59 protein-coding genes, 2 pseudogenes and 1 other annotated feature (1 of these 62 running past the window's edge) are annotated in these 57671 nt (G+C 39.2%); of the genes and pseudogenes, 14 read left to right on the forward strand and 47 right to left on the reverse strand.

From position 1 onward, the window contains the following. Positions 1-398: 398 nt before the first annotated feature. The 9 genes from CVD28_RS05035 to CVD28_RS05080 form a co-directional block, all read right to left on the reverse strand. The gene (locus tag CVD28_RS05035) at positions 399-1274 is read right to left on the reverse strand and encodes an SMP-30/gluconolactonase/LRE family protein (protein WP_101591291.1); all 876 of its coding nucleotides are present in this window, start codon (positions 1272-1274) and stop codon (positions 399-401) included. A gap of 27 nt (positions 1275-1301) precedes the next feature. Beyond that, positions 1302-2246 (reverse strand): aldose 1-epimerase, encoded by a 945-nt coding sequence (locus CVD28_RS05040; RefSeq protein WP_101591292.1) that lies wholly within the window; start codon positions 2244-2246, stop codon positions 1302-1304. Between the two features lie 240 nt (positions 2247-2486). Continuing rightward, complete coding sequence (locus CVD28_RS05045) at positions 2487-3734, reverse strand: glutamate-5-semialdehyde dehydrogenase (protein WP_101591293.1); 1248 nt, start codon at positions 3732-3734, stop codon at positions 2487-2489. Between the two features lie 12 nt (positions 3735-3746). Next, positions 3747-4841, reverse strand: coding sequence for a glutamate 5-kinase (gene proB / locus CVD28_RS05050; RefSeq protein WP_101591294.1), 1095 nt, complete (start codon positions 4839-4841; stop codon positions 3747-3749). Between the two features lie 67 nt (positions 4842-4908). Further along, positions 4909-5125 (reverse strand) — a binding site (T-box leader). Positions 5126-5196: 71 nt separating this feature from the next. Continuing rightward, positions 5197-5829 (reverse strand): L-fuculose-phosphate aldolase, encoded by a 633-nt coding sequence (locus tag CVD28_RS05055; protein WP_101591295.1) that lies wholly within the window; start codon positions 5827-5829, stop codon positions 5197-5199. A gap of 23 nt (positions 5830-5852) precedes the next feature. Continuing rightward, positions 5853-7091 (reverse strand): S-methyl-5-thioribose kinase, encoded by a 1239-nt coding sequence (gene mtnK, locus CVD28_RS05060; RefSeq protein ID WP_101591296.1) that lies wholly within the window; start codon positions 7089-7091, stop codon positions 5853-5855. 290 nt (positions 7092-7381) lie between these two features. After that, positions 7382-7672 (reverse strand): DUF3219 family protein, encoded by a 291-nt coding sequence (locus CVD28_RS05070; protein WP_101591298.1) that lies wholly within the window; start codon positions 7670-7672, stop codon positions 7382-7384. 93 nt (positions 7673-7765) lie between these two features. Further along, entirely contained in the window at positions 7766-8815 is a 1050-nt protein-coding gene (locus CVD28_RS05075; RefSeq protein WP_180953955.1) for a DUF2515 family protein, read from the reverse strand. A 306-nt stretch (positions 8816-9121) separates the two neighbouring features. Continuing rightward, complete coding sequence (locus tag CVD28_RS05080) at positions 9122-9220, reverse strand: YjcZ family sporulation protein (protein WP_101591300.1); 99 nt, start codon at positions 9218-9220, stop codon at positions 9122-9124. 202 nt (positions 9221-9422) lie between these two features. On the opposite strand from CVD28_RS05080, the gene CVD28_RS05085 reads away from it, so the two are divergent. Further along, a complete protein-coding gene (locus CVD28_RS05085) occupies positions 9423-9614 on the forward strand; it encodes a YozQ family protein (protein ID WP_101591301.1) in 192 nt (63 codons plus the stop codon). An 81-nt stretch (positions 9615-9695) separates the two neighbouring features. On the opposite strand, the gene CVD28_RS05090 is transcribed toward CVD28_RS05085, so the two are convergent. Beyond that, positions 9696-9887 (reverse strand): hypothetical protein, encoded by a 192-nt coding sequence (locus CVD28_RS05090; protein ID WP_101591302.1) that lies wholly within the window; start codon positions 9885-9887, stop codon positions 9696-9698. 258 nt (positions 9888-10145) lie between these two features. Here CVD28_RS05090 and CVD28_RS05095 point away from each other — a divergent pair, with 258 nt between their 5' ends. Then, positions 10146-11192: a potassium channel protein gene (locus tag CVD28_RS05095; protein ID WP_101591303.1), complete on the forward strand. Its 1047-nt coding sequence runs from the start codon at positions 10146-10148 to the stop codon at positions 11190-11192. Between the two features lie 254 nt (positions 11193-11446). Here the strand turns inward: CVD28_RS05095 and CVD28_RS05100 are convergent, their stop codons facing one another. From CVD28_RS05100 to CVD28_RS05110, 3 genes are read right to left on the reverse strand one after another with little or no spacing between them, the layout of a single operon-like run. Then, positions 11447-11836: a hypothetical protein gene (locus CVD28_RS05100; RefSeq protein ID WP_101591304.1), complete on the reverse strand. Its 390-nt coding sequence runs from the start codon at positions 11834-11836 to the stop codon at positions 11447-11449. A 14-nt stretch (positions 11837-11850) separates the two neighbouring features. Further along, positions 11851-12738, reverse strand: a complete 888-nt coding sequence (locus CVD28_RS05105; RefSeq protein ID WP_101591305.1) for a serine hydrolase domain-containing protein — start codon at positions 12736-12738, stop codon at positions 11851-11853. Between the two features lie 47 nt (positions 12739-12785). Next, complete coding sequence (locus CVD28_RS05110; protein ID WP_101591306.1) at positions 12786-13703, reverse strand: DMT family transporter; 918 nt, start codon at positions 13701-13703, stop codon at positions 12786-12788. Between the two features lie 230 nt (positions 13704-13933). Here CVD28_RS05110 and CVD28_RS27895 point away from each other — a divergent pair, with 230 nt between their 5' ends. From CVD28_RS27895 to CVD28_RS05125, 4 genes are all read left to right on the forward strand, one after another. After that, positions 13934-14092 (forward strand): hypothetical protein, encoded by a 159-nt coding sequence (locus CVD28_RS27895; RefSeq protein ID WP_180953957.1) that lies wholly within the window; start codon positions 13934-13936, stop codon positions 14090-14092. Between the two features lie 129 nt (positions 14093-14221). Further along, on the forward strand, positions 14222-14680 hold the full coding sequence (locus CVD28_RS05115) for a YndM family protein (protein WP_101591307.1): 459 nt from the start codon (positions 14222-14224) through the stop codon (positions 14678-14680). A gap of 180 nt (positions 14681-14860) precedes the next feature. Then, positions 14861-15505: a TVP38/TMEM64 family protein gene (locus CVD28_RS05120; protein WP_101591308.1), complete on the forward strand. Its 645-nt coding sequence runs from the start codon at positions 14861-14863 to the stop codon at positions 15503-15505. Between the two features lie 143 nt (positions 15506-15648). After that, positions 15649-16170 carry a MerR family transcriptional regulator gene (locus CVD28_RS05125; protein WP_101591309.1) on the forward strand — a complete coding sequence of 174 codons (522 nt, stop codon included), beginning with the start codon at positions 15649-15651 and terminating at the stop codon, positions 16168-16170. A 406-nt stretch (positions 16171-16576) separates the two neighbouring features. Here CVD28_RS05125 and CVD28_RS05130 read toward each other — a convergent pair whose 3' ends face one another. After that, a complete protein-coding gene (locus CVD28_RS05130; RefSeq protein WP_101591310.1) occupies positions 16577-17335 on the reverse strand; it encodes a PAS domain-containing protein in 759 nt (252 codons plus the stop codon). A gap of 334 nt (positions 17336-17669) precedes the next feature. Here CVD28_RS05130 and CVD28_RS05135 point away from each other — a divergent pair, with 334 nt between their 5' ends. Beyond that, positions 17670-18806 carry a sensor histidine kinase gene (locus tag CVD28_RS05135; protein WP_101591311.1) on the forward strand — a complete coding sequence of 379 codons (1137 nt, stop codon included), beginning with the start codon at positions 17670-17672 and terminating at the stop codon, positions 18804-18806. Positions 18807-19121: 315 nt separating this feature from the next. Here CVD28_RS05135 and fabF read toward each other — a convergent pair whose 3' ends face one another. Further along, complete coding sequence (fabF, locus tag CVD28_RS05140) at positions 19122-20360, reverse strand: beta-ketoacyl-ACP synthase II (protein WP_101591312.1); 1239 nt, start codon at positions 20358-20360, stop codon at positions 19122-19124. 234 nt (positions 20361-20594) lie between these two features. Between fabF and CVD28_RS05145 the strand changes: the two genes are divergently transcribed. Further along, entirely contained in the window at positions 20595-21071 is a 477-nt protein-coding gene (locus tag CVD28_RS05145; RefSeq protein WP_180953959.1) for a YndM family protein, read from the forward strand. A gap of 120 nt (positions 21072-21191) precedes the next feature. Next, the gene (locus tag CVD28_RS05150; protein WP_101591314.1) at positions 21192-22523 is read left to right on the forward strand and encodes a polysaccharide biosynthesis protein; all 1332 of its coding nucleotides are present in this window, start codon (positions 21192-21194) and stop codon (positions 22521-22523) included. Positions 22524-22564: 41 nt separating this feature from the next. Here CVD28_RS05150 and CVD28_RS27900 read toward each other — a convergent pair whose 3' ends face one another. The 22 genes and pseudogenes from CVD28_RS27900 to CVD28_RS05260 form a co-directional block, all read right to left on the reverse strand. After that, positions 22565-22711, reverse strand: a complete 147-nt coding sequence (locus CVD28_RS27900) for a hypothetical protein (protein WP_180953960.1) — start codon at positions 22709-22711, stop codon at positions 22565-22567. 74 nt (positions 22712-22785) lie between these two features. Continuing rightward, positions 22786-23208: a hypothetical protein gene (locus CVD28_RS05155; protein ID WP_101591315.1), complete on the reverse strand. Its 423-nt coding sequence runs from the start codon at positions 23206-23208 to the stop codon at positions 22786-22788. Between the two features lie 131 nt (positions 23209-23339). Further along, complete coding sequence (locus tag CVD28_RS28565; protein ID WP_257985759.1) at positions 23340-24116, reverse strand: hypothetical protein; 777 nt, start codon at positions 24114-24116, stop codon at positions 23340-23342. 70 nt (positions 24117-24186) lie between these two features. Beyond that, entirely contained in the window at positions 24187-25020 is an 834-nt protein-coding gene (locus CVD28_RS05165) for a hypothetical protein (protein WP_101591316.1), read from the reverse strand. A gap of 172 nt (positions 25021-25192) precedes the next feature. Beyond that, a pseudogene (locus CVD28_RS29190) lies at positions 25193-26061 on the reverse strand (hypothetical protein). 363 nt (positions 26062-26424) lie between these two features. Beyond that, entirely contained in the window at positions 26425-27222 is a 798-nt protein-coding gene (locus tag CVD28_RS05175) for an SDR family NAD(P)-dependent oxidoreductase (protein WP_101591317.1), read from the reverse strand. Between the two features lie 135 nt (positions 27223-27357). Next, positions 27358-28749 carry an SLC13 family permease gene (locus tag CVD28_RS05180; protein WP_180953962.1) on the reverse strand — a complete coding sequence of 464 codons (1392 nt, stop codon included), beginning with the start codon at positions 28747-28749 and terminating at the stop codon, positions 27358-27360. Positions 28750-28853: 104 nt separating this feature from the next. Continuing rightward, positions 28854-30125 carry a TRAP transporter large permease gene (locus CVD28_RS05185; RefSeq protein WP_101591319.1) on the reverse strand — a complete coding sequence of 424 codons (1272 nt, stop codon included), beginning with the start codon at positions 30123-30125 and terminating at the stop codon, positions 28854-28856. A gap of 36 nt (positions 30126-30161) precedes the next feature. Next, positions 30162-30668, reverse strand: a complete 507-nt coding sequence (locus CVD28_RS05190; RefSeq protein WP_101591320.1) for a TRAP transporter small permease — start codon at positions 30666-30668, stop codon at positions 30162-30164. Positions 30669-30698: 30 nt separating this feature from the next. Next, on the reverse strand, positions 30699-31718 hold the full coding sequence (locus CVD28_RS05195) for a TRAP transporter substrate-binding protein (RefSeq protein ID WP_180953964.1): 1020 nt from the start codon (positions 31716-31718) through the stop codon (positions 30699-30701). 158 nt (positions 31719-31876) lie between these two features. Further along, positions 31877-32977, reverse strand: a complete 1101-nt coding sequence (locus CVD28_RS05200) for an LLM class flavin-dependent oxidoreductase (protein ID WP_180953966.1) — start codon at positions 32975-32977, stop codon at positions 31877-31879. Between the two features lie 124 nt (positions 32978-33101). Beyond that, complete coding sequence (locus tag CVD28_RS05205) at positions 33102-34211, reverse strand: cupin domain-containing protein (protein WP_101591323.1); 1110 nt, start codon at positions 34209-34211, stop codon at positions 33102-33104. Between the two features lie 399 nt (positions 34212-34610). Beyond that, positions 34611-35903, reverse strand: coding sequence for an MFS transporter (locus CVD28_RS05210; RefSeq protein ID WP_101591324.1), 1293 nt, complete (start codon positions 35901-35903; stop codon positions 34611-34613). Between the two features lie 181 nt (positions 35904-36084). Beyond that, on the reverse strand, positions 36085-37212 hold the full coding sequence (locus CVD28_RS05215) for a cupin domain-containing protein (RefSeq protein ID WP_101591325.1): 1128 nt from the start codon (positions 37210-37212) through the stop codon (positions 36085-36087). Positions 37213-37475: 263 nt separating this feature from the next. Next, on the reverse strand, positions 37476-37979 hold the full coding sequence (locus tag CVD28_RS05220) for a DinB family protein (RefSeq protein WP_101591326.1): 504 nt from the start codon (positions 37977-37979) through the stop codon (positions 37476-37478). After that, on the reverse strand, positions 37976-38926 hold the full coding sequence (locus CVD28_RS05225) for a fumarylacetoacetate hydrolase family protein (RefSeq protein ID WP_101591327.1): 951 nt from the start codon (positions 38924-38926) through the stop codon (positions 37976-37978). The genes CVD28_RS05220 and CVD28_RS05225 overlap by 4 nt, the downstream gene beginning before the upstream one ends. 398 nt (positions 38927-39324) lie before the next feature. Then, on the reverse strand, positions 39325-40407 hold the full coding sequence (locus tag CVD28_RS05235) for an LLM class flavin-dependent oxidoreductase (RefSeq protein WP_101591329.1): 1083 nt from the start codon (positions 40405-40407) through the stop codon (positions 39325-39327). 111 nt (positions 40408-40518) lie between these two features. Continuing rightward, the gene (locus tag CVD28_RS05240; RefSeq protein ID WP_101591330.1) at positions 40519-41475 is read right to left on the reverse strand and encodes a DMT family transporter; all 957 of its coding nucleotides are present in this window, start codon (positions 41473-41475) and stop codon (positions 40519-40521) included. A 216-nt stretch (positions 41476-41691) separates the two neighbouring features. Then, entirely contained in the window at positions 41692-43248 is a 1557-nt protein-coding gene (locus CVD28_RS05245; RefSeq protein ID WP_101591331.1) for a sodium:solute symporter family protein, read from the reverse strand. 26 nt (positions 43249-43274) lie between these two features. Continuing rightward, positions 43275-43484 (reverse strand): hypothetical protein, encoded by a 210-nt coding sequence (locus tag CVD28_RS05250; RefSeq protein WP_101591332.1) that lies wholly within the window; start codon positions 43482-43484, stop codon positions 43275-43277. A 526-nt stretch (positions 43485-44010) separates the two neighbouring features. Then, positions 44011-45111 carry a cupin domain-containing protein gene (locus CVD28_RS05255; RefSeq protein WP_101591333.1) on the reverse strand — a complete coding sequence of 367 codons (1101 nt, stop codon included), beginning with the start codon at positions 45109-45111 and terminating at the stop codon, positions 44011-44013. 17 nt (positions 45112-45128) lie between these two features. Further along, positions 45129-45965, reverse strand: coding sequence for a fumarylacetoacetate hydrolase family protein (locus tag CVD28_RS05260; protein ID WP_101591334.1), 837 nt, complete (start codon positions 45963-45965; stop codon positions 45129-45131). Between the two features lie 126 nt (positions 45966-46091). Here CVD28_RS05260 and CVD28_RS05265 point away from each other — a divergent pair, with 126 nt between their 5' ends. The 5 genes from CVD28_RS05265 to CVD28_RS05285 all read left to right on the forward strand — a co-directional run bounded on the left by CVD28_RS05265 (position 46092) and on the right by CVD28_RS05285 (position 50257). After that, entirely contained in the window at positions 46092-46859 is a 768-nt protein-coding gene (locus CVD28_RS05265) for an IclR family transcriptional regulator (RefSeq protein WP_101591335.1), read from the forward strand. Between the two features lie 67 nt (positions 46860-46926). Next, positions 46927-47283 carry a Na-translocating system protein MpsC family protein gene (locus CVD28_RS05270; protein ID WP_101591336.1) on the forward strand — a complete coding sequence of 119 codons (357 nt, stop codon included), beginning with the start codon at positions 46927-46929 and terminating at the stop codon, positions 47281-47283. Positions 47284-47559: 276 nt separating this feature from the next. Beyond that, positions 47560-48696 carry an LLM class flavin-dependent oxidoreductase gene (locus CVD28_RS05275; protein WP_101591337.1) on the forward strand — a complete coding sequence of 379 codons (1137 nt, stop codon included), beginning with the start codon at positions 47560-47562 and terminating at the stop codon, positions 48694-48696. A gap of 30 nt (positions 48697-48726) precedes the next feature. Next, positions 48727-49503: an alpha/beta fold hydrolase gene (locus CVD28_RS05280; protein ID WP_101591338.1), complete on the forward strand. Its 777-nt coding sequence runs from the start codon at positions 48727-48729 to the stop codon at positions 49501-49503. A 97-nt stretch (positions 49504-49600) separates the two neighbouring features. Beyond that, positions 49601-50257, forward strand: coding sequence for a cysteine hydrolase family protein (locus tag CVD28_RS05285; protein WP_101591339.1), 657 nt, complete (start codon positions 49601-49603; stop codon positions 50255-50257). A gap of 143 nt (positions 50258-50400) precedes the next feature. Here the strand turns inward: CVD28_RS05285 and CVD28_RS05290 are convergent. The 10 genes and pseudogenes from CVD28_RS05290 to CVD28_RS05335 all read right to left on the reverse strand — a co-directional run. Beyond that, positions 50401-50589 (reverse strand): annotated as a pseudogene (locus CVD28_RS05290) (transposase); the annotation flags it as partial. Positions 50590-50621: 32 nt separating this feature from the next. Next, positions 50622-51323, reverse strand: coding sequence for an ABC transporter ATP-binding protein (locus tag CVD28_RS05295; RefSeq protein WP_308315063.1), 702 nt, complete (start codon positions 51321-51323; stop codon positions 50622-50624). Beyond that, the gene (locus tag CVD28_RS05300; RefSeq protein ID WP_101591558.1) at positions 51310-52098 is read right to left on the reverse strand and encodes an ABC transporter ATP-binding protein; all 789 of its coding nucleotides are present in this window, start codon (positions 52096-52098) and stop codon (positions 51310-51312) included. The genes CVD28_RS05295 and CVD28_RS05300 overlap by 14 nt, the downstream gene beginning before the upstream one ends. A 16-nt stretch (positions 52099-52114) precedes the next feature. After that, positions 52115-53116, reverse strand: coding sequence for a branched-chain amino acid ABC transporter permease (locus CVD28_RS05305; protein WP_101591341.1), 1002 nt, complete (start codon positions 53114-53116; stop codon positions 52115-52117). A 24-nt stretch (positions 53117-53140) separates the two neighbouring features. Then, positions 53141-54007 carry a branched-chain amino acid ABC transporter permease gene (locus tag CVD28_RS05310; protein ID WP_219621181.1) on the reverse strand — a complete coding sequence of 289 codons (867 nt, stop codon included), beginning with the start codon at positions 54005-54007 and terminating at the stop codon, positions 53141-53143. Between the two features lie 68 nt (positions 54008-54075). After that, complete coding sequence (locus CVD28_RS05315; protein WP_180953968.1) at positions 54076-55269, reverse strand: ABC transporter substrate-binding protein; 1194 nt, start codon at positions 55267-55269, stop codon at positions 54076-54078. 52 nt (positions 55270-55321) lie between these two features. Beyond that, on the reverse strand, positions 55322-55711 hold the full coding sequence (locus tag CVD28_RS05320; protein ID WP_180953970.1) for an acyl-CoA thioesterase: 390 nt from the start codon (positions 55709-55711) through the stop codon (positions 55322-55324). Between the two features lie 72 nt (positions 55712-55783). Continuing rightward, entirely contained in the window at positions 55784-57307 is a 1524-nt protein-coding gene (locus CVD28_RS05325; protein ID WP_101591345.1) for an AMP-binding protein, read from the reverse strand. 99 nt (positions 57308-57406) lie between these two features. Beyond that, a complete protein-coding gene (locus tag CVD28_RS05330) occupies positions 57407-57607 on the reverse strand; it encodes a hypothetical protein (RefSeq protein ID WP_101591346.1) in 201 nt (66 codons plus the stop codon). 16 nt (positions 57608-57623) lie between these two features. Beyond that, on the reverse strand, positions 57624-57671 hold the 3' end of the coding sequence (locus CVD28_RS05335) for a phenylacetate--CoA ligase family protein (protein WP_101591347.1). Its footprint extends 1344 nt past the window's final position; only the last 48 of its 1392 coding nucleotides appear in the window; its start codon lies off the right edge, out of view — the gene reads right to left on this strand; it ends in the stop codon at positions 57624-57626.

Below are 57671 nucleotides of genomic sequence, written 5' to 3' on the forward strand. Positions count from 1 at the left end.
GTTCAGTTTTCAAAGAGCAATATCATCGCATTTTATCATCGACATTTACTATCTTACCACACTAGTCATCAGTTGTCAACTTCTGCGAAACGAACGTTTTATTCATTTCTTCTTTATCACTGATTTGTAAGAAGTTTTCATCCTAGCAGCGAGATTAATGATAACACTTCGTAAAACGGTTGTCAACTTCCGCGAAGTCAAACGAGGGTGTAAATGAAATCTTTCCAATGACCAAATCATTGTTCCTTTTTAAGCATCTTTAATATAATATCTTTATTTCAATATGAAGTCAATACATTTTATAAAAATGAAAACAGGGTAAAAGGTGAGGATATTTTTATGATAGAAGAATAACGGTATAATTCGCTATTCTTCTATATATAAAATCCGTTTATTTATTAGCCTTTAAAAAAGTAAGTTTCACTTCCACGGATATTTGTTTTTACCCGAAATAATCCTCCAGCCTGTGGCTGTTCTTCTAATGCATGATGATCTAAGCCTTCGCGGGCAGTTGTGATAAATAATTCATCCAGGTCTGTTCCGCCAAAAACACAGGATGTTACATTTGCGACGGGCAAGGTTACGGATTCGAGTTTTTCACCATTTTGGGGATTCCATCTGGAAACCTGGTAGCCAGCAAAGTGCGCAATCCACAGCATGCCTTCTTCATCAATTGTCATTCCATCAGGAAATCCATCTTCTTCGCTAAAATCGGCAACCACTCTTTTATTAGTGATAGTTCCTTTTTCTAAAGAAAAATCAAAGGCAGCAATTTGATTCGTGGGGGTATCAATGAAATACATGGTCTGATTTTGTTTATCCCATGCGATTCCATTGGATATCCCCAACTCATTTAACACCTGTTTCACATTCATGTCTGTATCCAGACAATAGAGTGCTCCGCTTGCCCCGTTTCCATCAGCAGCCATTGTTCCAGCCCAAAAACGGCCTGCTGCATCACATTTTCCATCATTAAATCTGTTTTCGGGCAAGTTATCTTCCGGGTCAACAATAGGAGTCAGCGTTCCTGAAGGCAAATCCAGAATATGAAAGCCATTTTCTAAGGCGACTGCTAATCCTCCTGAACTGCGAGGAACTGCCGCCCCAACCGTTTGGTCAAGCTGAATTGTATCATTGGTACCCGTTCGAGGATTATATACGAAGACTTTTTTCTCTTTTATATCAATCCAATAGAGCAGCTGATTCCTGGCATCCCAGGCTGGCCCTTCGCCAAGGGTCGCTTTAGCATCGACAATTAGTTCTGCCTTGTTCATTTTTTTCCTCCTCCTTGTAGAAATCCACTAAGTATGTTCAACCAAGAGCGATGTTGTAAAAACCTTTTCTTCTTTAGGTTTCAAAGAACAGAGGCCTATAACCTTATCAGGCAGGCTGAGATTAGGTGCATTTGTGACCCATGAGTAAGGTTCAAGGGCGAGCAGGTTGTTTTTTCCTTCCATAGTAAAGACTACCCAATGCTGGTATCCTTTTTCTGCTTTATATTTAATTTTTATTCCAGGATCACGATGTTCAATAATGGCAGGATAATTGTTTTTGATTGGATAAATTTCATCTAAGGAAAGGCCGCCAAGGTTCATGCCGTCTTTTAGCTGTTTTTTATAAGGAACCTTCAGCATTCGGCCTGTTGGCATGTTCCGGTCATTTAGTTCCCAATACTCATCAACATCCATAAACAGCAATGAGTCCTTCGCCGGAAAGTGGAAGGTTGTGTGAAAGCCAGTCCCTACTGGCATTGTTGTGCTGCTATTATTAATAATTGTAAGTGTCTGAATGATTTTGTTTCCTGTCAGTTGGATCGTCATTTCAATTGTAAAATCATGCGGGAACTGCCGGATGACTTCGGAATGGTTCTTTGCTATAAATTCGGTGACGATCACATTATTTTTATTATCCAGCTTAGTGACATTCCATTTTTTATCATGAACCAAGCCGTGGATATGTGTATGATCTTCGGGGCGATTCATTTCGAATTGATATGTACGATTATGAAATTCGAATGATGCACCATCGATCCGGTTTGGCGGGAATAAAACCGGTGTCCCGTATAATACATTCGCGCTATTAAACTCTTCCATATTTTTTGGGATTCTTAACAGTTCGAAATCTTTAATTTTGTCATATACGGAAATCAGGTTGCTTCCCTGATCAGGAAGAAGGATGATTTTGAGATAATCGTTTTCCATTTCTATCGCAGGTTTATTGAGAAATCGTATGTTTTGGATAGCCATTTGCTTTCCTCCTTTACTGACTGTTGGTCGTACGTTACTTAATACCACGGGGAAGAGGAATTATTCCATGATGGCTATCAAATGTTAAATAAAAAGCGATTCCGCTAATATAGGAATCGCTTGTTGTTCTCGATAAGAAATTATTGCTTTTTTTACAAGAACAGATGTCAGCTTCAGCGCCCAGCCCCGACGCCAGATTTTAGTCGACGTTCCTTTTGCCGCGTCGCTTCCGCTTTTTCTTTATTCACGAATTTGTCCGTTGCCATAAATAAAATATTTGCTGGATGTTAATGCCGGCAAGCCCATCGGTCCCCTGGCGTGCAGCTTTTGGGTGCTGATGCCGATTTCAGCACCATAGCCGAATTCAAAGCCATCCGTAAATCTGGTAGAAGCATTGTGGTACACTGCTGCTGCATCAACTTTTGTCTGAAACAGGCTTGCATGCTGTGCGTTTTCTGTAATAATAGCTTCAGAATGCTTTGTGCCGTAAATATTAATATGCTGGATTGCTTCTTCAGTATCCTTAACAACCTTAACACTGATTGCTAGAGCTAAATATTCGGTGCCCCAGTCATCCTCAGATGCTTCTTTCGCTTTTGGGAAAGCTTCGCACACCGTTTCATCGCCAAAGATTTCCACTCTATTTCTGTTTAATATATTTAGCAGGTTTTCCCCATGCGCAGCGAACCAATTTTCGTGAATCAAAATCGTTTCAATCGCATTGCAGACTGATGGCCGCTGAGTTTTTGCATTCAGCACAATCCGTTCAGCCATAGAAGGTTCAGCGGTTTCGTCAATAAAGATGTGACAATTGCCTGCCCCAGTTTCCAGAACGGGGACAGTAGATTCTTTTACCACTGTTTCAATGAGGTTTTTTCCACCCCTTGGAATCAATACATCCAAAAACTCAGTCAGGGTAAAAAGCTCTTTAGCTGTTTCTCTGTTTGTATCTTCAATCAGCTGGACAGCCGCCTGTGGAATTACGGTTCTTTCCAGAGCTTTATGAATCGTTCTGACCAAAGCCAGATTTGAATGCTTTGCCGAGGAGCTTCCTCTTAAGATGACTGCGTTCCCTGTTTTTAAAGATAAAGTCGCGGCATCTATTGTTACATTTGGACGCGCTTCATAAATCATTCCAATAACGCCGATTGGCACGCGCTTTTTAAGGATTTTTAAGCCATTATCCTTTTCAATCGTTTCAAGAGTTTCACCTATAGGGTCTTTTAATTTGACCAGTAGTCTGATTGCACTTGCCATATCTTCAATTCGCTTTTTATCAAGCAGCATGCGGTCCAATAAGGAGTCAGTAAATCCGTTTTGTTTTCCCTGCTCCAGGTCTTTGTTGTTCTCGGCAATCAGAAAATCGGCATCTTTTAATAGCTGATCAGCAATAAAACCCAGGGCTTGGTTCTTATCCTCAGTCGAAATGCCAATCAGCGAATAGCTTGCTTTTTTTGCAGCTTCTCCTTTATTTCTGACCTCGCTCATTTAATCTCCCCCTTATGCTTTTACCCATTTATCACGGTGGATGACTTCAATTGAAGAAACAAGAAGCTCTATCTCTTCACTGCGTTTCCCCATTACTAGCTGTAATTCTTCTGATGAAAAAAGAACTTCTCCCTTGCCTAAAAGTCCTTTTGAACCGAATACCTCCACCACGTCGCCTTTCTTGAAGACCCCCTTAATTTCTGAGATGCCTGCAGGAAGGAGACTTTTCCCTTTGTAAATCAATGCCTGCTCAGCGCCTTTATCGACCGAAATTTTCCCTGACACAGGTGAATGCAGGGCAATCCACTGCTTGCTGCTGTTGATTGAAGCTATCGCGTCGGCTCCTATATAGGTTCCGTCCCCATTTCCTTCAATAATCTCTATTAACTTCTGACTGCCTGTACCTTTGCCTATAAAAATGCGGACACCCAGGGAAAGCGCCGTTTTAGCAGCGATCAGTTTGGACTTCATTCCTCCTGTACCAAGATTGGAACCGGCACCTTCAGCACCTGCCAGTATTTCTTCGGATATGTGTGAAAGAAAGTCGTACCTTTTGGCAGACGGATTTTCCCGAGGATTGGAATCATATAAACCATTAATATCAGTTAATATGATCAGCTGTTCAGCCTTGACCAGCCCGCTGACCAGCGCTGAAAGCATATCGTTATCACCAAAAGTCAATTCGGCGACAGAAACGGTATCATTTTCGTTTATGATCGGCAAAATGCCGCGTTCCAGCAGCTCTGAAATTGTGGCAAAGGCGTTTTTGTATCGTTCTTTCTTGGAAAAATCATTTCGTGTAAGCAAAATTTGGGCCGGCACAATTCCAAACCGGCTTAACTGCTCGCGATATGCTTGGATTAACAGACTTTGGCCCACTGCGGCAGCCGCTTGCTTGCCTTTTAATGTAACGGGGCGTGAGGGGTATCCCAATTGTTTAAAGCCAGCCGCAACCGCTCCCGAAGATACTAAAAGAACCTCGTGGCCTTGTGCCCGGAGATAGGAAATGGCCTGTATATGGTCAGTAAATTTCTCTTGGTCAATCTCCCCTCTTTTATTGGTAATGGAGCTGCTGCCTATTTTGACAACAATTCTTTTTTTAGCCATTAAGAATTCCCCCTGCTGAAAAGTGTTGTTAAGTTTTGCTCAATAAAAAAGCCCTTTTCATCCTCTGAAAAAGGACGAAAAGGGCAAAGTTTCCGTGGTACCACCTTAATTGGATGCAAGAAGCATCCCGCTTTACCTTGATAACGCTAAGGGAAGCGCCTGTGTTTCGCACAGGACTCTGAAGGCAGGTTCGGCGGCTTTTCTGCGGCGGGGTCTTCCAGCTGATAAACCCTGCTCTCTGTCACATAAAGTTCCGCGTACTATTCCTTCATTCACGTTCAATTATTTTCTTTATTATGATCAGTTTCCTTCCGCGTGTCAAGACTGTTCTAATATTTCAAAAATTAAAATTCCACTAATACTGCTCAAATTTTTTCGAAAGAAGTTCCATCTCCTCATCAGGTAAAATGGCCGGTTCACCGATGCATTTTGCCTGGTAATAGATTCTTGAACAGAATTCAATTTCTTCGGCGATAGTAAAGGCTGTCTCAATAGTATGGGCTCCAGCGATCAGTCCGTGGTTTGCCAGCAGCACAGCCCGCCGGTCCTTCATGCCATTAAATGCACTTTCGGCTAATTCTTCTGTACCGAAGGTTTGATATGGTGCACACCTAATATTTGTTCCGCCAAATGCCGCCAAATAGGATACGGCAGGCAGATCCCATCTCAAGGAGGCGATTGTAGCCGCATAGGCTGAATGTGTGTGCACAAGAGCATTTATATCCGGTCGTTTATTATAAAAAATTAAATGCATCGCCTTTTCGCTTGATGGTTTTCTTATGCCGCTAACAATCTTCCCATTTAAATCAAGAATTACCACATCTAAAGGTGTTGTCTGAAAGTAATCTATCCCGCTTGGACTGATGGCCACTAGCTTTTTTTTAGAGTTGAAGATGCTAATATTTCCGCCAGTTCCCTTTGTTAGACCGCTAGAAATTAATTTTTTTCCATACTCGACTACTTTTTCCCGTTCCTCCCGCAAAAGCACATGCTACCCCCCTTTTTTGCTTCTTAGCTCGTTTCTGGTCCCAGGTTTTTAAATTGGTACTTCATCGTTTGTACAAAGTCTCTCCCGCATTTGTAATTTTGCCGATTAATAATAAAAAGCTTGGCCGTTTGCAGGCAAAAACGTTCTGCTTTAATACGGTGCTCTTTATGATCAATTGAAGTAATATCCCTCACCTTCGCGATACCGACAATGCGGCGGATCAGTTCAAGTCCGGCAATGCCTGCTGTATCCTTTAGAACTGCAGCTAAAAACCAGCGGTCAAGCCCTTCCTCCTTGGCCATGACCTCGGTCGCATTATTCCCCCAGGCAGCCAAAAATTTTGCTGAAAACAAATCGAGTACCTGAATGATTGTTTCTTCCATCCAGTCAGTGAATGAATTTTTGAGGTCACCTGCCGGCATGGTAACTTTTGCATTTGTCCAGGCAAAAATTAAATTGGCTATTATGTTGCCGATGTCATAGCCCATTGGACCATAAAACGCAAATTCCGGATCAATCACCTTTGTTGAGTTTTCACGCACAAAAACTGACCCTGTATGCAAATCACCGTGAAGCAGAGCCTGTGCATTTGTCATGTAATCTATTTTTAATTTTGCAGCCTCCAGACGAAGCCCTTTATCGTTATAGATATTCTCCTCAATCCATGCTTTATTTTCAGGCAGCAATTCGTTTCGGCTGTAATAGTCATTGAATGGTTCTGAATAAACAAGATCCTCTGTTATTTCACAAAGCTCGGGATTGATGTAAGCTTTAACTTGTTCCTTTTTATCTTTATGATTCATAACAATATCAGAAGTCATCAGCAGTGTTTGGACCAGGAATGTGGATAAATGGTCTGCTAGCCCGGGGAAAATCTTTCGGGTCAAAAGTGCGGACCTTAAGATAACATGATCAGAAAGATCCTCCATAATGCAGGTGTTCATTTTATCATCATACAAGTAAACCTTGGGAACCAGCCCCGGTGCCAGTCTGCCCTGAAGCCTCAAAACATTTGATTCTATACAGATTCGGTTGGTGGAAAGCCTAAATTCATCAGAAATTCTGGCCGTTTCCCCAGCCTGTTTAACGATGATAGAGGTACCGGCATTCAAATTCACTAAACGAAACACATAGTTTAAATTCCCGTCGCCGATTTCCGTGCAGGTCACGTTATGCTCTTTCTCAAAAGCTGGCATTTTTTCACGGATATACTCTATGGCATCTTTAGGTTCCATTAAAAAGTAACGGTCAAATCTGGCCATACCTGGCAGCCTCCTTATCCTGAGATAGCCAATGTGTTAATTGATTCCTTTTATCATCTTATGGCCTTTTTTGCAGGCTATTACCTTTAGAGAAAGAAACAATCAATAGTGCACCTTCCCTCCCGTGCATTTGCTGACACAATAATGGTGCTGTGGCGAATTTACACTGAAAAATTTTCCGTTTAATTAAAATATTTTTTTTCTTATGAAAAAAAAACAGCGCAGCTCCGCCCGTTTCCATAATAAAAACGCATGGACGTTTGATAGTCCATGCGTTGAAATAGTAAACTTTATCGTTCAATCAGCTCTAAATGGAAAATTCCTACTGCGTCTGCTTCGTACAGATTTGTTACGGATGTGGAGTAATTATGAATAGTTCCTTTAAATTTCAGTTTGTGGGACGGTACTTCCACATCAAAATCATTTTCATACAACAAGGTAGTGATATCATGGTACTCGCTGTGATTCACCTGAAAATCTACAATGATTTTCTCGACTTCTTTGCCGTTCTTTATTACTTTTTCTGCTCTGAGTTCATTGATCTTTATTATTTTGGAGTTAAGCAGGATATGATCAGCCATTGAAAAACATCTCCCATCTATTAATTAGGGAATAGTAGCATTAATCAAAGGCTCTTTTCAAGTAAAGAGGTTCATCGATCCTGCTGCAGGTGATCAAAAGATTCCCTTAACCTCATTTATCAATTGAATTGTTCTTATATTTTCAAGAACCCTTTCAGTTATATCCTGCTTAGGAATGAAAGGGTATGTTTTCAGTTCATCGATTTGGCTGACATCATCGAACCAATCTTTTTTTGATAGCCTAATCGGCGGAACATCATTCCACGCCACAGATAATTCTGGGCTGTAGATCTTACCGGGTGACTTATGCACTGAGAAAAGGGGTGCCCAGTAGTCTGCACGGGAGCCTGTGTGGGGAATGCTTTGTGCAAACTCCCATATTCCTTTATAAATTTTAGGATGCTGGAATAATAGCTGGTAAAGCTTTTTACCTGTCATAATTCTTTTTTGGGGATCGTTAAAACCATTTACTATCAGCCCTGTAAGTGAATAAAGACCATTTTTCCTTTTTTTATATGGAAAAATAACGGCCGTTAGACCCAGCAATTCCTGTAGCTGAAAATCTATTTTCTTCAGTATGTCAGCATTTTTCGGCTGGCTGAGGACTCTGTTTTCCAGCATTTGCTGTTCATTGATGATAAGAGCAGCTGTCAGGAATAAGGAATTTTGTTCAGCCAAAAAAAGTTCCCAAATAGGGTACATAAAACGGGATATATGAAAAAGCGGCAGAGTTCTTCTTAAACATAATCCTGTTTCTTTGGCTTGCTCGTATAAAAGCAGCTGAGGATAAGCATCAGAAAAAATGGCTGCGTTGGCCTGTTCAAGCAAAGTAAAATAGCTATCGCGGTCACTTTCACTTATCAAATGCTTCATTGCCGAACCCTTTAGATCGGTCATATGGTATCCGCCATTCCGTGATACCATATGCGCTAAAAGTGACCAATGGATTTCAGGATTTTTCGTATAAAAAGCCAAATACGCCTGCGTTCTCGTTACATTATTTCTGTTCCATTTTTCTGTCTCTGCCCGTACGGATTTTACGAGCTCTGTTTCATGAGGAAGCAGCCATTGTGGCTGATGTTTGCTGCTGGCAAGCTCTTTTTGTAAAGAGCATTTTAAAGCGGCAAATGCCGTGCCGTTCAAAATATTCCTGTCATCTTCCTCGCTCCCGCTTAACCAAGCTTTTAGGGGGGATAATGCAGATAGAAATGTAAAAATAGTTCTACCTCCTCTTTTGCGAAATTCCCTTTCCTTTTATTAAGTACTGTTTTTACGGAATAAAGCCGGTTTTGAGAAGTGAGAGGACTGTTCATGGATTCATTTTTCCTGAATTAAGCGGTTTTTCTCAGAAAGCTTCTTCTTCAGGCCATTTATTAGAATACTTTTCTTATTAGCGGGTATAGGCTGCAAAAAGAGGACCTGCCAAACGTCGGCAAGCCCTCCTAAATATTAATATCCTCCGTAACAAGCGCCGATGATAATCAACAAAATGAATAAAACGACTAGAAGCGCGAAGCCGCAGCCGTATCCGTATCCGCCACCTGACATGAAGTTCACCTGCCTTTTTTATATGGAAACCCTTGAGTGATTCGGTTTCTCTTTATCCTATGTACAAGCGAAATAAATGTCAGTCTTAATTAACAAAATCCACATTCCCCCATTGGCGAATCGATTTAGGATCATAGAAGGGTAGTGAATGAATTTGAGTTTTTTGAAGAAAAATATGTATGATGAAAGGAGGTTTTACTAAATGAAAAAAGAAGAATTGGAGAAAAGCCTGGAGATAGCAGGCAGAACATTTGATACTGAAGATTATAAAAAAGATGACGAGGTTTCAATCGGACTGGCTACTACTCACGAACAGGTCAGCGACCATTATATGGGCAACGAAGCTGTTCCTCCAGATCCAAACAACACACCATCTATTCCCCGAAAGGGTTAGAAAAAATAAGCCGGGTTCAGTCCCCGCCGTAAAACGGAGGAGGACTGAACCCGGCTATTTTTTAAAGATTATTTGTAATTCTTATTGGTTTGTAAGCTGTTTGTCTATGGAGGAAGAGTATTCCTTAACGCTTCTGATAAGCGATATTGTATATGATAATAAATCCTTATAGTCTTCTATTGGCATTTCGCTGTTTGTCTTTTCATATTCATTTAGCTCTAAGCCTAGCTCCTGTAAGTAAAATAGTGCATGCTCGAGTTTTTTTGTATCCATCTCGTTTCTCCCCTTTTTTACCTGTTGCCTCCATTTTAGGATGATTATTGGGGAAATGGTATGGTAATTAATGGTGGAAACACCTTCTATGTGTCCAAATTTTGAACTGCTAAAAATCTCACTGCTTGCTTTCAGCCCAATCGCATTGGTTTAAGTGAAGGTTTTGATGGGAAAAGGGCTCCCAAAGGAAGTTTCAGCAATTCTAATAGAAATATGGAAATACTATAGATCAATGACATAGACGGATAGGTGAACGAAATGGTAAGAAAATTAATCTTCTACCTTATTAAGATAAAGGGCAGAATTTTTTTCCCCTTTTTTATTTTATACATATTAATGGCTGCATTTATAGCCCTTTATTTAGAACCGAAGACATTTGAATCCTACTTAACAGCGTTGTATTGGGTTTTTATAACGCTTGCTACTATAGGTTTTGGGGATTATGCACCTGTGACTGATGCCGGCAAAGTATTTACCATTATACTTTACATTACAGGCATCGGACTTGTGACCGTTTTTATTGGGAAAATCATTCAAACAGTAACAGCAATTGAAAAACTTAGAGTTGGTGGAAAAATGAAATATACAGGAAAAGACCATATAATTCTTGTTGGCTGGAGCGATAAATCCAAAATTGCCGTAGAAGAAATACTGAGTTCTGATGAAAAGACCGAAGTGGTTATCATTTGCAGCCTTGAGAAAGCCCCCCTGCTGGAGGAGCGCGTGCATTATATCCGCGGGGATGCAGCCAACAGAGATACTCTGTTTCAGGCTAACTTGCCCAAAGCAAAGGGAGTTATCATTTTTGCGGACAAAGTCACGGAGGATCATTACTCAACAAAGGATCCTTTGCTTGTTGACGGAAAAACCCTGATTATTGCTACTGCGATAACTTCAATTGAGGAAGAAACGAATACGGAGATTCATGTCACCGCCGAAGTGGTAAATGAAAAGCATATAAGTTTATTCAAGCATGTAAAGGTGGATGAATTTATTCCAACGCAAGAAATGATATCACATGCAGCCGTCAGTTCTTTATTCCATCATGGAGTAATCCGAATGTATTCAGAATTAATGAGCAGGCAATTTGAAGAAGGAATGTACGAAATCGCCCGTCAGCCGCATTGGAAAACCTATCGGGATGCTTTCATAGAGCTTCTGGATAAAGGCGCTACTCTAGTCGCAGACCACAGCGACCTCCAAATCAATAAAAAACTGGACCATCCTATCCCTACCAACGCTCAGTTGTTTGTGATATGTGATAAAGAAACCCTCCGGCAATTAAATAACGAATCGGCGAATTAATAATTAAAGCCTGCTTGGAGACCTTTTTTTCTCAATAAACTAAAAAAAGCTTAGTAAGCCCGGATAAAAAGTCCGGGCTTGAAGCTATAAGGTTTGTTATCCTACAATTGTCTATCTTTATTTCTTCTACATTTTTTTATATTACGGATAATAGTTTACATAATTATATTATGTGCAATCCCTATTTATTCTCGTTTAGTTTGCCAGACCCTATTTTCTAAATTCCTCACCCTGCCCTTTACAGCAGCCTTCTTTTACTGCTTCATATATTCAGTTACTTTAAAAGCTTCTTGTACCTTAAATGAAATTATTTCCCCTTGATTATTCACCTTAAATAAATATGTATCATCAATAAAATCGCTCACAAATGTTACTTGATCTTCGGCTTCCTCTATAGCTATTAACTTGAATTTGTATTGTACCCTATACATTTTATTGATTGTGGAGTACAAATTTTGGTTATACGAAATGAAAACCTGTTGAGATCCGTTCGAGTAAGTGCCGCAAAGCTTTTCAAAAGATAAAGGATTTGTCAACGGTACAAGCGGGTTTTTAGCTTCAAGAGTGCCGCTCAGAAAAATAGTAGCTAGGTCACTGCTGATTTTTGAGGCGGGCGTGATATTAATATTGCTTAAAACAATCACTGTAAGCTCTTCGTCTAAATGCAGGTCAATATTGTTAAAGAAGCCATTAATATCGCCAAAATGCCTGGCACAACTTTCCCAGATCCTTCTTCAATAGCCCAGCCATACCCGTACCCTTTCTCAAAGCCGCAGAACATCCTATCCTGCAGCTCCTTAGGCAGCAGCTGATACTTTACCAGAGCCCTGCTCCATTTAAATAAATCTTCAACACAGCTATATATCCCATATGCACCGAGGGGGAATGTCATATCTATGAAGCTGGTGTGAATGACGTCTTCCCAGACCGTATGCCCGGTGGCTAGCCCCTTAATTATTGTCCGGCCATTATCCACTCCAGTATTGGCTAATCCTAATTTTATAAATATCCATTTTTTAAGAAAATCAGCATAAGGCATTTGTGCCGCTTTCTCAATGATCGCAGTTAAGAGGATATAGCCAGAATTGCTATAGTCCATTTTTGTACCTGGATTAAATCCCAGCGGCGGCTCCTTAAACGAATCAATTGTTTCTTCTAGTGTGAAAGGAAGCCGCATTCTGGTTGACCAATAATCTGAGTTAGCGGTAAAATTTTTGACTCCAGAAGTATGAGTCATTAACTGATGGATAGTGATGCGATCACCATTCGGAAAATCAGGCAAAAAAACGGAAACAGTATCTTCAATATTAAGGCTGCCCTGCTCATGGAGCAAAAGAATTGCCATAGCTGTGAATGCTTTTGTTATTGAGCCAACCCTGAAAATTGTTTCCGGGGTATTAGGGATAGCGTATTGAAAGGACGAGCTCCCGTAGCCGCCTTTAAACAGAATCCTGTCTTGATAACCAATTAGTACCGTTCCATTGAAATGATTGTTATCTCCTAACGTGTCCATATAATGCTTTAACTTATCTCTCATATCTGACATTCCCGCTCCGTCTCCTTATAACCTTTGAGTATCCAATTTTGGAATTATTATTTTGCCTTCTGCATTTCTTTTCGGGAAATATCTTTACTGGCACTAGCCTTTTTACTTTTTTTAGAAGACAAATAAACCCCTATAAAGATAGTAAGCAGGCCAATAATTATATTTGGTGTAATTTCCTCATCCAAAAGCACATAACCCCACACCATTGCGCTTGCTGGAATAAGATAGGTTACGGTAGAAGCAAGCTCCGGGCTGCCCTTTTTATTAATGTAAAAATAAATAAGCTGCCCGATTCCTGAGCCAAAGCAGCCAAGGCCAATGATTGAAAAAATCGTCAGCGGCTCCAATAACAAAGTAGGCTTTACAGGCTCTGTCAGCATCATTCCAATAAAACCGATGATTGCTCCTGTCAGAAGCGTGGATACCGTAATAACGAGCACCCCTGTTGCGCTCAGAAAACGCTTTGTTAGCTGACCTGCTAATCCATAGCTAACAGCAGCCAGCAGCATTGTTCCAATTCCGATGAAATCCTGGCCAAATAACTGTCCGAATTGAAAATCCATCAACATAAGGATGCCGATAAAACCAATACATATTCCGATCCACTGCCGTTTTGTCAGGACATATGAAAAAATAATAAATCCAATAAGCCCGGTCCAAATCGGTGTTGTTGCATTAAGTATAGAAGCGGTCGTACTATTAATGGCTGTTTCGCTTAACGGAATCAGTACCCACGCAATACCGCAGTTAAAGATACCAACCATGATTAATGCTTTCCATGGCAGTTTCCCGTTAATTTCCCTTCTCTTCAGCCATAAAACGGGCAGCAGTACCGCAGCACCCGCAGCACATCGCAGAAATACGATTCCCCAAATTCCTGCTGTCGGAAGCAGCCATTTCATGAACACAAATGATAAACCCCAGATTATGCTCAATCCTATTAGAGCCCCATATAATCTAAGCATTCCAATCCCCCTCTCAAACTCTAATTATGGCAAAATCCCCGGAAAATTACATTTAAAATCTTGCTTTTATTTTCTTTTGCTTCTCGGTCCATACCCATTTTTTTAGATTATAAACATGAAAGGTAAAATAAAATAAAAAAAATGTCGAATTTATGACTTATATATGAGAAAATAGTCTCAAAAGCGCATTTTCAAAAACTCTATGAAAAAACCTGTAGAGGAGAAAAAAGATGATCGACAAAATGAAATTAATACACGTATTGGAAAGCCGTTTGAATGAAATTAATGGACTTGAGGACACTTCATATAAAAATGCAATTCTAGAATTGGAAACAGTTTTAGAGAATATTAAGAATGGTAATTTGAATATCCAGATTTGGGAAGACTAAGCCTTCCTGCTGAATTAGAGAAAGAAAATGGGCTTTTTAGGATATTTATTATTTATCCGTTATAGTTGATTTTACATGTATGGATCTCCCTTTTTGGTCAACACTAAATGAAAAAGGGAGGTCTAGTTAATGAAAAATATAACTGTAATTTTAATAAAATTTATTACTTGTATAGTTGCTTTTGCCATTGGACTTGATTTGTTTTTTGATGCGACCATGGCTGATGTTCTATCCTTTAGTGCTATCGTTACAGTCATTTCTTATCTGGTCGGCGACCGTTTCATCCTTCCCCATTTTGGCAATACTGCCGCTACCATGATGGATTTTCTGATCACATACCTCAGTGTTTGGATATTTGGAAGTGTCCTGCTTGATAGTTATGTGCAAATCGGATGGGGGAGTATAATCGCAGCGACGATTGTAACAGCTGCAGAAGTTTTTGTGCACAGATATTTACATAGCCAGGAAAACGAAAAGATAACCGGTGAAAGGAACCAGCGAGGCATTAGCACGCAGATGATTTCATATGGTACAGAAATGGCAGAGGAACTAACGTCAAGAGACGCAGACAAATTGCCGAAGATTTAATTCCGGCAATCAGGAAGACTCTGACCTAGGTGAATATCGAAAAGGAAACCCTTGCAGATGCAGGGTTTTTTTGATATATGAATTTATCGCTCCAAGTATGTGAGTGTAAGGAAGGCCGTTAGTAAGAACTAAGAAAGTATTGGGCTGGCCATGCAATTGTTTTTTAAAGGTGGGTTATAGGTGAGAAAATGGCTAATTTTCATTGTGTATTTACTAATGATCATTATTGGTTTTATTTATAAGGAAGAGATTCTTCACTGGATACAGGATGATGGTAATGCACCCCTCCCGCTTATGTTCATAATATCAGCTGTTTTTGCCACTATTCCTATCGTACCCTTTTCGCTGTTTTCCTTTATGATGGGTGCAAAATTCGGCATGCTGACCGGCACGTTGATTATTTGGTTTGGCGGTCTGATCAGTTGTGCGTTTTACTTTTTGCTGGCAAGGTTTCTTTTGACTGATTTTTTTAAAGCTTATCTGAACAAGTTTAAGCATATTGAAAAATTTCAGCTAATGATTGAAAAAAATACCTTTCTGGCAGTATTTCTGGCCAGAATTGTTCCTGTTGTCCCCCCTCCTGTTGTTAACATTTATTCTGGAATATCATTCATAGCCTTCCTGCCATATATAGCGGCTACGGCTCTTGGAAAAATCCCCCCAGCCTTCTTTGTAGCCTACACAGGGGGTCACATTCTGTCATCATGGCCTAAATTTTTGTTTGGGGCCATGATTTACTTAACATTCGTTCTGGCTATTCTATTTTTCTTTAAAAAGTGGTTCAGAGAAAATTACTCCTCTCCTTCCACAGGCAGTGAAGATTAGGTTATTAGTACATTATCTTAATCGACATCCTCTGCAGTAAAAAAGAAATATAACACTTTCTTTGACGAATGGCAGGTTCTTTTGTCAACCGCAAAGGAGTTCGCCTTATGGAGGAAGAAGATTCTTCATAAGGAGGGATAAAAATGGACACTAAACATGCAGCAAAACTATTAGAGGTATCAACCAGCACGATTCAAAGGTGGGTCAAGCATTCCGCACTTCCTATGGACCGTAATGAATTGGGACACTATATTTATACAGAAGAAAGTATCGAAATACTGCGGCAAATCCAAAGTCAAATTCAACAGGGCATTCCTCTCGCTGAAGTAAAACTTCCTCAGGCTCTTGCTCATAAGCAATCGGCGAAACCTCCTGAAAAAGACACAACGGAAAACTTCTTTCTTTCTAAAATAAATCAGCTTGAATATAGCCTGAACCAAAAGGCGGATTCTGTTGTTTCATACCAGCTGCTCCAGCACCGCCGTGAAATCGAGGAGCTGCATGAACAAGTAAAAATGCTATCTGAAAAAATCGCCCGGCTGGAATCTAATCAGAAGCAAATGAAAAAAAGCAGTTCTATGGAACGCCCTCTTCCTATCGATCAATCAGCAGCAAGAAAGAAAAATAGGAAAAGAAATATTATGGGAATGCTCTTCGGGTTTTAACAAAAACAGCAAAACAAGAATTTGCTGTCTTTTTTAAGTTTTCCGTTTTTTCGCTGAATATATAGCCGATCAAGGAAACGACCGCGTTCATGTTTCCTGAGATTTTATAAGAATCTCAAAACCCCTGTTCATTTTACTCAATGGAATGATGAGAACCATATCCGGCACGCAGCCGACCACTTTGGCAACTTAAATAATTATGGTATAGATGAAAATACTTGTATGTATCTTATAACGGTCATATTGAAGCCATTGCAGGTGAAGGTGTTATAGTTATAGTATTGAAAATAAAATCCTGCGAAAAATACATTAAGAGTATTTTTATTACCGTACATTTTCACTAATGTACGGTGTTTTACCTATTGAGCAGTCTTCTTTTTTGACTGATAACCAGAGTAACTTTTTCTTATTCCTTCTGATCTAAAATGAACTTTAACCCTGCATGCGCCGAATGGAAAGAAAGTATACTTCGATTTAACTCCCCTGCCGCCATTGCTAATTCTGGAGTTATACCTACAAGAATACACTGTGTCCCAAGTAACGATGGGCTATCATACAATTTTTGAATATAAAATTTTGTTTGATCGTTAAATTGATATAATCCACTAAGATCTACAAGTACATAATGGATATTGTGCGCAGCGGCTTCCTTCAATAAAGAGGAAATTAATCTGTCTGCACGGTCATTATCAAATTCGCCAATAAGCGGGATAGCAATTGTATTCTCCCATATTTTTATCATAGGAACTGATAAAGCACTTATTAGCTTTTCTTTCTCTTTATCCTCTTCTGCCTTCGTTGTGACATCCATAAGCATGACTATGTAGCCAGTTACCTGTGAATGCTCCTCTACTATTGGTGTAATAACAATATCCGCTACAAACCGATCACGAATATTTATACGTGCTCTATGTCTGCCTGAAAGGCGATCCATAATATCTCTCTGGTGTTCTGGATGCCGGTGAAAATAGTTCATATTGACTCCGATTAAGTCTTCTGCACTAGAAAGGCCAAATAATGGTGCTACCTGTGATAATAATTCAGTTGCATTCGAATTCATCCAAAGAATATTATAATCTTTATCAGATATTATGATTGTTTCTCCAATACTGTCTAAAGCATGCAAAAGAGAAATATTTTTAGGGATTGCTCCTATTGACTTCATATTCTCTCCACCTTATACCTTTTAATGATTATGATAGTAACATAAATGCGGTGTTTAAGTGGGTTAGAACCCTTGGTTTGCAGGATGCGATGATTAAACTCTCCTTAAGAGAATACCCATCACTCAGCCCTTTGATGTTATGTGGTGTACATTTGGAATGCTATGAATAGAGGTGTTACTAATATCTATTTACAAAGTTTGTATAAGTATAATCGGTTTATTGTAAAAATTTGTCGTGCGTTTTTTAATAAAATTTGTCATTAATGGGAGAAATACAGTATTAAATAATATAAAATAGTGATAACCTTAATCCTGCAGGAAGTGGTGAAATAAATTGGAGTCATCGTTAGAGCAAAAATCATATGTTCAGGATCTTTTAATGCTCCTGGAAAAGCAGCAGACTGCATTTTTGGAGGAATGGCAAGCGAAAATCTATACTGATGAAGCAGATCCGCATTTGGATAAAATTCTTGATAATGGTATTCAAATGTATAACATCATTAAGAAGGCGATAAACGGGTCTATTTCGGAAGATGAAGTAAAAATGCTGGCTTATAAGGTTGCCATGGAACGTCTAGAATCAGAAATTAATATTGGAGATTTTGTATATAACGTAAATGTAGGCAGGAGCATAATAGTCGATAAGCTTTTTCAATGTGACCTTCCCTCACATTTCTTACAGCCGATCGTAGATAAGATTAATACATATTTCAATCAATTTTGCTACCATGCCGTTAGTGAATATATTAATCGAAAAAATTTAGAGCTAAATGAAAAGACTCATTTTATCAGCGAGAACCATAAGGATAAATTAGCTGTGCTGGGACAAATATCTTCTAGTTTTGTACATGAGTTTCGTAATCCTTTAACAGCTGTAATGGGTTTTACTAAAATTCTGAAACAGGAATATCCCGAACTTAAGTATTTGGATATTATTGAACATGAATTAAATCAGCTGAATTTTAGAATTGCCCAATTCCTTCATACTTCAAAAGCAGAGATTAATGAACAGAGACGAGAAAATGTATCGTTAATTGACCTTTTCAGCGATTTACAAGAGCTTATTTATCCCAGCATCGCTGACTCACAAATTAATGTGATACCTGATGTTCCAGAGGATTTGATTATCTCTGCCCATAAGGATGAACTGAAGCAGGTTCTTTTGAATCTGATTATGAATTCCATTGATGCTCTTAAACAGCAGGAAAAAGTCAGGAATTTAATCATCACATGCCAAAATTCGCATGATACACTAATTATTAGCATTTCCAATAATGGTCCAGTCATAGCCCCAGATTATAAAAAAACTATTTTTGAACCATTTTTCACGACGAAAGAGCTTGGAACAGGAATAGGTCTGTTTGTTTGTAAGAAAATTATTGAAAAGCATGGCGGTTCCATTTCATGCGAATCAAATGATGAGTTAACAACATTCAGCGTGATTTTGCCAAAGAATGTTAATCCCGAGTAAAACAATAAGTATATCTTTAAATAACCTTGGATAAATATTGATAAAAATATCAACAGAAGCCATATTTAACATTTTTCAACTTACACTATCTAAAAATTATTTCAAAGCAGATTTAGATCCAATCCTTCTTGGGCCTTTTATTGACAAATTATACATGTTACATGCGGTTAGGATTTCCAATAATGAGCCTCCAAATACCCATACATATTCTCAGTCTAATGGATAAGCTTTGTATCTGTGTGCTTAATGCTGGCGACGGGCAAAAAGATCCCAAGTGATATGCTTCACTTGGGATCTCTATTGGGAGCGAGTTTGTTATTTGTATTTTTTAAACACTAATGAAGCGTTGTGGCCGCCAAAACCTAATGAGTTGGACAATACAACATTCAGGTTTGCTTTGCGTGCTGTATTTGGAACATAGTCCAGATCCAGCTCTTCGTCGGGATTGTCATAATTTATGGTTGGCGGCATAATGCCTTCTTTCAAGGCCAGTAAGGAAAAAATCGCTTCAATTGCACCGGCGGCACCAAGTGTATGCCCTGTCATTGATTTGGTTGAGCTTACTCCTAATTGGTAAGCATGCGGGCCAAACACTTCCTTGATTGCCAGGGTTTCATACAGGTCATTGTATTGGGTTGAGGTGCCATGGGCATTTATATAGTGCACTTGTTCGGGAATAATGCCGGCGTCCTTCAATGCAAGTCCCATAGCGCGCTGGGCACCTTCCCCATCAGGTGCTGGAGAAGTAATATGGTAAGCGTCCCCCGTAGCTCCGTATCCGGCTAGTTCTCCGTATATTTTTGCTCCGCGTGCGAGTGCATGTTCCATTTCTTCCAAAATAACAATTCCTGCACCCTCTGCAATGACAAAACCGTCACGGTTCTTCGAAAACGGACGGCTAGCCGTTGTTGGATCAGGATTTGTTGATAATGCGGTCATGTTGGAAAAACCAGCCACACTCATTTCGGTTATCGAGGCTTCGGTCCCTCCTGCAATCATCATATCCACTTCTCCGTTTTGAATGACCCGTAATGCATCACCAATACTATTAGCACCGGAAGCACAGGCCGTGACAGAGCAATTATTAATCCCCTTAGCCCCCAATTCAATGGAAACCCGGCCTGCTGCCATGTCAGGAATAAACATCGGGATAGTGAATGGGTTCACACGTTTAGGGCCTCGGGCCATGAAGCGCTTATGCTGCTCTTCAAACTCTCCCAATCCCCCTATTCCAGACCCAATCCATACTCCAACCCGTTCCGGAGCTATATTTTTTCCTACTATAACACCCGCATCTTCAGCAGCCATCTTGCTTGCAGCAATTGCAAACTGTGAAAACCTGCCCATTCTTCGTGCTTCTTTTCCGTCAACGTATTGTTCCGGGACAAAGTCTTTTACTTCCCCCGCTACTTTTACATTAAACTGCTCCACATCAATCCGGGTCATGCGTGTAATTCCTGAAATGCCGGCCTTGATTTTTTCCCAGGCCGCAAATACATTGTTTGCTAATGGTGTTACAGCTCCAATCCCTGTTATAACAACTCTTTTTCTCATTTATAATCTCCTCGATTTATGGCAGTAATAAAGACTAGGTCCTAATATCTCCTATTTATTATAAACATGTTTAGGTAAAAAAGTGAATAGAATGATTCCCGGATTCTCAATTCCTTCTTTATGTGTGGAAGGCTTTATAAAAAACCTTTCCAGCGGGTATACGCCTCATTATTGGCGAAGCAGCCGAATATTTCAGATGCCAAGAGCCAAAATAACACAAAAGGAGATGATACAATGAAACATCTAATGGCTTATGCGATAAAATTTGTCGCAACCTTCATTTTGCTGGGCATCATCTTGGGAGCATTTTTTAACTATTCTTTCACAGATGTTTTGCTGATTACCTTTGTACTGACGCTGGCTGGCTATATCATCGGCGATTTGCTGATATTACCTAGAACAAACAACTCTGTGGCTTCAGCTGCTGATTTTGGTATAGCATTCCTAGTTGTTTTATGGCTGAGCAACTACATTACCTATGAAGACGATTTAATCACAGCTTCCTTAGTTTCTGCCATAGCTGTTACTTTAATGGAATTCCTTTACCATAAGATTGTTGCAAGGATTGACCCAATGCAAGCTGAAGAAACAGGCGGGAATGTTGAGAGAAACCAGTACCAGACGGAGGCCTCAGAAGAATTGGCACCTGTCAGGCAGGATGTTAGAAGTCAGGATACTGACGAAATGGATAATAACAATCAGAATAAATAATTTCCCTGAGCTGGCACCTGCTGTGCCAGCTCTTTCCTATTTACAGAACAATTTTTAAAATAATCGGACAGTTTGTCTCATACCTTTAAAGTAAACATTGTAATTAGGGAGTGAGACACCATGAATTCCTTTTTCAAAGGAACCATCATTTTAATCGTTGCCGCCTTTTTCAGTGAGTGTATAGAGTTCTTTGTCAATATGATACTTGCCAGGGAGCTTAGAGAATCTGGAATGGGTCTTTATATGTCAATATTGCCGGTTGTTATCATGGTAATGGTCATTGCCAGCCTGGAGATGCCAATATCGATCTCCAAGTTTATCGCTGAGAATAACCGCAATCTCCATTATCATTTTCTTCAGCATGCCTTTCATTTAGCCGTATTTGTAATGCTGGCTATTGCTGGCATTACTGTATTGCTCCTATCTTTTCCGTCTGTTTTGGCTGGATACCATCCATATGTAAAATGGCTTTTAATTGGTTTGATTCCCATTGCCGCCATTTCTTCCATCGCGAAAGGATATTTTATCGGCGTGCAGCAGATGGGAAAAATAGCTTTTTCTAATTTTCTTAGAAAAATATTTCAATTTGGAATGCTTTTGATTATTTTTCATTTTTTTGATTATGATCAGGAAAAAGCGCTGTTTGTCACTCTCAGCGCCTTAATTGGAAGTGAATTAATTGTATTCCTTTACCTGATCAGCCTGTTTATCATCCACATTCAAATTATGAAAAAATCGCCTCATACACTAATGTCAGGAAAAAACGCCCGGCAAAAGCTGCTCGCCGTTTCTTTGCCAACTGTGGGGCTGCGCATTTTCCATGCTATAACCAATGCGGTACAGCCGTTTCTAATCCAGTTTGTTCTTATTTCTGCAGGCTTTGGTGCATTAACAGCGACGGAGCATTTTGGAATGCTGACCGGAGTGGCGATGACGATTGGTTTTTTTCCGGCATTTATCGCCCATTCCCTTATGATTATGCTCATCCCAAACGTCTCAGATGCATATGCAAAAAGGGATATGGAAAAATTAAGAAATCTTCTCCAGCAGTCCATGCTGTTTACGATGTGTTACGGAATCCCTTCTGTTCTTGCCATGTATATATTCGCAGAGCCCTTAACAGCCCTGTTTTTTTCTTCTTCTGCAGCAGCACTCTATTTAAAGCTTTTATGGCCGTATTTCCTCTTCCATTTCCTGGTTATCCCAATGCAGGCTTATTTAATAGGTCTGGGGCTGGTTAAAGATGCTCTTCTCCATTCAGTATGGTCCCATATCATTTCCTTTTCTGTCATGTTCGCACTTGGCTCGCAGCCATCATTGAATATGGCGGGGATTATAGTTGGAATGAATGCTGGTATAGTATTGCTGACAATGCTTCATTACTTGACTATCTGCAAAAAAATTGGTATTTCACTTTTACTCACAAAACCAAGGGAAAATTTCTATACATAATAAATGCGAAAAACGTCTAAAAGAAGAAAGTGGCAAACCGTTTACAACACCAGTGCAGCAGCCTGCAATCTTCGTGCAGTGGATTGCAGGTTCACAAGCTGCCAATTTGTTTCAACCGATGCCTCGTTTCCCCTTTTCTGCTTTCCAGCATGCCGGATTTTTACAAGTAAAAAGTGCTTAGTACTCAATCGAATCATCCTGTAACCCTTACGCGCATTCTCAATAAAAAAATCAACCTCTGTGATGAGGTTGATTTTTACTTCTATACTTCTTCTCCTGCTTCTTCTTCCCTTTGATTATTGTTACCGATGTTAATATTAAGATCCGGATCAAAATTGAGGTAAGCTTTTGGATTGATTTGTGTCTTCGGGCTAACTTCAATTTGAGTCATCGGGCTGATTTCCAGTTCGGGATTGATTTGTGTCATAGGATTGAATTCAAAATTTGGATTAATTTCAATATCTGTTTCCGGGTTAAATTCCAGATGAGGATTCATTTGCAAAAATGGATTGAACTGCAGAAACGGCATCCCCATCAGCTCCCAATTCTCATATCCCTTCATCCAATGCTTTCTGACCTTCTTTACGTAATGATGGTATGTGTTCAGATCTTGTGCCTGCTTCATTTTTTGAAAATAATAATTCAGTTTTCCTAAATGCTGCGCTAATTTATTTTGTGTGTTCATGGAAATACCCCTCCAAAAATATTTATGGTCTATCGTACCTTTTTACAATATGACCGATACAACTGATTTGTTTGGGTATGAGTCTAGAAAAGAAAAATAGCCCGAGGTCTCCAACCATGGGCTTGTTATAGTCATGTATTAAGATGAAAAGCAAAATCATGATGTTTGTAAATCAATGTAAAGTTTTCATCCTGGCTTAAACCTGTTTCTAAATCTTCAGGTGAAAATAAAAAATAATCATTATAAAACTTGTAATGACCTCCATAGTAATAGGATAACCATATGAGTTTTGAACAGTAAATGGATTCCCATAGGTCATCCAGCGGAGTTTTCGCAGTAAAAGAAAAGACAGGATTTTTCTTTCCTTTTGCTGCATTGTCTTGAAAGGCGGCAAAATATGAAAGAGCAAAATTTGCCGCTCCCTTTCCCATTTCATCTGATTTAGGGCGATAATGGGCATATAGCGGATGGGCAGCGGTAAACTGTTCAATCGTGTCTTTTTTGATGTAAGGACGAATAATTATAGCCTCGACAACATGGCTATCGTCTACAACAATTGCTGAGTGTCCCATATAACCCGGGGGGAATCCATTCACATTGTCACTTGCAACAAGAATATCTCCCGGCTTAAAGTCCTGCCCAAGATTCCTCGACGTATCACTATTAAACTGAAATCGATTGACATACCCTATTGCTTCTTTGTTTTGCAGGAAAGATCCCGAAACCGTAAGACGATGGGTTCCATTACCTAAACTGCTTGTATCAAAGTACATCTCAGAACGCGGGTAAAACTGTCCGATACAATGCTGGTCCACGAAAAGATAAAAAGGCAAAAAACGAACTTCACCTTTCATTTTTAATTTTAAAATATTGCCCATTTGATAGATTTGAAAAAGATTAGTATTCACTGTTATCACCACCCACCCATACTATATTCAGGGTGGGCTAATGTGGTGATAGATGTTTGAAAAGGGATGTTTATTTTACATCAATACTTGTTAACATATTTTGGCCGTTCTCATTTTTATAATAGGACACTATAACCCTTCCATTTTCAGGAATGCTCTCCCAATCAACATTCTTCACATTTCCAATTTGCAGTGGCAGAGTTTCCATTTCCGTATTTACATGAATGGTAATGTCGTCAATTTTACCGGCATAAGCCCCTTCTGCTTTGATGATGTCCTCCTGCTTTTCCATCTTCATTTCAATATAAGTTAAAACGTACTGCTCTTCATTATTTATAAAATATTCGATGATAACAGGTGAATTATCTGGAATGCCGTCCCAGTTAAAATCCTTAACCATCCCATCCTGCAAACCTAATGTTTCATTGCCTGTATTTATTTCTACCGAATTGCCATCGATCCGGCCTGTGTATATCCCTTCCGTCCTTATGACTTTAGCCTTTTTTGCTGCAGCATCCTGGCTACTTTTTTCTATATTATTTTCTTGAGAGTGAGTGATTTCAAATTTCGTTAGTATATTTTGGCCTTTATTATTTTTGTAATAGCTGATTATAACAGGTGCCTTTTCCTCAATGCTGCTCCAATCTATTCCTTCTACTTCTCCTAGTTGCAGTGCCATTGTTTCTGAATCAGTAATTACTTCAATCGAATTCCCATCAATTTGTCCTGAATAGGCAGCCTCTTCTTTAATAATTTCCTTTTTCTCAGTATCGCTGCTGCTCTCTTTGTTTTCCTTTACTTCAGTGTGGGTTTCTTTTTGCTTTACTTCCTGTTTAGCCGTATTTCCGCATGCTGCAAGTGCAAGGGATAAACAAATTATAAAAACAAGACTTAATTTTTTCATATTAACCACCTCTTATTTTCTCTTTTCAAACATTTGACGTGATTAATGAATCATTCGTTACATGAAAAATTGGCGACTATGCACTTTCCTGGAAATTTTGAACTTTATGGAATGCAGCTTTAATCAAACTGTCCAGTTGGTTTTGTTTATCGTTAAATTAATCCGCATTTCGCTAAGCATGAAACTTCCAATAGCCAAACATTGTATATACCATTAGCAAAGCTCCGCAAAAGGTTAGAATATAGCTGATTGATACTCCTATAGACAGCAGCAAGGAAGTAAAAGCAAATGATAATGGTGCTAAACCGTTAGAAGCAGCAGTATTAATGCCCTGAACCCTGCCCATTTGCTCTGGCATAGTATTTTCCTGGATAAGTGATCTCATAGGAATATCTCCGGCAGCGATTAAAAATCCGATCGTTCCTGTAATCACGATGAGCTGCCATAACGATCCGGCGTGGCCAAAAAGGATAAAGACAAATCCCATGATAAACAAGCAGATTAACGAAATTTTCCCCCTCTTTTTTCTTGGATTCCATAAAGCAATCATAAAACCGCCCAGAACCATTCCGGTGGAAATAGCTCCCTGCACAAAACTTAACGCTGAAGCATTTCCTTTAAGCACCTCATTCACAATGATCGGCCCAGCGAGCCCTCCAGGCCCGGTAATGCACAGGTTGACGATAATCCCCATAGCCATGCTGCTTAAAGGAAGCAAAGAGGCAATAATGTCACCGATATGAACGGTTAATGCAGCCCGGTACATATGTGATGTATAGGAATAGGCAGTCGGGGGAGGAAAGAATTTCTCCTTTTCCTCATCAGTAATCCCAAGCAGTTTTGAAAACATTTCATGCAAGGCCAATTCTGCCTGATACGTTCCTTGGGTATGTGCCGCCATTCTTGAAGTAGTATGGAGTCCTCTGCATTTGCTGCTGCAAGGTCTTGGACTCTGGCAAAATGGGATAAATAATAGGCATCCTGCATGACATAAAATTTAAAGCACTCAAGTGATAATGTGCCTTCCCCAATCCCTTTCACAAATGGGTGGTTAATGCTTGCTTCCCAAATATCATCGGCCGCCTACCGGACTTCCTTTGATAACTCATGTATTTCCTGCTCTCGCACTGAACCTATCTCACCTGACAAGAATTCGATGCAAGAAGAATCTGCTCAATTACCCCTGTGTACAAGTACAAAAAAAACAGTTTTTAGGAAAAAACCCTTCCGTACAAGAAGCGTATCCCTCTACATTTGCAAAAAAGCCACTTTCCTAATACTGCAAAGAAAGTGGCTTAGTTTTTGAAAAACCAAAGACCCTCATTAACCAAAACTCCACTTCCCTACGCTGATTTATAACAGATCAGGTTCCAAGAGTCTTAAGCTAAAGGGTTCAATTAAATTCTAGACCCCTGTTGTTTGCCCACCATCAATGATAAATTCTGTACCTGTTATAGATGATACACTGTTAGAACATAGCAGGAGTGTCATTTTTGCAATTTCATCAGGATCTACATATTTTCTCAAAGGTATAGAGGAATATACTCCTTCCTTTTCTTCCTGTAAAGAAATACCTTTTGCTTGTGCCCTTTGAATCGCGAGCCTTTCTGCCCTTTCTGTTGCTGTAACCCCTGGAGAAATGGCGTTTATCCGAACGTTATGTGCTGCCAGCTCTTTTGATAACCCTTTTGTAAAATTTAGTATGGCAGCATTGGTTGTGCTGCCTGGAAGAAAAGTAGCAGATGGATTTCTCGCAGCAATCCCTATAATATTTATTATATTGCCATCTCGTTGTTTTATCATAAAAGGAGCTATTCCTTTTACCATACGAATATAACCAAGAAACTTTAGGTTCCATGCTTCTTCAAAATCCTGGTCAGTCAGATCAAAAAAAGAACCAGCTCTTGCTGAACCTGCATTATTAACTAAAATATCAATTTTTCCGCAATGCGATACAGTTTTTTCAATGACGTTGCTGATATCTTCTTTCTTTGACAAGTCTCCACTTATCGTAAAAACACTGCATTTATCATTTAATCTTACTTTCTTTATCTCTTCTTCAGCCCTCTTTAATCTTTCCAATTCACGGCCAACAATAATTACATTTGCTCCTTCTTTTACAAATGCCTGGGCAATTGCAAGGCCAATCCCCGCACTTCCACCTGTAATAATCGCATTTTTATTGTTTAGATTAAAATCCATAAAACTACCTCCTAATCTTACAGTTTCTTTATTGTTTCCTGCTACACTGGACCCTAATTCCCCTAAGCTGCCATTCTTCTTTTTTTCTCGCTTCAATAAGCGCTAGTATCATTGCATCAAAAAATCCGGCAGCCATTATTTTGTATAAAAAGCATCAATCCACTGCCACCAAGGAATATAAAATAAGGCTACTGAAATTAAAAGAGGTACAATCATTACACTTCCCAGAATAACGACTGGTTTTTGTGTATAACCCCCATTTTTTTCACCTAAACCAATCATGACGTCCATTAAATGAAATGGGAAAAACCACTGCGCTTTTGAGCATAAATAAATGATCATGGCCCCTACCATCGGCTCGATTGAAAAAGCTTCTAAATATGTTACGAATATGGGAATCAATAGACTGATCAGAGCAAAGGCGCTGCCTACAAAAAAGTGTATGAAAATTCCTATGGCTGTTAACAATAGTCCGATAAGCATCGGGTTGGCTAATGCTAAATCTGGCATGATCCAATTCGCAAGGGTTTCACTTAATGTCGTATGTACAACTACATTCCCAATTGCCAATGCTGCAGTCATGAAAAATAATATGTCAATTGGAACTGCTTTAAAGTCTTCAGCCTTTAATAAACCTCCAATCCTGGGCATCGCTAGGCCAGTAATGGCTATTACCCCAACCCAAGCTGGATGTATTCCGTGCCACAAATCTGTAGCCCAAAGAATAATTGCCAGCGTAAGCCAAAATAGCACTTTCTTCTCTTCCATATTCATAGGTTTAATAGAAATTTGATCGTCTTTAAATTCAAGGGACTGGCTCTTTGTTTTTGGGCGAAATACCAACAGGTGTGTTAGGCAAACCAAAATATTTAAACCTATTGACGGAGGTCCCATTAGGATAAACCAGCCCAGCCAAGTCACGGCTTCACCTGCAAGCTCTGCAGTAGAAATGTTTAAAACACTGTCGCCTGTCAAAAAAATAAATGAATTTACAGAAGCTGCCACGAAAACTGATAGCCCCACTGAAGCACGCTCTTCTTTTGAAAGCTCCATTTGATCCCATATCGATTTAACGATAGCCAGCATGATAAATGCTCTTGCAAATGGATGTGGTATGATTAGGCTAAAAATGATCCCGACCCCATATATAAGGATAATCAGCGTCCTATAATTTTTTACAAATGGCCTGAACATGTATAAAGCAAGCCGTTGTGCGAGTCCGCTCTTTTCTACTGCCTTTGCCAGGAAGAAAGCAGAAATCACTAAGTATATCATCGGGCTTAACCATAGTGAAAAGATAACATTAGGAGGGGCAAGATCAAAGATTGAAAATAACATTAGAATTACAATACTGGTATACCCGCTAGGCAAAAGCTGCAGGGCATAAAGAATGATTGCCATGATAACAAAAGATAGGGTCAATCTTGGAGAATGTGCTAGTATTTTATCAGGGATCAAAAAATAGAGGGACATGCAAACCAATAAGGCTAACCCTATTAACGCAAGCTGTGTTGATTCACGCTTCAACTTGAACATCTCCCTATGGAAGCTCATATTTCAACATACTTCCCAATATAAAAGATATGGACCATACTCCAATGTAAGAGTATGGTCCTGCAAATATTAAAGTGTTACACAAGATCTGGAATCCAAAGTGTAAGCTTAGGTACATAAGTCACCAACGCTAATACAATAATAGCGACAACTAAAAATGGGACTAAAGCTCGTGATAGCGTTTCCATCTTCACCTTAGTTATGGATGAAGCAATGAACATTGCAGTCCCAACCGGAGGTGTAATTAATCCAATGGTCAAATTAATACAAAGTATGATCCCAAATTGCACCGGATCGATACCGAAAGACACTGCCACTGGTAATAACACTGGCACCAATATTATTATTGCTGCAATTCCCTCAATGAACATACCGATAAACAAAAACAATAGATTACACAACAGTAAAAATACAATTGGACTATCCGAGAAGTTAATCAGAGATTGGGCTACCAGTTGCGGTATTCTCTCAAAGGTTAATACCCAGCCGAATATGGTTGCCATTGCGATGATAAAAGTAACAACCGAAGAATTAACTGCTGTGTTGATAAAGATCGTTGGCAAGTCTCTGAACTTTAGTTCCTTATAAAAATACTTGCCCAAGACTAAGGCAACAAAAGTAGCAACAGCAGCTGATTCAGTAGCTGTAAAAACTCCGGACATTATTCCGATTATGATAATTAGTGGAATTGACAAAGCTGGAAGAACTGACACAAACGACCTAACGATCCTATTAATGCTGGCTCTTTCCGTCTTCGGAAAATTCGCTTTTAATGAAATGAAGTAAACCAGCAGTATAAACCCTAAGCCAAGAATTATTCCAGGTATAATGCCACCCATAAACATCTTTCCGATAGAAACCTCCGCAGTTACAGCGTATATAATGAACACCATACTGGGTGGGATAATTGGGCCAATGAGTGCGGATGACACAGTTAGCGCGGTGCTGAATTCCCTTTTATATCCCTCTTTTTCCATGGCAGGCACCATAACTTTACTCATCATTGCTGTTTGTGCATTTGCAGAACCCATGATGGCCGCTAAAAACATATTGGCTACTATATTTACATAAGCCAAACCACCGCGAAGATGACCAAGCAAAACTTTGGCGAATTCGACTAAGCGCGTCGTTATCCCACCCTGGTTCATGATTTCTCCTACAAGTACAAAAAGAGGAATAGCCAGCAGACCATAATTAGAAACACCACTAACCATACGCTGAGGGGCTGAGGCAAGCAAAGCAAGATTTTCTATTGATAAGATATATAGCAGAGTTGTAATTCCTAGTACATATGCAATAGGTATTCCTAAGAATAGGAGTACAACAAATCCGATAACGATGAGCATCATTTATCATCCTTTTTAGGAATTTACACACATTATAGATTATTTATTAATTATTAGATTTTTAATATTTTCCAGACTGAAAATAGTGATAACAAGCATAGAAAAAGGAAAGATGGAATAAGGAACCCACATAGGGATATGTAATGCAGATGATGTCGCCGCTAATACGTTGGTCGAATTTATCCAAATGTATCCATAAAATAACATAATAATTGAAAACGTAATGATTAGGATCTGCACTATGATCACGACTGCTTTCCTAATCTCTTTAGGAAAAATATCGGTTAGGATAGTAACAGAAACCATTTCATTTCTACGGATTGCCAGGGATGCACCCAGAAACGTTATCCAGGATAATAATAAAATAGCAAGCTCATCTGCTCCTACTAATGGGGATTTTAAAATATACCTGCAAATTACAGCAATGACCAGGACGAGGCTCATAGCCCCGACACTGATCACAATCAAAGATTTAACAAATTGCTCCAAACCTTTATTGATTTTGTTCAACACACCACTTTTCACGACATTGTCCTTTGATTGCATATTGCTACCTCTCTTTATTTACTACTAGGCTTAGTCTGCACTTACAGATTTTGCTTTTTCAATGAACGCCTTAATTTGCTCATTTTTAGAATACTTCGAGTGAATTTCATTGGCCTTTTTCGCGAAAGGCTCTATGTCTATTTCATTCACCTTGCCTCCCTTTTCCTTGAAAGCCTCAAGGTTGGATTTTTCCCGCTCAATGTTCAGTTCACGGTTATGCTTAATCGCAGCATCTATTGAATCATTAATAATTTTTTTGTCCCCATCTGACATTCCATCATACAGGGCTTTGTTCATCACTATACCACCTGGCCAGACCATATGGTTCATTGGAGTAAACTCTTTGCCCACTTCATAATAGTGGCCTGACATTAAGGCATCCAGATCAATGTCGATTGCATCAACGACTCCTGTTTGAAATGCAGTATACAATTCTGGCAGCGGAACTGGGGTAGGACCTGCTCCCAGTAGTTTCCACCAGTCTGTAATCGATGGACTTGGAGAGACACGTATAGGCATTCCTTTCACATCTTCCGGTTTAGTTACAGCAACGTCTTTAGTGAGGACGTGCCTCATCCCGGCAAAAACATAGCCTAACCCTTGTACTCCTTCGAGATTGTCAAAGAGTACCTTCGCTTCATCCGTTTGAGCCATATCAAATGCATCATTATGATCCTTCATGATAAACGGCATAAACCAGGAACTAAAAGATTCATCATGATTTGAAAGCTCAGCAACTGTAAAGAATCCCATATCTAACGTACCGGATTGGACCTGCTGAATCATATCAGGCTCACCCCCTAATGAGGCATTAGGAAAAAGGTCAAGAGTAATACGGCCATTGGAGCGTTTTGCTAATTCTTCTTTCAATACGAGAGCGCTTTCATTCCATACATGCTTGTCAGGAGCTATGTTCCCTAGCTTGAGTGCATATTTTTTCTTTTCTCCACCTGAACTTGAACTGGTCTTTTGTGTTTCTCCACCGCCACATGCAACAAGCAATGATACAATCATTACAAACACAACTGTATTAATAAAATATTTTTTCACAGACATCCTCCCTTAATGTGCTTAGCTATTCTTTACTTAATCTATTAGTATCCAATTATTTCAATCTCTTACCTTTATCCTTTACAAAGTTTTCTGCATCACTAATCAGGGTCTTTCTTAACTAAACTTCATGTTGTTCTCCACCCAATTCCTGCGTTTTATGCATTTACTTTAACAGAGGATTCAACTGTCTCTTCTTTTTGATTAAATCTCGGCATTACCTTTTCAGCGAAACGTTCAATGTTCTTTTTAGCCTTAATGAATTCCAAACCTCCGAAATGCTGTTGCAGCGTTAGGTGCCCTACTCCGAAGCGATCAGTGACCTCCTTTATGATTTCATAAACTTCATCGGCAGTACCAATGGCAGCGCGTTTTTCACTGACAATTTTTTCAAAAGTCATTGCATCAAGCATCGAAGGAAGTGCATTGTATTTTTTATAGTCACTTGACACCTTTTTATTCCAGGTGGATGCGGCTTCTTTAAATACTTCCACATATTCCTGCATGCAGTCGCGTGTGTCTTCATATGCTTGTTCAGTCGTATCCGCAATATAAGTATGTAGGACCATCATTATATTGTCTTTGGTCGGCTCGCCATGTCCACTGTTCCGATAAGCATTCCGGTATAATTCAATATGTTCTTCCAGCACATCGAAATCGGCCAAATAAGGAACAACCATCAGATTCCGGCCAAGCCTTCCAGCCTCTTCATAAGACTGAGGTGTTGCTACGACAGCCTGCCAAACAGGGGGATGAGGCTTTTGGGTAGGGATTGGCAGTGATTGGACATCCTCCCACTGATAAAACTTCCCTTTAAAAGAAAAGTGTTCCCCCTTCCAAGCTTGTAATACAGCCTCAACTCCTTCGTTAAACCTGTCACGGCTTTCATCCATGGAAACACCGAAAGCATCAAATTCACCAGGAATGAAAGCGCGTGCAAAACCAACGTCAAGCCTGCCACCGCTTATTGCATCAAGCATCGCAAGTTCGGCAGCCTGCTTTAATGGGTGAGAAAATGCCGGTAAAACACATCCAGTAATCAACCTCATTCTTTTGGTTCGAGATGCAGCAGCTGCAAGGAAAATCAGTGGATTTGGACTGTATCCACCATATGGATAAAAATAATGCTCCACCATTTTTACACTTTCGTAACCCAGACTGTCAGCAAGTTCGGTTAGTTCCAATGCTTCGTAAAAATATTGTTCCGCAGACTTCGTTTTAGGTCCACGGTCAGGGAACAAGTCTAAACCAAATTTCATTTCTTCTACCTCCAGTTGATTTCGTGCAAATAAATACTTAACATAGTTTACTATCATTATCAGCCTATGCTTTTTTCAGGAAAAGAATCATCTTACCAATATGCAGATCATTGAGCCGCTCTTATTATTCCTTACTCTTTACCAGAATGTTAGGTTGAAAGACATCTTTAATTTCCTGGTTACCCTTCGGATGTTCCTGTTCTTTTTCAAACCCTAGTAATTCCATAATCGGCAAATCATTAATAGAGAACAAATAGGAAGGCTCCTCTGAAGTATTGACATGTTCGTGCCATGCCCAGGTAGGTACGACAAATACATCTCCTTTACTCCATTCGAATTTCGTTCCATTAATTATGCTATATCCAGAACCACGGAAAACATGATAAACAGTGCTATGCACATGCCGATGAGCTTTAGAGTGAAAACCAACTGGCAGTTTTTGCATCCATGTACCGATATGTTCATTAGCGCTACCGCCATTGTTCGGATTAATGTACTCGATACAGACCCCATCGTAAGAGTTTGGATTAAAGTCGGATAATGAATCCAGGGCATCTTGTGTTTTATCCCATTTGTAATTGGCAAGTGGAGAGCGATATTTCTGCTCAGCGTTATGGTCCTGAATTGGCCTTACCATCCCGTTCGCATATTTTCTAATGGAATAGTTTTCAGGAAATTCAACTGGCTGATAAGTACGCTCATCTGCCTCAAAGAAACCGGCATTTACTGCGTTAACGAACGGAATATCTAATGTATCCAGCCAGAACATAGGTTCAGCGCCATCATGGCCATGCTCATGCCAGCACCAGCTTGAAGTTAATAAAAAGTCGCCTTCATCCATAGCAACTTTTTCTCCATTTACAACTGTGTATGCTCCTTCTCCTTCGATGATAAAACGCAGTGCGGTCTGGCTATGCCTATGTGAAGGCGCTTTCTCGCCAGGCATGATCATTTGAATGGCTGTAGTGAGTGTCTGTGTAGTGCTTCCTCTCCAGCCAATATCTGCAAGCCCTGGATTTTGGAGCATTAATACCCGTCGGTCGCTTCCTTTCTCTCCAGGCTTGATTAGCTTGCCTGCTTCAGTCAGTTTTTCTTTAATAAGTTCCCATTTCCATAAATAAGGAACTACCTTAGTTACAGGTTCCTTTGAAATCGTCGTTGGCCCTGCTTCCCACAATGGACAAAAGTTATGTTGGACTACATCCTCATAAAATTCTTTTAAATTCTGCGCCATTCTATCACTCTCCCAATTGTTATAAAATTCAAATCCGAAAAAGTATAATAATCACCTTCTGTAGCCTCCGAATTTTTTTCATTAAACCAAAACGCATTAGAACTAATATGCTTGAAACATAAGTCAAAAAAGTAAACTGACAATTTGAAGAGGTGCAACAAAAACATTTTGCCCCACTTTTTATTGGGGAGTAACCGCCTTGTTAATTACTTTGTTACGAAGTAATAGATGATATCTTCTTGAGGTTTGTTAACGTTAAGTGAATAGTATTCACTAATGTTGATTTTATTATGGCATATTATATATAAAATTACAAACAATTCAGAATGCTTTATTTATAATCAAATTGAAAAGGAGTATTGTGAGAGTGAAATTTCACAACAATCATTTTCTGTAGAGTCAAACGTTCGGCTGGGTTGCAACCTCGATTTTTTGTGTCTTTTTAATTCCAAGAACAAAAAGAGTTGCTAAAATACATAGGACACCAGCTGTAATAAAAGTTAAAGTGTAGCTATGATTCAGTTCAAACATAAATCCACCAAGATATGCTGCAGCACCAGAACCTAATTGATGTGCGGCAAACAGCCACCCATAAATCACAGCACCCCATTCATTTCCGAAATGATCCGAGGCAATACGGACCGTCGGAGGAACGGTCGCAATCCAGTCAAGACCATAAAATATAGCAAAGCCTGTTAACATAAGATAGGATTGTGACTCAAGTGCATATGGGAGGATAAGCAAAGCTATGCCTCGAAGCGCATAATACCAAAAAAGCAGCCAGCGATTATCAAATCTGTCCGACAACCAGCCGGAAAAGATTGTACCTATTATATTAAGGACGCCCATAAAAGCAAAAATACTGGCGGCATGTACTTCCGGTATCCCATGATGACTTGATGCGGGTATAAAATGCGTACCAATAAGGCCCGCCGTCGAAGCACCACAGATAAAAAAGCTTGTTGCCAATAACCAAAAAGGGACAGAACGGATACCCATCCATAATCCTTCAAATGCTGTTGCTATAGGATTCTTTTTACTTGTTCTTGATACTTTCACTTCAGTAGGATCAGCCCCATAGGGTGAGATGCCTTTATCGGAGGGGTAATCTCTCATCATATAAAAAATTATCGGAATCATGACGATCCCTAAAACAACGAAGATAGCCAGGGAAATCCTCCAGGAATATAGCCCAGTGACATAAGAAAGCAATGGCAGAAAAATCATTTGTCCTCCAGCAGTAGCAGCCATCAGTACTCCCAGAACCATACCACGCTTCTTAGCGAACCAGCGGTTAGCCACTGTAGCGGAAAGGACAGTTAGAAATACGCCAGCCCCAAGCCCGATGATAATTCCCCAAATGACCATTAGATGCCATATTTCATTCATTACCAGACTCAAAAGCATTCCTGAAACCAGTACAGCCATAGCAGAGACCATCATCTTTCTCACTCCGAATTTTTCCATTCCGGCAGCGAAGAAAGGACCTGAAAATCCATATAAAGTCAGGTTAACAGCAAATGCGAAGGAGATTATAGACCTGCTCCATTTAAACTCCTCTTCCAATGGGAGCATCAACACTCCCGTTACTGAACGAATCCCCGAAGCAACCAATATCGCAATAAAGGTAACCCCGACAACAATCCATCCATAATGCAAAGAATCATTACCCTTTTTTTGTTGTCTGAACATAAATTAACCTACCTTTTTCATCACTTGTATTGATCACAATTATTCTATACGAGTGATGTAACCGTTCAATGCATGTTTCTAAGCGATTACTTAAATCGAGTTGGCACTGTGTTTTGTGAAGTTGAATAAACTTAAGAGCTGCTAACGATTCGGTCAACAGCTCTAAGCATATTTTGTTTTATTATCTAGAAGGAACCGCTTCAGGAACGAACTCACTCTTAATTTCCTGATGTCCATTATTTTCCTGATATTCTTCTTCCCGTTGAAGCCCAAACTTTTCGATGACAGGGATGTCATGAACTGAGAACAAGTATGCATCTTCTTTAGAAGTAACCACATGCTCATGCCAAGCCCAGTTAGGAATAACGAAATAATCACCTTGTGACCATTCGAATTTAACACCATTGATTACAGAATAACCAGATCCTTTATATACCTGGAACACAGATGAACTAGTATGACGGTGCGCCTTCGAATGGAAGCCTGCAGGCAACTTTTGCATCCAGGAAGCGATATTTGGATTAGCTGTTTCTCCTGTTGAAGGATTGATGTACTCTACTGCATAACCATCAAACTCATCTGGTTCAAACTCGCTTAATCCTTCTAATGAAGCATTTACCTGTGACCACTTGAAGGAAGCTAACGGTGCAATGCTTGGCTTACGGTCACTGATCGGCCTTACCATCCCGCCTTGATATCTTTTAATGGAATAATCGTCTGGAGTAGATGGTTTTTCAATATGATCTGGATGTCCTTCAAAGAAATTTCCATTAAGGAAATAAATTAACGGAATATCGAGTGTATCCATCCACATCATTGGGCCTTCTCCTTCGTGTCCATGTCCGTGCCATAGTCCGGCAGGTGTGGTGAGGAAATCTCCTTCTTCCATGATGATTTTCTGACCCTGAACGATTGTATATGCTCCACTGCCGTGTGTGATAAATCGCTGGGCACTTTGAGTGTGGCGATGCGAAGGAGCCACTTCACCCGGTAATATTAGCTGGATAGCTACATAAATCGTATTAGTAGCTGATCCCCATCCCCATGGTTCGCGATTTTTTAGTCCAGGATTTTGCAAATAGATGGCTCGTCTCTCTCCGCCTCGATCTGGAGTGAAAATATCTTTTGCTTTCATTAATTGATCATAAATAGTTTCCCATTTCCACAAAAATGGGATTGCTTGCGGCTTTGGTTCTTTTCCTGCCAATACAGGAATCGCGCTCCATAGAGGTCCAAGATTGTGCTTTGCCAATTCCTCATTAAAATCCTTAACTTCTTGACTTTGCATAAAAGCATTTGCTTCTGCCATTCATGTATACCTCCTTTTATTTATTCACTCTGTTAAACTCGTCTGTTGATTTCTGCTCCAGGCGCTCTCTTTCCGCGGGCGGTTAGGGAGTCTACTCGGCGTTGTACGCCTGTGGGGTCTCCCTCAACACGCTTATCCCGCAGGAGTCTCGCACCTTCCGCTACAATCAACATAGTGGCAAAATCAGAAATGAACTTTAGCATAGCCTATTTATTAAAAATGATAATAATCAAAACCGTTTTTTTTTGCGATAATAGGTCTGGTTAAACGTTTGTATGGTTTTCATCAAATTGTTTTTGTACGCGCTTTATTTGTGTAATGTGTTTTTCTAAATGTTCAACAATAAAGTGCTCCACCAGGAAATGCATGTTCTTAACACCAAACTTTGGATTTCGGTGGGGGGCTTCAATGGACAAATCTTGTTCTTTATACTCATTGAACGCTGTCAAAACTTTATTTTTTGCCTTTCCTATTCCCTCCATAACTTCAGGGAATGACCTAGTGTGGGCTTGTCTTACCGCATCTAACCTAGCAGGATCGTCAAACCCCCTTCCCCAAGCAGCGTCTGGAGTTGAGATAACTCTGTTCAGTTCATCTACCCAGTAATTTAAAATTTCCTCAACATGGGCCAAGACTTGCACGATTGACCATTCATCCTCACTGGGCTTCCAGAATAATTTCTCATCAGAAATACCATCGACCAGTTTCGTTATTTGATCGATTTCAATTTCAATTTCAGATTTATATTGTTCGACCGTTTTACTCATGAAATGACCACTCCTTGCTTTATTTCTTTTACCTTATTTTCTATTGCGCCAATCTTTTCAACTTCTACTTTTACAACATCGCCATCTTTCAAAAATACTTGCGGTTGCATTGCGAAGCCTACACCTCCTGGGGTTCCGGTGCAAATAACGTCCCCAGCTTCCAAAGTCATGATATGTGACAGAAATTCAACCAAGTATGGAACATCAAATACAAGGTTATCCGTGTTAGACTTTTGTCTAAGTTCACCGTTTACGGTTAGTGAGATATCCAATCCGGCAGGATCAGGAATTTCATCAGTTGTGACGAGCCATGGTCCCATCGGCGCGCTGCCATCAAGGTTTTTGCCCTGAAACCACTGTAATGTGCGTCTTTGCAGATCTCTTGCTGTAACATCATTAACTATCGTGTAGCCCGCAACATAATCCAAGGCATCTTCTCTAGTTACATTTTTTGCCTTTTTTCCGATTACAAAGGAAAATTCTGCTTCATAATCCAATTGTGTAGTAATGGCAGGCAGTGGAATTTCATCATTCGGTCCATTTACAGCATTGCTGAACTTAGCGAAGACGACAGGGTGTTCAGGGATTTCCCTTTTCATTTCTAATATATGTTCTCGATAGTTATGTCCCACACAAAGGATTTTGCCGGGTTTTGTAATAGGAGCTTTGAGAGTTACATCTTTAAGATCATGAACTAATCCATTGATAGTTTCCTGATTTTCTAATGCAAATTCTATTGCCTGTTCAGCCGCTTTTTTACTCGCAGTTCCACCTGCTAGAAATTGAACACTACAAGATGGAAGCAGCGAATCTGCTATCTCCTGGCTCCGTGCAATATCCTGTCCATCCAGGGAATGTTTGTAGGAGCTATTAAGATCAATGATTCTGTTATCAATTACGGCACCTATTTTTTCTGCATTATTATTTTGAAAAGTTACTAAACGCAAATCCTTACCTCCTAAAAAACTTAGATTTGTTATCGCCTTACATGGAAAAGCAGAGGTGGTTGCACCGCCTCTTAACTACTCTTTTCTTTTTTTAAATACCAGGAGTTTCGGTTATTAATAACCTTACCTTCCTTACGCAGTTTTCTTAAGCTAGAGGAAATATGAGACTCAATGTTCATATATTCATTCTGATGTATATTATTCTTGCAAAATTTTAGAACTTTTTGATAACTGGCACCCGGATTATTAATTAAATATCCTTCTATTAGCCCGAAAGTCGAAGACATCCCAACATCTCCTTTACTTAAAAATTTAAACGCTTACAAAACTTCCTGGATATAGTGATGACTAACCATAGGAAAATCCGTAAGCGTTTTTTGGTAAAAAGGTAATTCTTATTAATTAGTGACTAAGTTTTGCTCTATTTGCGGAAAATGCGGCAGAACATGCTTCGCAAAGCGTTCCATCGACTTCAATGTTTCCTTATGGCTTAAACCGCCAAAATCGAAGTATACAATGACTTCCTCAAGGCCTGTTTGTTCGACCTTTTTAAGTTCATTAACTACATAGTCTGCGTCTCCCACAATGATGCTCTTCGAACCTAAATCTTCCGTTTTCATATCTTTCAATTTTTGAACAATATCAACAAAATAACGGATATGAGGTGGAGCTGTTGTAGGATCATCTGGAAATGCCGGTAAAATTCCCTTGAAGTACTTCAGCATTCTTTGCTTAGTCTTCTCAGTTTCATCATGGGACTCCGTTACATTGATGAAATAAGAACATCTTGCTTGCTTTCCTTCAAAGCCATGCTTTTTTGATTCCTCTTTAAATGTTGATACAGCATTGTCAAGGCTGCCAAATACCATGGATGCTGCAAATGGCGCAAAAATTACATTATCACCCATTTCAGCTGCTTTGAGCAATGAAGGAGCGCTAAATGAAGCTACATACATTGGCACGTATGGGTCTTGTACTGGTCTTGGTGTAATTGGTTCTATATCGAAATTATAGAATTTTCCTCTATAGGAAATGTCCTCATTCGTAGTCCAAAGTTTTTTCATAATATCCAATTGTTCAAAGAAGATATCACGGCTATCGTTAAAGTCTACACCGAAAGCATCATACTCCCGTTTATCGTACCCTCGTCCAGCTGAAAAGATCGCACGGCCATTACTCAAAAGATCAAGCAAAGCATACTCTTCTGCCATACGGATTGGATGGTTTAATGGAAGTACTACAGTTGCTGGAGCCAGCTGAATTTTTTTCGTTTTCGCAGCGATGTACGTCAGAAATTGGGATGGCGATGGCAATACACCAAATACACTAAAGTGATGTTCAGGTACCCACAGAGAATTAAATCCTAATTCTTCTGCATAGAGGGATTGTTCTGTTAAATCCAAAATCATCTGGTTTGGATCTTTTCTTTCTGCTCCATAAGCAACCGGGTTATCAGTCAGTGTAAAATAACCAAACTTCATAATTTCACCTCTTCTAATTTGTTTACTAATCGTGAATTGAATTCACTATTTAGAACTTATCTATAGTTTATATTTTCATTAATTTTCTGTCAATACTAATAATTCGAAAAATTAGTTAATCTTGACTTTTCTTTCCTCCGTTCTCAATTCCTTACTCCTATTTTTAAATAATTGGGCATTTGTTGAAACTACTATTCCAGAAAGAATAATCATGGTAGCTATAAAGTGATGGACTGTATACTGTTCTCCAAGTATAACAGCGATTATAGAGGCAAAAACAACTACCAAGTGGTAATAATTAGCAGCCTTGGCCGGTCCGACCTGCATTACGCCCCTGTTCCAGCAAATAAACGAAATGATGCTTGGAAAGACACCAAGGTACAACAATTTGGCCCACATTAAGCTGGAAATATTGCCTATACTAAAGGGTATAATGAACGATTCAATGATAGATATGGGCATAAGGACGATTACACCGACACATAAAGTAACGAACAATGTAGTATTTTTCGGTAGAAGGGCTCCCCATTTCTTTAATAGCACGGAATAACCAGACCAGCTTAGCACTGCCAATAAAACGATAAAATCTCCAATATTAAACTGTAAGCTAAATATTCTGGTAATATCACCTTGAGTTATTACCCACAAAACACCAATCGTTGAAAGAATAATACCGAGGTATTGCAATTTGAGGATTTTCTCATTTAAAAATACAGCAGTTAAAACAACCATAATGATTGGACTTATGGAATTTATGAGTGATGCATTAATAGAAGACGTGTATTGGACAGCAATATATAAAAATGTATTAAATCCTACAACACTTGTAAGTGAAAGCATACTCATTTTTTTCCAGTGGTGTTTAATTCCTTCGCGGTGAGCCACCACTTCCTTCCTTACCAGTGGAAAGAATAGCAAAGTGGCGATTGTCCATCTTATAAAAGCTAATAAGACGGGTGGGATTGTCGACACTAAGTCGCTGCCTAAAGGAAAATTGCTTCCCCAAAAAATTGTAGCAATCACTAATATCAATATTGGCTGCTGTGTTAATTTAGAAATACCATACATCCCCTCAATCCTCCATTTATTACAGTCCTTCTTTTTAAAAAAAAAACTCCCTTTTGATCTCAGGGAGTGTTATTGGACCAGGCCGGCGTTTTCGCGATTGCTTCATTTACTACAGTTCAAGACATAGTAAGTAATATTTTTCAAAGAATAAACCCAAGCTGCATATTTATAATATATATGTATTTATTATGAGTCTGCCGCTTAGCTTGATTTATATTATAATGCTACGTCTTGTGGAGGATCCTTTTGTAATTCTTTTTTCTTGTATATCTTATCCAGGAAAGCGAACTGCTCATCTGCTTTCTCATTTACTTGTTTTGGTGTAACTAAAGTCACGACAACCATAACAACAAATGCAGTAATCATCACTGGGACAACTGGATCGAATCCATAGCGTGGCATTGTGGCTACAATATTCTGCGCAAAAGGACTATTTGGGAAAAGTGTTGTTGCAAAATATAGCGGAACCAGAATTAAACCTGAAACTACTGATGCAATGGCACCTTGTTTATTTAGGCGTTTCCAATACATAGCGGCAACTAAAACCGGTGCTAGGGCTGATGTGCCCGTAAAGGATAATGCAGCTAATTGGAATACGGTTGCAGGCTGCAGCAATGAGAAAATATAGGAAATGGCTAAAACGATAATAACAAATGCTTTGCCCCATTTAAGAGCAGACTTGTCGTCCATATTAAATCTTGTTTTAAGGATATCATTGGAGAATAAACTGGCTACTGTAAGAGTTTGTGCATCCATCGTCGACATTACGATAGCTAGCAATGCGATTACTGCAAAAGCAAACATCCCGATTGGAAGATATTCCCCTGTTAACATGAATAAAATATTATCCGATGTTTTAGGATCTAAACCAGGCATTAGTCCAGCACCCCAGAAACCAATGATACATGCTGGCACCCATGTAAAAAGGATTCCCCATGGATATAATATAGAAGTCTTTCGAAGTGCATTTGCATTCTTCGCTACCATGAATCGAATATAAATATGAGGCATACTGAAAATACAGATGGAAAAGAGCAATAATTGACTGAACATCGTTTTCCAGTTATATACAGCAGCATTTTCACGATGCAGCAAAGCTTCATTAGTAGCTCTGATCTTTTCTATTATGGCATCTGGCCCGCCAGCCTTGATACTGATCCAAATAGTTGCAGTAAAAAGGAAAACGATAAAAACTACTACTTGAGAGACGTTCGTATAAGCCGTCCCTTTCATACCACCGCCCCAAACATAGTAACCGACTATAGCTGTTACAAGTAAGGATCCTGCCCAAAAAGGAATGACGCCGCCCGTAAAGTTAGCGAAGGCTGCCCCCGCCCCTATTTGACCTGTAGTAATATATGGCAGCGTATAGATAATGAATACTACAAAAACTAGAATAGATAGTAAAGGGCTCCTAAAACGAGCTTCAACATACTCTGTAGGTGTATAGTAATTAAATTTTTTCCCTAAAGCCCATACTCTTGCACCAAAAATGTACGGAAATAAAGATATGGTTAGTACAGCCCCACCCATGATAAGCCCATACATTCCTGCTCCTGCACGGTATGCGGCACCAGCCATCCCAAGCATAACGAATGCCGACATATTCGTTCCCAATATCGCACAAAACAATACAAAGGTGTTAACACCACGATTTGCTAAATAGTAATCACCTTCATCGCCCGACGTTTTTCTTTGTGAATACCATCCAATCCAGATCATTAGCCCCATATAAAGGACTACAGCTATAATCAGTACGGTCAACCTATCCATGTTTTCACCTCGCGTGGTTATAAATATTAATCTTCAAATGATTCAGGGATATCAGGCCAAATCCAGTGATAGACGAGATACAGGAAAGGCACAGATAACAGACCGTATAAAACTTTACCCCATAAAGAATAAGGTGTTCCCAAAATGATCGGATCCACTTTATCAAACCAATATAGGTCAAAGTGCAATAGAATATAGACTGCACAAGCAACATAACCCCAATAACGCTTTGACATGATTTTCACCTCCCTTCATCAATTGTTTCTCATTTTTTTTGCAACATCATGGAGCCCTGTTGCGATCAAGCATGCGGCCAAAATACTAACATGAAAAATGGGTGAAAAATAATGTAAACGCTGTCAAAATAGTGTTTTAATTCACCAATGGTAAACCGAATTTATTATTAATAACTTGTAAATAGAATTTATCATATTAAATTACAGCCAGTCAATGAAGTTTTTGTAATTATGAAAAAATTTTTAATAATTAAAATACTAAAAAATATATTTTCTTCCCATTTTCGCTACTGATTAAAAATATTCCTGCAAGTAAACGCATTTTCCTTATACAATAACAAATAAAATATTAAGCAGGTGGGTTATCAGGATAATTAATTGCTAGCTTTGGTGCTATAAAAAAATGACCGGCTCTGATGCTGCCTGCCAGCAAATCATCGAAGCATGTTTGCTCGATATGTCGTCGAAGGGTAATTTTCTATGCAAAAAAGAGAATTAGTTTAACTAATCCTCTCTCTAACATAAATTATAATAAAGGTTTAAACACTTCAGTGACTTCTTGGAAACCATTATTTGCACTATATTCTTCTTCTCTCTCAAAATCGAAAGCATCCATGATTGGCAGGTCATTAGTTGAAAATAAAATGGCGTCTTCTGATTCGGAAATATTCACATGTTCATGCCACGTCCAGGATGGAACAGCAAAAAAGTCACCTTCCGACCAGTCGAATCTAACTCCATTCATTATTGTATAACCCTTACCTTTAAACGCATGGTATACACTGCTATGGACATGCCGATGTGCTATACCATGGAACTTGGGAGGGAGTTTTTGCATTCTGGCCCCTATGCGATTGTTCGCATCTTTCCCCGTGGTCGGGTTGATATACTCTACTGCATACCCATCACTTGAATCGGGTTCCAGTTCACTTAATCCGTCTAAACTCTTCTTTGTTTGTTCCCATTTATAACGTCCTAATGGTGCAATGCTTGGCTTACGCTGATTTATCGGCCTTACCATACCTCCATTGAATCGTTTGGAGCTATAGTTGTCCGGCACAGTCAGTACTTGCTGCTTCTCTGGATAAAATTCGGTAAAGCATACATTCATAAACAATGTAAACGGAACGTCCAAGCAATCCATCCACAAAACGGTTTCTTGTCCATTGTTAGTATGGTCATGCCAGGTCCATGTAGGAGTTATTAAATAATCACCAGGTTCAAATTTATTTTTTTCCCCATTGACCCTGCCTTCAGCTCCTTCTCCTTGCATGATGAAGCGGATGGCTGTAGTTGTATGCCGATGTGATGGAGCAATCTCACCGGGCTTGACTGCCTGGACAGCCGCATAAAGCGTTTGGGTTGCTCCTCCCCAGCCGTGAGGATTTAAATCCCTCATGCCTGGATTAATGAGGAACACTGCGCGTCGGTCAGCCCCATTTCCGACTTCAAGCAGGTCTTCTGCAATTTCGAGATTCTTTTGTATCAGTTCTTTTTTCCAGAGATACGGGATAGGCTTCGCTTTTGGTTCAATTGTATTCAATTGGTGTATCGAAGACCAAAGTGGCCCCAGATTTTCGCTTTCCAACTTTTTATGAAATTCTGATAGCTCATCAGACACTTGCATTGAAACCCCTCCCGTTATCAATAATCAACTGACACCGTAAATTCACCGATTCTATCAATTTGAATACGGACCTGATCTCCTTTGGTGATGGGCCCAACCCCTTCAGGCGTGCCAGTAGTGATAATGTCTCCAGGCTCAAGTGTCATAACCTTTGACGCTGCTTCAAAGAACTTATAGCAATCATAAATTAAGTCTTTAGTATTTGCTGATTGACGCACCTCTTCATTAACCCAGAGGTTAAACCCAAGTTCATTAGGATTACCAATTTCATCGGCGGTAACAATCCAGGGTCCAATTGGAGTAAATGTGTCAAATGATTTGCGCCATGGACGATCCTCTTTACCTCTTACAGTCATGTCCATTAGTGCAAAGTATCCGAAGATATAATCGGAGGCTTCGGAAGCCGGAATGTCTTTTGCTTTTTTTCCAACTACGAATGCTAGCTCTGCCTCATGGTCAGTTCTTCTTTCTGGGAATGGAATCTTTACTGTATCTCCAGGCCCAATGATCGAAGAAGGCGCTTTCAAGAAAAAGCCTAGATTTTCAACGGTATATTCTGCATTACTGAATTGCTCATTCATCTCTTCTTGGTGGGCATAATAATTGACCGGTGCAGCTACAATTTTTCCGGGTTTAGGAACTGGAGGGTTTAACTTAACTTCACTAATTGGATAGGACTTAGTAGCAGCTAACGATTCCTCTATCCGGGGCTTCATTTCCTCAAAATTCTCAATTATATGTAATAAAGATTCTTGTGGTTTTTGCGGATTCCATTCTACTACTTCATCAATTTGATGAACTTGGTCATCTTTTACAATTCCTAGGGTAAAATCATTAAACAATGCAATTTTCACTTTACTAAATACCACCCTTCTCGTAGTATGAGTTTATTAACTCATTTTATAATTCAAAACTAACAAAAAAAATTTAAATAGTCAATAAATTTTGTGTTTTCAGTAAACTTAAGTAAGGAGTAGAATATGCGCGAATTAAATATGGGGTCCATTCGATCAATTGATCGTGCTATCGACATACTGCAATCTTTTACATTTGAAAGGCCATTTCTTACCATTGAAGAAATGGCCAAGCTCACTAATCTCCCTAACTCTACTGTCTATCGTATCTTATGTACATTGGAGCGACGGGCATTAGTTCAATATGACGAAAAGTTATTAGTCTATAAACCTGGATTAAGACTGATGGAATTTGGAGTGCTTACTTCCTCGGTATTGGACATTCGCCAGGAATCCGAAGAAATCTTATATGATTTACATATTAAAACAAAACAAACTGTTTTGATGGCTGTGCAAGAGGGTGATGGAATAATTTATATCTACAAAAGGGAAAACCTTGAAGGGTTGAAATTTTCTTCATTTGTCGGGCAGCGCCGCCCATTTATGTACGGGGTATTAGGCCCCATTCTGCTCGCCTACTCGACCAAAGAACAAATAGATAGCATCTTGAGCAAGCCCCTTACACAACATACGAAGCACACCATAACAGAACCTGAAACAGTCCGAGCACGGTTGGAGGAGATCAGGCAAGAAAAGATCCATATTGATGCCAGCGAAACTTTTTTGGGTGTAACGGGTGTCGGTTCTCCTATATTTGGTTTAAACCAGGAGGTAATTGCTGCAATAGGCGTAATTGGTCCTTCTGTCCATATGGATGAACAAGTAGATAAAGTAAAAAAGTTAATATTTGAGGCAGCTCAAACAATTTCATTTAAGATGGGGTACCGGACTTAACCTTATCCCCGTACCATTATTAATTTCAGTTGATGTTAAATATCGGATTCAGGGAGGAACATGTGTTTTGGTCTTAAAAAATAGAAACTCAATTGAACTGGGTATCATCAACTTTGTTTCTTCTTTTATGAAGGAAAAAGTTGGACGCGGCCCTAAAGATGTTAAAGTGGTGATGATTGACAATGTACTTACTGTTTTCATTAGAGGGTTGCTTTCTCCCCTGGAAAAGAATCTTGTTCAATCCGAAGAAGGTGAAAAAACGGTCTATGAGGGACGGAGACTATACCTTAAACTCTCCAATACAGAAAGGATAAAGGGTTTTGAAAAAATAGTTGGAAAAAAAGTCATAGAACATTATGAAGGAATCAATATTAAATTTGATACTGCTGTAGCTACAATAGTTTTCGATCAACCGATTCTTTAATATAAGTGTTTGACTTTTTGTAAAATTCAGTTTAATATAGTATATAAATTAAATAACCTCTGAGTTAATATCTAAGCAAGGATGATGAATCCTTGTTATAAAGTATTTTCTTATGGGAGGTCTCCAATAGAGTAATTGGAAGGCAGACCATATGCTTCTGGAAACAATTGTTTCATTTAGAGGCTAGGTCTGCCTTTTTTGTTACTTAAATTTGGAGGTTACTAGAAATAACATTCCACTCAACCTATCATTAATGTAAATCGGAGGAAATCTGAGATGAATTTTTACTTTTTTCACCTAATGCCCTGGTTACATCTTGACCCTGATTATGACGAAACATACGACACCGCATGGGTTACACTTCCCAATTCTTTATATGATCCCAAAAAGGGTAACATCCTTTACAACCAATACCTGGATCAGCTGGAGAAAGCTGAGGAACTTGGTTTTGACGGAATTTGTGTTAATGAACACCATCAGAATGCCTATGGCAATATGCCCTCACCTAATATCATGGCTGCAGCCTTAGCAAGGCGAACCAAAAATATTAAAATTGCTATATTAGGAAATGCCCTGCCTTTAAGGGAACATCCTCTACGCATTGCAGAAGAAATAGCCATGCTCGATGTCATTACTGACGGCCGCATCATATCCGGCTTCGTGCGAGGGATTGGAGCGGAGTATCACACTTTTGGAACAAACCCTACACAGTCCAGGGATCGCTTTTTGGAGGCACATGATTTAATCATTGACGCATGGACAAAAGAAGGTCCCTTTGAATTTTCCGGTAAGCATTATCAGTCAAAGTATGTAAACATATGGCCACGGCCTATTCAGGAACCTTTCCCGCCAGTTTGGATACCATCACAGGGAAGTTCAGAAACAATTGAATGGGCAGCAGAGAGAAAATATACATATTTGCAAACCTTCAGTCCTGCGGAAACAGTTAAAAAGTATCTGAATGCCTACAAAGATATAGCAGAAAAACAATTTCGTTACACCGCCTCCCCTGAACAATTAGGCTGGGCAATGCCTATCTATGTTGCGGAAACGGACGAGGCAGCAATTAGTGAAGCTAGGGAGCATATGGAATTCTTTTTTAACAAACTTCTCCGTATGCCACCGGAACTCTTCTTCCCCCCTGGTTATTTGACTCAAAAATCAGCAAAAGCCGTTATGGAATCGAAAAAAGGCTTGTCCAGCAAAAAGACAATTGAATCGCTTATGGAGAATGGTTCGATTCTTGTTGGAAGTCCGGACACAATAATTGATAGACTGAAACAATACCATAATGAAACAGGTTTCGGAAATCTTGTAGGTATTTTTCAATTTGGAAGTTTACCGCATGATCTGACAATGAAGAATATAAGCTTATTTTCAACAAAGGTTATGCCGTACATTAGAAACTTATAGGTTGTTTCGGAATAAGGAGTTGAAACAGATATGGAATATAATGATGAGTTTGTTACCGTTGGAGATACAAGTATAAGATTGTTGAGCAAAGGAAATGGTGAACCTATTTTATTTCTTCATGGTGCCGGCGGCGGCGGAAAATGGCTTCCCTTCATGGAAAGCCTATCTGCCAAATATAAAGTGCTATCACCTGAGCATCCCGGTTTTGGAAAATCTGATGACCCTGCATGGCTGGAGGATATTTCTGATTTAGTACTATTCTATACAGATTTCCTGGATACATTGGGGTTAGGAAAAGTGCATCTTATCGGTCTTTCCTTAGGAGGTTGGCTGGCAGCTGAGATTGCAGTCGCTTACCGTGAAAGACTCCTCTCACTAACACTAGTGGACGCAGCCGGTATATACGTTCCGAACGTTCCTACCGGTGATAACTTTATGTGGAATAAAGAAACATCAATTTATAACACCTACAATAATAAAGAATTAGCAGAACAAATTCTTAGTTATGAACCAACAAGCGAAGATAATGAAATTTGGCTGAAGAACCGTGAAACTTCGGCAAAATTAGCCTGGAATCCGCGCTGGCATAATCCTAAATTGTCAAAACGCCTTGGCCGGATAAATCTTCCTACATTAATTGTATGGGGGGAAAATGATCTCCTGTTCCCTGTTGAATACGGAGTCGAGTATCAAAAATTGATTCCTGATTCTAAACTTGTTGTGATAAAGGAATGTGGTCACCTTCCTAATGTCGAACAAGCAGAGGAATTTACGAATAACATCTTCAATTTCTTAGGAGGTGAATAAAAAAACCATACGATATTTTTAGAAATTAATATTTTGATATGTATAGTCTTTCTTCCATGTAAGTGAAAATCATTACGATATAAGGGAGGATATGAAAATGCCGGTTGTTATTAATACATTGGATCCGAAACGGACTGCCATTCTGGTCATTGATATGGAGAATGACTTCGTAGCAGAAGGTGCACCTATGGAGACCCCTATGGGAAGGAATTTTGTGCCGCAATTAGCTGCTTTTTTAGATAGCTGCAGGGAAAAACAGATGAAGGTTATATATACCACCCACGTACACAGGGAAGACGGATCAGATATGGGGAGATATGAAGATATTTGGGAACCGATCAGAAGCAGAAAAGGTTTAGTGGATGGTACAGAAGGGATTGATATCTACCCTGGAGTGTATCCCAAGGATGGCGAAATCGTAATAAAGAAACATAGATACAGTGGCTTCTTTGGAACCGACCTGGATATTATCCTTCGTGGTTCAAATATTGACAGTGTTGCGATTGTAGGAGTCACTACAGAGAATTGCTGCCATGCTACTGCACGTGATGCTATGTTTTTAGGGTATAAGGTTGCGTTTATTTCTGACTTGACAGGAACATTTGATTATCCTGATGTTGGTTTCGGCAGCATTCCAGCAGAGGAGGTACACCGGGTATCGCTGGGGATTCTGGGAGTTTCGACAGCACATGTAATGACAAGTAATGCCTTTTTGAACATTCCATTGAAGCAAAAAGCAAAGGAACTCGTTTAACTCTTTGGTATTTATTATGGAAAGGAGTCACACCAGTGTGGCCCTCGGATTGTCGGCAAAAGGGGTTCGGAATCGTCTCATCCGAACCCCTTTTTGTGATTTTCTCTATTTATGGTGTGAATGGACCTCTCTTAGCCTCTTTATTAGGTCAATTCTGGACCATGCCATGTCCAGTCGGCCATCTTCTTTACATTCAAGGCAGCGAAAGAAAGCATCGCCTGCATCGACAGTGTTTTAAGTCCCCTTAACATTGTCCATCGCATACCATGCTTTTCTTTCTCATTAACGAATACGCACTCAATCGTTTCTTTACGTTTCGCATAGATCGGTTTTACATCACAATTAAATTATTTAAAGTTCCAGCTTAATGCAAATAAGACTCACGGATATTTTTATCATTTAACAGAGCTTCACTTTCATCTTCCATGATAATCTTTCCGTTTTTTAACACATAACCTCTATCAGAAATACTTAATGCCTGGTAAATATTTTGCTCCACTAATAAAATGGTCAACCCGGTTTTGCTCAAATTACGGATTGTATTAAAAATTTCTTCTATTATTATTGGTGCCAGTCCCTGAGATGGTTCATCCAGAATTAAAAGTTTAGGCTTCATAATCAAGCCTCTTCCAATAGCCAGCATTTGCTGTTCCCCACCGCTCAGAGTCCCAGCTAATTGTGTTTTACGTTCTAGTAATCTTGGAAAGTATTCATATACCAGTTCCACTTGCTCTTTTATTTGATTACCTTTCAAGAAGTTTACTCCACCTAAAAGGAGATTATCTTCAACAGACATATTTTTAAAGACTCTTCGTCCTTCTGGTACATGTGCAATGCCTAGTTGCACAACTTTATGCGGGGGTAAATGTGTAATATCCTTCCCTTCAAAAACAATTGAACCGTGAGTAATTGTGACTCCACCCGTAATTGTCTTAAGAGTTGTGGTCTTCCCTGCTCCATTGGCACCGAGAAAGCTTACAACTTCACCTTTCTGCACCTGCAGACTAACATTTTTCAACACATTAATTTTACTATATGAAGCATCTACATTATTAATTGTTAACACTCTCAGGTACCCCCCCTAAATATGCTTCAATTACCTTTGGATTGTTTTGAATTTCCTCAGGTTTACCTTCTGCTAGTTTGGAACCAAAATTAAGGACGAAAACAATATCAGATACTTCCATTACTAATCCCATATGATGTTCCACTAATAGAATTGTCATCCCTTGGTTGCGAAGCTTTTTCAGTATCTCAGTCAATTTATCTGTTTCAATATCATTTAATCCTGCTGCTGGTTCATCAAGGATTAGTAATTCCGGCTCAGAGGCCAATGCTCTCCCTAACTCCACCATTCTCTGATTGCCAAAAGCTAAAGAAGATACCTGTTGATCATGCAGATGGGAAATCTCGAGAAAGTCCATGATTTTTTTTGCTTTCATGTCCATATCCGATTCTTCACTTTTCACTTTGCCAAAACCGATACCAGAGCCAAAGAATCCTGAAGAATAATGAGAATGCATCCCAACCTTAATATTATCAATAACTGTTAAGCCATTTTTATCAAATAGCTGTACATGCTGATATGTTCTGGAAAGCCCCAGTTTGCTTAATTTCCACATTGGAATTTTATTTAAGTCTTTTTCCTTAAAAAAAACATTTCCTTTAGTAGGTGCCAATGTTTTAGTCAACAAATTTAGAGTTGTTGATTTTCCTGCTCCATTAGGTCCAATGAGCGACGCTATAGAACCTTTTTTAACTTCAAACGATACATCATTAACAGCAACTAGGCTCCCGAAAATCTTCGAAATATTCTGACAACTAAGTATAGTTTCACTCATTATTACTGGCCCTCCCTTAGCTCGATTTCCGCATTTCTTTAGCAGTTTCTTGCTTCACACCCGAAATCTTACTACTATATACTTTTTCTTTAATTTTATTGAAAAGTCGCTGAATTCCGGGATACAATCCGAAAGGGAAAAATAATAAGATTAACAAAAGCAATACCCCGCGGAATAATACTTCAAAGTCATGTAAAAAACTTGTGACTTCTGGAATCAATTCATAGATAAACGTGCCTACAATCGGACCAAATATAGTCCCGATACCACCTAAAAACATCATTACAATCAAATCTATGGAAGTGGCCAAGGATGCTAAATCCGGGGAGACAAACTGAATATAGTGGCCATAATATACTCCTGCAATGGCAGCTATTATAGCGGACAAAACATATACGATAAGCTTATAAGTAAAAACTGGAATGCCCATTGCCATAGCTGTATCTTCGTCAGAATGTATCGCTTTTAAAGCCCTTCCAATTCTTGAATTAGATATATTATTTACAAATAGGTAAACCAGAAAAACAGTCACCCAAATGAAGAAGAAATAGGTAAAATCATTATTTAACTCAAAAGCTCCGATAGAAAAATTCGGTATGCCGCCAATGCCGTTAGGACCGCCTGTAATGGTTAACCCGTTTATTAACGTGAAGACAACGACACCAAACCCCAAGGTACCCAATGCCAGGAAATAACCCTTTAACCGAAGTAATGGCAAGCCTGTTAAGAAGGCAAATACTGCTATAATCGATACAGAAATAAGCATGGCTGTTATAGGATTAAGAGATACCGTAACATTTAAATAAGCGGTTAAATATCCTGCTAAAGAGAAAAAAACGGCATGGCCCAAAGATATTAAACCAGTGATCCCAGTTAACAAATCCAAACCGATAACAATTATTGCGTAAATTCCAATTACATTAATTAAATGCAGTGCGTATGAATCCTTAAATACGATAGGTGCAATCATAATTAATAACAAAAGACAAACTATCTCATATTTCCGGAACCTCTTCATTTTACTCACCCCTAGTCATAAATATTAGACTTTGCTTTTCATCAACCCTCGAGGTTTATACAAAAGAACCAATAATAGAATCGCAAAAGCGAAAGCATCCTTCATTAAAGAAGAGATATACCCTCCCCCGAAAGATTCAAGTAATCCTATTAACAGCCCGCCTACAATTGCACCTGGATAACTGCCCATTCCACCTAGCAGTGCAGCAATAAATCCTTTAATTCCTAAAAAAGTGCCTTGATGATAATCCATCATCGTTATGGGGCCAACCAGGATTCCGGCAATAGCCCCTAATGCAGCACTGATCATAAAAGAAAAGACGATGATTTTTTTTACATTTATCCCCATTAAGCCGGCAGCATAGGAATCACTGGAAGCTGCCACCATTGTTTTACCTATATTTGTTTTATTCATTAAAAGTGTGAACAATATACAAACAATTAATGAAACTACCATAATCATCAATGCCTGCGGTTCTAGGTTACCTCCAAAAATATTTATTGAGTCACCCTGTAAAATTGCAGGGATGCCTACATAACTTTTCCCCCATACCAAAAGTGCAAGACCCTGTAATATCTCTCCGAATGCTATCGTGACAATAATGGCAAATATTGGAGAATATTTACTGCCCAAAGGATCTATCGCAACTTTTACCATTAACCATCCTACTATCGCGGTAATGATGAGTCCAAATAGTAATGAGATTAATAAAGGTAAATCGAATGAGGTGACAAATGAAAAATAAACCATAGCACCGATCATGACGAATTGCCCTTGTGCGAGGTTAATAATTTTACTAACGTTAAATATAAGAGTAAATCCAAGAGCAATGAGCGCATAAATACTTCCTATTGTTAACCCGCTTAATATTATTTGACTAAATAATTGCAATCTTTTCATCCCCTTTTTGGGAGTATTTTGGAACAGCGGGAGATAATCTATCCCCCGCTGCTTTTGAATTATTTACTTGATGGGTCCCAGGCAATCCCCCAGCTCAGGTCCTTATTTAACTTAAGAAGCACTACACCTTCTGAACTGGTCCCTCGATGGTCCTCAGGAGTAAGATTAAAAGTTGCATGCACACCTTGGAAGTCTTTTACATCATTCTCAAGAAAATCTTTCATTTTCGCTGAATCATCACCAACTGCTTTTAGCCCTTCAATGATTAGCGATAAGGAGTCATACCCAATTGCACCGAGATAATCCGGGTTTTCACCGTACTTTTTATTGTATTCGTCTACGAACTTTATTAATTTTTCTTTCATTGGATTGCTATCGCTAAGTTCATCTGACGCCATTACTGGAGGTCCAGTTATATACATGTTGTCAGGAATGAATTCTCTAATTGATTTAGCAAATGTATCTGAAAGTTGACTGTGAGTCGCAATGATCGGCAATTCAGGGTTCAACTTGCCGGAGCCTTTAATTGTTACCCCCGCAGCGACACCTGGACCAATTACAACAAGTGCTTCAATGCCTTCACTATTTAATTTTGTTAATTGAGGAGTCACATCAACATCCTGTACTCCCATTCTTTCAATTAAATATTTGACACCATCTTTACCATCCAGCTTCTTAACTAAGCCTACGGAAAGGTCTCCACTCGCATCATTTGTCGCTACCATTCCAACTTTCTTATATCCTTTTGAAAGTGCCCATTCATGAATTAAATCGTGCATTATTGATTGACCATAGGACGAAGAAAATGCATAACTGTTTGGCGGACCTACATAAGCACCCGAAAGCGAAAACATGATAGCCTTGTTACTTAATGCTAACGGCTCAACGGCTTTGGATGTAGCGGTTGAATTAGGTCCAATGATGATTTTCAAATCTTCCTTCTGGATTAACTTAGTTACATTTCGAACCGAATTCTCTGGAATATTTTCATCATCCGTGTATACGATTTCAAGCTGCCTTCCGTTAATTCCACCGTCCTTATTAGTCTGTTCAACTAACAAATTCATCGTTTTTTGCATAGATTCCCCTGCAAATCCGAAACCACCAGTTAAAGATAAGGAGGCCCCTATTTTAATAGGTCCTTTATCACCACTAGCTGTAGCTTTATCGCCTGATGATGTTTTTTCGCTCGAGCAAGCAACCGTAAAAATGATGAGTAACATACACAGCAATATCAATGAATACTTTTTCATTTTCATTCCCCTTTTAGTGTTTTATCTTTGAACCCTTGATCGTATTAAAAGCTTATATCATGTTCTCTTCTAATTTATGTCTGATATAGTCAGGTAGAGGCATTGGCTTACCGCTGGCAGTATCCATACATACAATTGTCATAGATCCCTTTGCTACTGGACTTCCATTATTATCAACGTCAAATTGATAAGTGAAGGAAGAATTTCCTACCTTTTTAATTCCTGTCTTGATCGTCAGCAAGTCATCATACTCGATAACACCTGTATATTCACATGAAACATGGACTCTCGGGAATGAGAAGTCTTCTTTGAACAATTTTTTATACGGGAGCTCGATGCTTCTAAAGAATTCATGGTCACATGCTTCAAAATAGCGAAAAAGAGCAGTATAGTGTATCCTCTGTGACAAATCCACATCTTTAAATTGAACCCTGAATTGCATAATTAACACTTCCATTCTGCTGTAAGCGGTATCAATTTCCTGGTTAGCAGTAACAATACTTTAATTATCCGTTCAAACCTTGGATAACTGTTTTAGATCTGTTCTTAGTATTTTGCCGCTTGGGCTTTTTGGTATTTCATTTATGAATTCATACTGTCGTGGCCGTTTAAAGTTTTCTAGAGATGAATCTAATAAAAACTTATCAAGAGCTTCAGCTGTCAAAGAATCGTTATTCTTTACAATGAATGCCTTCACCACTTGACCCCATTTAACATCAGTAACACCGATGATAGCTGCATCTTTCACATCAGGATGAGAGTACAGGTAGTTTTCTACTTCTGGAGGATGAATATTTTCCCCGCCGCTGATGATCATGTCATCCACCCTGCCTGTTATGCTGTAATGACCGTCCTCGGTCAACAGACAGGAATCACCGGTATAATACCAGCCATTTTTAACTTTTTCATTCGTCTTATCTGGTTTGTTTAAATAACCTGTAAAGACTTCAGGTGACCTCATATCTATGATTAGTTCACCCTCTGTGCCAGGTTTTACTATTTCATGCGGCTCCCCACCTATGGCAACAACCCGAACATTATGAAAAACCCCGCATAATGTCATGCCGTTTTTTTCATGCGAGTGCCGGAAAAACAGACTATTATAAGTTTCTGTGTTTCCATAGATCAAACTGATGTTGTCTGAAATTCTGGTGGCTATTAGATTGACTAAATTAGATGCCATCGGTGCACCACCGTATAAGATATGTTCAATACTGGATAAATTGTATTTATCAAAGTTTTCATTACCTACCAGCATTTGGAAATGAGGGGGTGATCCATACAGCACCGTAATTTTTTCATTTTCAATTAATTGAAGGACTGACTCAGGTTCAAATTGGTCAATTGGGTAGTAAGTATAGTTCATCATGATGGAACATAATAAAGTTGTATGAATCGCGATGGTGTGAAATAATGGCATAATTCCGAGGACTTTTTCATCTTTTAAATGCAGGAAACCATGGTTGATTCCGTGACTCAAGGCCCGGTACATAGAATTTTTGTGAGTTATAGGAATTCCCTTAGGATCACCTGTTGTTCCTGAAGTGTATAAAATAACCGAAAGGTCATCATCTTGGATTTCAATTTGAGGATTTTTTGTATTTTCACTGTACAATTCTGAAATTGCAATGATATTCTTTGTTTTCTTATTGTCGATATTGATAAATAGGCTGCAGTGCGGTATGTCATTGGTAATGGATACAACATTTTCGAATTGAGAGTTATCAAATATTAATGCTTTTGCGGTTGCATCTTTTACATAATAAATGATGCCTTCTTTTTTGCTTCTGAAGTTAAAAGGTACAGGGACTGCTCCTATTTTCTGTAGTGCAAAAAAGATGGTTACAAAGGTTTCACTGTTCTTTAAACAAATTGCAACATTATCACCCTTGGTAATTCCGCTTTCTGCAAAACCATTAGCAAGGGAGTGCACCTTTTCCCTCCATTGCTTAAATGTTAACCTTTCATTTCCATAAACAACTGCATCTTTATTCGGAGTCCTTTCGACGGCAAAGTCGAACATTAAAGAAAGATTCATAATGTCCCCCCTATTAAATATAAATAATGATTGGTAATCCAAAATACAATGAGCGATTGTGGATGCGGTCTGAAAACCGAAACTTATGTCTGTTCCGTTTTAACCTATCTCGAAGACTTGAGAACCTTTGTTTTCAAGCTCCGGCATGATTTCAACATCTTCCCCTTGAACCCACAAGGCCCAGTGAATATTCATTTCAGCAGTTTTATAACATTGGAATAAAGCAGGAGTATCGGTAATTTCTAATAATTCTGAAATTTTTTCCTGGATTTCTCTTAAAAGTTTAACCTCTTCACTCATAAAATGTCCCTCCTTTTCATTTAGTTGTTACGTCAAGTTCTCTCCTAACATCTTTAGGCCGGTT

The organism is Bacillus sp. M6-12 (assembly GCF_002860285.1).
Lineage (GTDB): Bacteria > Bacillota > Bacilli > Bacillales > DSM-1321 > Peribacillus.

Coding starts and splice junctions, on each gene's coding strand:
- CVD28_RS05035 (WP_101591291.1), bottom strand. CDS start 1,274: ATGAACAAGGCAGAACTAATTGTCGATGCTAAAGCGACCCTTGGCGAA.
- CVD28_RS05040 (WP_101591292.1), bottom strand. CDS start 2,246: ATGGCTATCCAAAACATACGATTTCTCAATAAACCTGCGATAGAAATG.
- CVD28_RS05045 (WP_101591293.1), bottom strand. CDS start 3,734: ATGAGCGAGGTCAGAAATAAAGGAGAAGCTGCAAAAAAAGCAAGCTAT.
- proB (WP_101591294.1), bottom strand. CDS start 4,841: ATGGCTAAAAAAAGAATTGTTGTCAAAATAGGCAGCAGCTCCATTACC.
- mtnK (WP_101591296.1), bottom strand. CDS start 7,091: ATGGCCAGATTTGACCGTTACTTTTTAATGGAACCTAAAGATGCCATA.
- CVD28_RS05070 (WP_101591298.1), bottom strand. CDS start 7,672: ATGGCTGATCATATCCTGCTTAACTCCAAAATAATAAAGATCAATGAA.
- CVD28_RS05080 (WP_101591300.1), bottom strand. CDS start 9,220: ATGTCAGGTGGCGGATACGGATACGGCTGCGGCTTCGCGCTTCTAGTC.
- CVD28_RS05085 (WP_101591301.1), top strand. CDS start 9,423: ATGAAAAAAGAAGAATTGGAGAAAAGCCTGGAGATAGCAGGCAGAACA.
- CVD28_RS05090 (WP_101591302.1), bottom strand. CDS start 9,887: ATGGATACAAAAAAACTCGAGCATGCACTATTTTACTTACAGGAGCTA.
- CVD28_RS05095 (WP_101591303.1), top strand. CDS start 10,146: ATGGTAAGAAAATTAATCTTCTACCTTATTAAGATAAAGGGCAGAATT.
- CVD28_RS05105 (WP_101591305.1), bottom strand. CDS start 12,738: ATGTCAGATATGAGAGATAAGTTAAAGCATTATATGGACACGTTAGGA.
- CVD28_RS05110 (WP_101591306.1), bottom strand. CDS start 13,703: ATGCTTAGATTATATGGGGCTCTAATAGGATTGAGCATAATCTGGGGT.
- CVD28_RS27895 (WP_180953957.1), top strand. CDS start 13,934: ATGATCGACAAAATGAAATTAATACACGTATTGGAAAGCCGTTTGAAT.
- CVD28_RS05115 (WP_101591307.1), top strand. CDS start 14,222: ATGAAAAATATAACTGTAATTTTAATAAAATTTATTACTTGTATAGTT.
- CVD28_RS05125 (WP_101591309.1), top strand. CDS start 15,649: ATGGACACTAAACATGCAGCAAAACTATTAGAGGTATCAACCAGCACG.
- CVD28_RS05130 (WP_101591310.1), bottom strand. CDS start 17,335: ATGAAGTCAATAGGAGCAATCCCTAAAAATATTTCTCTTTTGCATGCT.
- fabF (WP_101591312.1), bottom strand. CDS start 20,360: ATGAGAAAAAGAGTTGTTATAACAGGGATTGGAGCTGTAACACCATTA.
- CVD28_RS05145 (WP_180953959.1), top strand. CDS start 20,595: ATGAAACATCTAATGGCTTATGCGATAAAATTTGTCGCAACCTTCATT.
- CVD28_RS05150 (WP_101591314.1), top strand. CDS start 21,192: ATGAATTCCTTTTTCAAAGGAACCATCATTTTAATCGTTGCCGCCTTT.
- CVD28_RS05155 (WP_101591315.1), bottom strand. CDS start 23,208: ATGAACACACAAAATAAATTAGCGCAGCATTTAGGAAAACTGAATTAT.
- CVD28_RS05165 (WP_101591316.1), bottom strand. CDS start 25,020: ATGAAAAAATTAAGTCTTGTTTTTATAATTTGTTTATCCCTTGCACTT.
- CVD28_RS05175 (WP_101591317.1), bottom strand. CDS start 27,222: ATGGATTTTAATCTAAACAATAAAAATGCGATTATTACAGGTGGAAGT.
- CVD28_RS05185 (WP_101591319.1), bottom strand. CDS start 30,125: ATGATGCTCATCGTTATCGGATTTGTTGTACTCCTATTCTTAGGAATA.
- CVD28_RS05190 (WP_101591320.1), bottom strand. CDS start 30,668: ATGCAATCAAAGGACAATGTCGTGAAAAGTGGTGTGTTGAACAAAATC.
- CVD28_RS05200 (WP_180953966.1), bottom strand. CDS start 32,977: ATGAAATTTGGTTTAGACTTGTTCCCTGACCGTGGACCTAAAACGAAG.
- CVD28_RS05205 (WP_101591323.1), bottom strand. CDS start 34,211: ATGGCGCAGAATTTAAAAGAATTTTATGAGGATGTAGTCCAACATAAC.
- CVD28_RS05210 (WP_101591324.1), bottom strand. CDS start 35,903: ATGTTCAGACAACAAAAAAAGGGTAATGATTCTTTGCATTATGGATGG.
- CVD28_RS05215 (WP_101591325.1), bottom strand. CDS start 37,212: ATGGCAGAAGCAAATGCTTTTATGCAAAGTCAAGAAGTTAAGGATTTT.
- CVD28_RS05220 (WP_101591326.1), bottom strand. CDS start 37,979: ATGAGTAAAACGGTCGAACAATATAAATCTGAAATTGAAATTGAAATC.
- CVD28_RS05235 (WP_101591329.1), bottom strand. CDS start 40,407: ATGAAGTTTGGTTATTTTACACTGACTGATAACCCGGTTGCTTATGGA.
- CVD28_RS05240 (WP_101591330.1), bottom strand. CDS start 41,475: ATGTATGGTATTTCTAAATTAACACAGCAGCCAATATTGATATTAGTG.
- CVD28_RS05245 (WP_101591331.1), bottom strand. CDS start 43,248: ATGGATAGGTTGACCGTACTGATTATAGCTGTAGTCCTTTATATGGGG.
- CVD28_RS05250 (WP_101591332.1), bottom strand. CDS start 43,484: ATGTCAAAGCGTTATTGGGGTTATGTTGCTTGTGCAGTCTATATTCTA.
- CVD28_RS05255 (WP_101591333.1), bottom strand. CDS start 45,111: ATGCAAGTGTCTGATGAGCTATCAGAATTTCATAAAAAGTTGGAAAGC.
- CVD28_RS05265 (WP_101591335.1), top strand. CDS start 46,092: ATGCGCGAATTAAATATGGGGTCCATTCGATCAATTGATCGTGCTATC.
- CVD28_RS05275 (WP_101591337.1), top strand. CDS start 47,560: ATGAATTTTTACTTTTTTCACCTAATGCCCTGGTTACATCTTGACCCT.
- CVD28_RS05280 (WP_101591338.1), top strand. CDS start 48,727: ATGGAATATAATGATGAGTTTGTTACCGTTGGAGATACAAGTATAAGA.
- CVD28_RS05285 (WP_101591339.1), top strand. CDS start 49,601: ATGCCGGTTGTTATTAATACATTGGATCCGAAACGGACTGCCATTCTG.
- CVD28_RS05300 (WP_101591558.1), bottom strand. CDS start 52,098: ATGAGTGAAACTATACTTAGTTGTCAGAATATTTCGAAGATTTTCGGG.
- CVD28_RS05305 (WP_101591341.1), bottom strand. CDS start 53,116: ATGAAGAGGTTCCGGAAATATGAGATAGTTTGTCTTTTGTTATTAATT.
- CVD28_RS05315 (WP_180953968.1), bottom strand. CDS start 55,269: ATGAAAAAGTATTCATTGATATTGCTGTGTATGTTACTCATCATTTTT.
- CVD28_RS05320 (WP_180953970.1), bottom strand. CDS start 55,711: ATGCAATTCAGGGTTCAATTTAAAGATGTGGATTTGTCACAGAGGATA.
- CVD28_RS05325 (WP_101591345.1), bottom strand. CDS start 57,307: ATGAATCTTTCTTTAATGTTCGACTTTGCCGTCGAAAGGACTCCGAAT.
- CVD28_RS05330 (WP_101591346.1), bottom strand. CDS start 57,607: ATGAGTGAAGAGGTTAAACTTTTAAGAGAAATCCAGGAAAAAATTTCA.